Annotated in this window: 56 protein-coding genes (1 of these 56 running past the window's edge); 13 read left to right on the forward strand and 43 right to left on the reverse strand. The window is 49.7% G+C overall.

The annotated features are described in order from the left end of the window. Positions 1–263: 263 nt before the first annotated feature. The 4 genes from AB0A83_RS13495 to AB0A83_RS13510 form a co-directional block, all read right to left on the reverse strand. Positions 264–5135, reverse strand: coding sequence for a calcium-binding protein (locus AB0A83_RS13495; protein WP_367154453.1), 4872 nt, complete (start codon positions 5133–5135; stop codon positions 264–266). A gap of 654 nt (positions 5136–5789) precedes the next feature. Next, complete coding sequence (locus tag AB0A83_RS13500) at positions 5790–6389, reverse strand: hypothetical protein (RefSeq protein ID WP_150049246.1); 600 nt, start codon at positions 6387–6389, stop codon at positions 5790–5792. 63 nt (positions 6390–6452) lie between these two features. Then, a complete protein-coding gene (locus AB0A83_RS13505) occupies positions 6453–8066 on the reverse strand; it encodes a hypothetical protein (RefSeq protein ID WP_150049248.1) in 1614 nt (537 codons plus the stop codon). Between the two features lie 18 nt (positions 8067–8084). Beyond that, complete coding sequence (locus tag AB0A83_RS13510; RefSeq protein WP_150049250.1) at positions 8085–8858, reverse strand: hypothetical protein; 774 nt, start codon at positions 8856–8858, stop codon at positions 8085–8087. A 772-nt stretch (positions 8859–9630) separates the two neighbouring features. On the opposite strand from AB0A83_RS13510, the gene AB0A83_RS13515 reads away from it, so the two are divergent. Next, a complete protein-coding gene (locus AB0A83_RS13515) occupies positions 9631–9834 on the forward strand; it encodes a hypothetical protein (protein ID WP_150049252.1) in 204 nt (67 codons plus the stop codon). A gap of 103 nt (positions 9835–9937) precedes the next feature. Here the strand turns inward: AB0A83_RS13515 and AB0A83_RS13520 are convergent, their stop codons facing one another. The 13 genes from AB0A83_RS13520 to AB0A83_RS13580 all read right to left on the reverse strand — a co-directional run bounded on the left by AB0A83_RS13520 (position 9938) and on the right by AB0A83_RS13580 (position 24138). Next, the gene (locus AB0A83_RS13520) at positions 9938–11335 is read right to left on the reverse strand and encodes an efflux transporter outer membrane subunit (protein WP_150049254.1); all 1398 of its coding nucleotides are present in this window, start codon (positions 11333–11335) and stop codon (positions 9938–9940) included. Then, positions 11332–13281, reverse strand: a complete 1950-nt coding sequence (locus AB0A83_RS13525; RefSeq protein ID WP_150049256.1) for a MacB family efflux pump subunit — start codon at positions 13279–13281, stop codon at positions 11332–11334. The genes AB0A83_RS13520 and AB0A83_RS13525 overlap by 4 nt, the downstream gene beginning before the upstream one ends. Then, the gene (locus AB0A83_RS13530; protein ID WP_367154457.1) at positions 13278–14459 is read right to left on the reverse strand and encodes an efflux RND transporter periplasmic adaptor subunit; all 1182 of its coding nucleotides are present in this window, start codon (positions 14457–14459) and stop codon (positions 13278–13280) included. The genes AB0A83_RS13525 and AB0A83_RS13530 overlap by 4 nt, the downstream gene beginning before the upstream one ends. Before the next feature lie 193 nt (positions 14460–14652). Beyond that, a complete protein-coding gene (locus AB0A83_RS13535) occupies positions 14653–14943 on the reverse strand; it encodes a cupin domain-containing protein (RefSeq protein WP_150049259.1) in 291 nt (96 codons plus the stop codon). An 83-nt stretch (positions 14944–15026) separates the two neighbouring features. Further along, positions 15027–16520, reverse strand: a complete 1494-nt coding sequence (locus AB0A83_RS13540) for a methyl-accepting chemotaxis protein (protein ID WP_367154459.1) — start codon at positions 16518–16520, stop codon at positions 15027–15029. Beyond that, positions 16498–17019: a PAS domain-containing protein gene (locus AB0A83_RS13545; protein ID WP_150049263.1), complete on the reverse strand. Its 522-nt coding sequence runs from the start codon at positions 17017–17019 to the stop codon at positions 16498–16500. The genes AB0A83_RS13540 and AB0A83_RS13545 overlap by 23 nt, the downstream gene beginning before the upstream one ends. A 178-nt stretch (positions 17020–17197) precedes the next feature. Beyond that, positions 17198–18199 (reverse strand): lipopolysaccharide heptosyltransferase I, encoded by a 1002-nt coding sequence (waaC, locus tag AB0A83_RS13550; RefSeq protein ID WP_367154460.1) that lies wholly within the window; start codon positions 18197–18199, stop codon positions 17198–17200. Positions 18200–18202: 3 nt separating this feature from the next. After that, positions 18203–19210 (reverse strand): lipopolysaccharide heptosyltransferase II, encoded by a 1008-nt coding sequence (gene waaF, locus AB0A83_RS13555; RefSeq protein WP_367154461.1) that lies wholly within the window; start codon positions 19208–19210, stop codon positions 18203–18205. A gap of 3 nt (positions 19211–19213) precedes the next feature. Further along, positions 19214–20137 carry a branched-chain amino acid transaminase gene (locus tag AB0A83_RS13560; protein WP_150051990.1) on the reverse strand — a complete coding sequence of 308 codons (924 nt, stop codon included), beginning with the start codon at positions 20135–20137 and terminating at the stop codon, positions 19214–19216. A 118-nt stretch (positions 20138–20255) separates the two neighbouring features. Continuing rightward, positions 20256–22106 carry an Hsp70 family protein gene (locus tag AB0A83_RS13565; RefSeq protein WP_367154463.1) on the reverse strand — a complete coding sequence of 617 codons (1851 nt, stop codon included), beginning with the start codon at positions 22104–22106 and terminating at the stop codon, positions 20256–20258. After that, positions 22103–22759: a DUF2760 domain-containing protein gene (locus tag AB0A83_RS13570; protein WP_150049271.1), complete on the reverse strand. Its 657-nt coding sequence runs from the start codon at positions 22757–22759 to the stop codon at positions 22103–22105. Before AB0A83_RS13570 ends, AB0A83_RS13565 begins: the two co-directional genes overlap by 4 nt. 192 nt (positions 22760–22951) lie before the next feature. Continuing rightward, positions 22952–23335: a hypothetical protein gene (locus AB0A83_RS13575; RefSeq protein WP_150049273.1), complete on the reverse strand. Its 384-nt coding sequence runs from the start codon at positions 23333–23335 to the stop codon at positions 22952–22954. A gap of 92 nt (positions 23336–23427) precedes the next feature. Next, positions 23428–24138, reverse strand: a complete 711-nt coding sequence (locus AB0A83_RS13580) for a hypothetical protein (protein ID WP_367154465.1) — start codon at positions 24136–24138, stop codon at positions 23428–23430. Positions 24139–24176: 38 nt separating this feature from the next. Here AB0A83_RS13580 and AB0A83_RS13585 point away from each other — a divergent pair, with 38 nt between their 5' ends. Then, entirely contained in the window at positions 24177–24830 is a 654-nt protein-coding gene (locus tag AB0A83_RS13585) for a hypothetical protein (RefSeq protein ID WP_150049276.1), read from the forward strand. 8 nt (positions 24831–24838) lie between these two features. Here the strand turns inward: AB0A83_RS13585 and AB0A83_RS13590 are convergent, their stop codons facing one another. The 13 genes from AB0A83_RS13590 to AB0A83_RS13650 form a co-directional block, all read right to left on the reverse strand. Then, entirely contained in the window at positions 24839–25936 is a 1098-nt protein-coding gene (locus tag AB0A83_RS13590) for a glycosyltransferase (protein WP_150049278.1), read from the reverse strand. After that, a complete protein-coding gene (locus tag AB0A83_RS13595) occupies positions 25918–26880 on the reverse strand; it encodes a sulfotransferase family protein (RefSeq protein WP_367154468.1) in 963 nt (320 codons plus the stop codon). The genes AB0A83_RS13590 and AB0A83_RS13595 overlap by 19 nt, the downstream gene beginning before the upstream one ends. A 45-nt stretch (positions 26881–26925) precedes the next feature. Further along, the gene (locus AB0A83_RS13600) at positions 26926–28407 is read right to left on the reverse strand and encodes a lipopolysaccharide biosynthesis protein (protein ID WP_150049282.1); all 1482 of its coding nucleotides are present in this window, start codon (positions 28405–28407) and stop codon (positions 26926–26928) included. Between the two features lie 8 nt (positions 28408–28415). Then, positions 28416–29282: a glycosyltransferase family 2 protein gene (locus tag AB0A83_RS13605; RefSeq protein ID WP_190303141.1), complete on the reverse strand. Its 867-nt coding sequence runs from the start codon at positions 29280–29282 to the stop codon at positions 28416–28418. Between the two features lie 17 nt (positions 29283–29299). Next, complete coding sequence (locus tag AB0A83_RS13610) at positions 29300–30160, reverse strand: sulfotransferase (RefSeq protein ID WP_150049286.1); 861 nt, start codon at positions 30158–30160, stop codon at positions 29300–29302. 69 nt (positions 30161–30229) lie between these two features. Continuing rightward, positions 30230–31498 (reverse strand): putative O-glycosylation ligase, exosortase A system-associated, encoded by a 1269-nt coding sequence (locus tag AB0A83_RS13615; RefSeq protein WP_150049288.1) that lies wholly within the window; start codon positions 31496–31498, stop codon positions 30230–30232. A gap of 26 nt (positions 31499–31524) precedes the next feature. Continuing rightward, entirely contained in the window at positions 31525–32496 is a 972-nt protein-coding gene (locus AB0A83_RS13620) for a polysaccharide deacetylase family protein (RefSeq protein WP_367154470.1), read from the reverse strand. Between the two features lie 24 nt (positions 32497–32520). Next, complete coding sequence (locus AB0A83_RS13625; protein WP_150049292.1) at positions 32521–32952, reverse strand: YcgN family cysteine cluster protein; 432 nt, start codon at positions 32950–32952, stop codon at positions 32521–32523. Between the two features lies 1 nt (position 32953). Beyond that, positions 32954–33916, reverse strand: a complete 963-nt coding sequence (gene ftsX, locus AB0A83_RS13630) for a permease-like cell division protein FtsX (protein ID WP_150049294.1) — start codon at positions 33914–33916, stop codon at positions 32954–32956. A 2-nt stretch (positions 33917–33918) separates the two neighbouring features. Beyond that, positions 33919–34575, reverse strand: a complete 657-nt coding sequence (gene ftsE / locus AB0A83_RS13635) for a cell division ATP-binding protein FtsE (protein WP_150049296.1) — start codon at positions 34573–34575, stop codon at positions 33919–33921. 4 nt (positions 34576–34579) lie between these two features. Continuing rightward, positions 34580–36553 carry a signal recognition particle-docking protein FtsY gene (gene ftsY / locus AB0A83_RS13640; protein WP_367154473.1) on the reverse strand — a complete coding sequence of 658 codons (1974 nt, stop codon included), beginning with the start codon at positions 36551–36553 and terminating at the stop codon, positions 34580–34582. Positions 36554–36555: 2 nt separating this feature from the next. Continuing rightward, a complete protein-coding gene (locus tag AB0A83_RS13645; RefSeq protein ID WP_150049300.1) occupies positions 36556–37143 on the reverse strand; it encodes a hypothetical protein in 588 nt (195 codons plus the stop codon). Continuing rightward, positions 37136–37876, reverse strand: a complete 741-nt coding sequence (locus AB0A83_RS13650; RefSeq protein ID WP_150049302.1) for an SURF1 family protein — start codon at positions 37874–37876, stop codon at positions 37136–37138. The genes AB0A83_RS13645 and AB0A83_RS13650 overlap by 8 nt, the downstream gene beginning before the upstream one ends. 79 nt (positions 37877–37955) lie before the next feature. Here AB0A83_RS13650 and AB0A83_RS13655 point away from each other — a divergent pair, with 79 nt between their 5' ends. Next, positions 37956–38216 (forward strand): twin transmembrane helix small protein, encoded by a 261-nt coding sequence (locus AB0A83_RS13655; RefSeq protein WP_150049303.1) that lies wholly within the window; start codon positions 37956–37958, stop codon positions 38214–38216. A gap of 59 nt (positions 38217–38275) precedes the next feature. Here the strand turns inward: AB0A83_RS13655 and AB0A83_RS13660 are convergent, their stop codons facing one another. From AB0A83_RS13660 to bioB, 10 genes are all read right to left on the reverse strand, one after another. Then, on the reverse strand, positions 38276–39151 hold the full coding sequence (locus AB0A83_RS13660) for a cytochrome c oxidase subunit 3 (RefSeq protein ID WP_150049305.1): 876 nt from the start codon (positions 39149–39151) through the stop codon (positions 38276–38278). A gap of 11 nt (positions 39152–39162) precedes the next feature. Continuing rightward, a complete protein-coding gene (locus AB0A83_RS13665; RefSeq protein ID WP_150049307.1) occupies positions 39163–39708 on the reverse strand; it encodes a cytochrome c oxidase assembly protein in 546 nt (181 codons plus the stop codon). A 166-nt stretch (positions 39709–39874) separates the two neighbouring features. After that, positions 39875–41491 carry a cytochrome c oxidase subunit I gene (gene ctaD, locus AB0A83_RS13670; protein ID WP_150049309.1) on the reverse strand — a complete coding sequence of 539 codons (1617 nt, stop codon included), beginning with the start codon at positions 41489–41491 and terminating at the stop codon, positions 39875–39877. Between the two features lie 54 nt (positions 41492–41545). Next, positions 41546–42676 carry a cytochrome c oxidase subunit II gene (gene coxB, locus AB0A83_RS13675; protein ID WP_150049311.1) on the reverse strand — a complete coding sequence of 377 codons (1131 nt, stop codon included), beginning with the start codon at positions 42674–42676 and terminating at the stop codon, positions 41546–41548. 243 nt (positions 42677–42919) lie between these two features. Further along, positions 42920–43315 carry a bacteriohemerythrin gene (locus tag AB0A83_RS13680; protein ID WP_150049313.1) on the reverse strand — a complete coding sequence of 132 codons (396 nt, stop codon included), beginning with the start codon at positions 43313–43315 and terminating at the stop codon, positions 42920–42922. 75 nt (positions 43316–43390) lie between these two features. Continuing rightward, entirely contained in the window at positions 43391–44065 is a 675-nt protein-coding gene (gene bioD / locus AB0A83_RS13685) for a dethiobiotin synthase (RefSeq protein ID WP_150049315.1), read from the reverse strand. A 2-nt stretch (positions 44066–44067) separates the two neighbouring features. After that, positions 44068–44856: a malonyl-ACP O-methyltransferase BioC gene (bioC, locus tag AB0A83_RS13690; RefSeq protein ID WP_367154474.1), complete on the reverse strand. Its 789-nt coding sequence runs from the start codon at positions 44854–44856 to the stop codon at positions 44068–44070. Then, entirely contained in the window at positions 44853–45614 is a 762-nt protein-coding gene (bioH, locus tag AB0A83_RS13695; RefSeq protein WP_150049319.1) for a pimeloyl-ACP methyl ester esterase BioH, read from the reverse strand. Before bioH ends, bioC begins: the two co-directional genes overlap by 4 nt. Continuing rightward, positions 45611–46771: an 8-amino-7-oxononanoate synthase gene (gene bioF / locus AB0A83_RS13700; RefSeq protein ID WP_367154475.1), complete on the reverse strand. Its 1161-nt coding sequence runs from the start codon at positions 46769–46771 to the stop codon at positions 45611–45613. Before bioF ends, bioH begins: the two co-directional genes overlap by 4 nt. Beyond that, on the reverse strand, positions 46772–47761 hold the full coding sequence (gene bioB, locus AB0A83_RS13705; protein ID WP_150049323.1) for a biotin synthase BioB: 990 nt from the start codon (positions 47759–47761) through the stop codon (positions 46772–46774). It abuts the gene before it with no gap. A gap of 64 nt (positions 47762–47825) precedes the next feature. On the opposite strand from bioB, the gene AB0A83_RS13710 reads away from it, so the two are divergent. The 6 genes from AB0A83_RS13710 to AB0A83_RS13735 all read left to right on the forward strand — a co-directional run bounded on the left by AB0A83_RS13710 (position 47826) and on the right by AB0A83_RS13735 (position 51987). After that, on the forward strand, positions 47826–48524 hold the full coding sequence (locus tag AB0A83_RS13710; RefSeq protein WP_150049325.1) for a ComF family protein: 699 nt from the start codon (positions 47826–47828) through the stop codon (positions 48522–48524). Positions 48525–48593: 69 nt separating this feature from the next. After that, positions 48594–48734 carry a hypothetical protein gene (locus AB0A83_RS13715; protein ID WP_190303142.1) on the forward strand — a complete coding sequence of 47 codons (141 nt, stop codon included), beginning with the start codon at positions 48594–48596 and terminating at the stop codon, positions 48732–48734. Positions 48735–48932: 198 nt separating this feature from the next. After that, positions 48933–49694, forward strand: a complete 762-nt coding sequence (locus tag AB0A83_RS13720) for a helix-turn-helix transcriptional regulator (protein WP_367154476.1) — start codon at positions 48933–48935, stop codon at positions 49692–49694. A 77-nt stretch (positions 49695–49771) separates the two neighbouring features. Continuing rightward, positions 49772–50233: an isoprenylcysteine carboxylmethyltransferase family protein gene (locus tag AB0A83_RS13725; protein ID WP_150049329.1), complete on the forward strand. Its 462-nt coding sequence runs from the start codon at positions 49772–49774 to the stop codon at positions 50231–50233. Between the two features lie 50 nt (positions 50234–50283). After that, positions 50284–50688 (forward strand): hypothetical protein, encoded by a 405-nt coding sequence (locus tag AB0A83_RS13730; protein ID WP_367154477.1) that lies wholly within the window; start codon positions 50284–50286, stop codon positions 50686–50688. A gap of 198 nt (positions 50689–50886) precedes the next feature. Beyond that, positions 50887–51987, forward strand: a complete 1101-nt coding sequence (locus AB0A83_RS13735; protein ID WP_367156167.1) for a DJ-1/PfpI family protein — start codon at positions 50887–50889, stop codon at positions 51985–51987. Between the two features lie 223 nt (positions 51988–52210). Here the strand turns inward: AB0A83_RS13735 and AB0A83_RS13740 are convergent, their stop codons facing one another. From AB0A83_RS13740 to AB0A83_RS13750, 3 genes are all read right to left on the reverse strand, one after another. Next, on the reverse strand, positions 52211–53254 hold the full coding sequence (locus AB0A83_RS13740; RefSeq protein ID WP_150049333.1) for a methyltransferase domain-containing protein: 1044 nt from the start codon (positions 53252–53254) through the stop codon (positions 52211–52213). Positions 53255–53791: 537 nt separating this feature from the next. Beyond that, the gene (locus tag AB0A83_RS13745) at positions 53792–54184 is read right to left on the reverse strand and encodes a hypothetical protein (RefSeq protein ID WP_150049335.1); all 393 of its coding nucleotides are present in this window, start codon (positions 54182–54184) and stop codon (positions 53792–53794) included. Positions 54185–54353: 169 nt separating this feature from the next. Further along, complete coding sequence (locus AB0A83_RS13750; protein ID WP_367154478.1) at positions 54354–54851, reverse strand: hypothetical protein; 498 nt, start codon at positions 54849–54851, stop codon at positions 54354–54356. Between the two features lie 303 nt (positions 54852–55154). Between AB0A83_RS13750 and AB0A83_RS13755 the strand changes: the two genes are divergently transcribed. The 4 genes from AB0A83_RS13755 to AB0A83_RS13770 all read left to right on the forward strand — a co-directional run. Next, positions 55155–55259, forward strand: a complete 105-nt coding sequence (locus AB0A83_RS13755) for a hypothetical protein (RefSeq protein ID WP_232056654.1) — start codon at positions 55155–55157, stop codon at positions 55257–55259. Between the two features lie 7 nt (positions 55260–55266). After that, on the forward strand, positions 55267–55485 hold the full coding sequence (locus AB0A83_RS13760) for a hypothetical protein (RefSeq protein ID WP_197737364.1): 219 nt from the start codon (positions 55267–55269) through the stop codon (positions 55483–55485). A gap of 420 nt (positions 55486–55905) precedes the next feature. Continuing rightward, the gene (locus AB0A83_RS13765; protein ID WP_367154479.1) at positions 55906–57126 is read left to right on the forward strand and encodes a potassium/proton antiporter; all 1221 of its coding nucleotides are present in this window, start codon (positions 55906–55908) and stop codon (positions 57124–57126) included. 239 nt (positions 57127–57365) lie between these two features. Then, on the forward strand, positions 57366–57671 hold the 5' portion of the coding sequence (locus AB0A83_RS13770; protein WP_150049341.1) for a GFA family protein. The gene runs 108 nt beyond the window's last position; only the first 306 of its 414 coding nucleotides appear in the window; it begins with the start codon at positions 57366–57368; its stop codon lies beyond the right edge, outside the window.

Genomic DNA, 57671 nt, shown 5'->3' on the forward strand with positions numbered 1-57671 from the left:
GCGACAGTTGAATTTAACGGCTGTTCCTGTCCCGTAACGACAAGTTGTAGGGATAACGCCGCCTCACGTCGCATCCAGCCTATGAGTCTTGGACGGCAAAGCGCGGTTCATTGGCGGCCAGCGTTGAAGTTAAGAGCGTTTCACTGATAAAGCGCCCCCGGATAATCCGGGGGCATTGACTCCGACAACAGTGACGCCTTCACCGCGAAAGCGGAAACAATTGGCTAAAACCCAGCGTTCCGCTACGGTTCATCAGCAGTTATTTACACCACGACAATATCGGCCGCCGTAATAGACGGCGCCCCGACCAGCGTGACGATTTCTTGAGCTTCTTCAGTGCCATTACCGTCTGCATCGTAATACAAAGTACCCGTGGCGGTATCGTATAAAACGAAGTCGTTTTCGTCCGATGCAGTGACACCGTCTCCTTTGAAAAATAGGTCATCCGACAACACACCTGTCGTACTCAGTTGACTCAAAAGCGTATGGTCTAACTCTACAATGTCGTTCGATGGTAAAAAGTCGGCAATAATATCGGCATTAATGGTCCCGTAACTTGAAAACTCAAAAATGTCGGAACCACCTCCGCCAAAAAGCCTATCGTTGCCAAGTTCACCCGATATAGTGTCATCACCTAAACCGCCGAAGATTCGATCATTTCCGCTTCCACCCATTAGCTGATCATTTCCAAGGCCTCCATCAATCAAATCGTTTCCGTCCATTCCGGAAACGAAATCATCGCCAGCCAGCCCACTGATTGACTCGCTAGCGGAAGTCCCGAGCACATGCTCGCCGACATCCGTACCGCTCAATTGGCTTAAAATGCCGGAAAGGATAGTAGCTTGACTCCATTTGCTGCCGTCGGCAAATTGGATTTCTTCGATGTAACGGTCGCTGCTGACGAACCAATCCTTCACCGTGACTTGGTCGGCGTCGTTGAGTTTGAACACCAGGTCGTTACCCACCCGAATCCGCGCCACGTCCGCCGGATGGATGCCGGCGCCGAATTGCAGAACGTCTTTGTTGCCGTAATTGGCTACGAAGTATGCGTCGTTGCTGCCGTATTCGATGAGGGTGTCTTTGCCGTCGCCCACATTAAATTGATAGGTTTGGCCTGACCACGTGGCATAACTACCGCCGCTGCCGGTCAGCACGTCGTCCCCGGTGCCGCCGACCAGTACACCCTGGCCGGTGATGCTGTCGTTGCCGGCGCCGCCGTAGAAGGTATTCCAACCGGAAGTGTCGTTCAGCGTGTCGTCGCCGTCGTTACCGTTCAGGGTGTCGTTGCCATCACCTCCTTTAAGGCTATCGTTACCCAAGCCGCCGCTGATGGTGTCTACGCCGGCCCAGCCGGTCAAACTGTCGTTGCCGTCGCCGCCGTTCAGGATGGTCGGCAGGCTTTGCAAGGTCGCGACCGTCCATTTGCTGCCGTCGGCAAATTGGATTTCTTCGATGTAACGGTCGCTGCTGACGAACCAATCCTTCACCGTGACTTGGTCGGCGTCGTTGAGTTTGAACACCAGGTCGTTACCCACCCGAATCCGCGCCACGTCCGCCGGATGGATGCCGGCGCCGAATTGCAGAACGTCTTTGTTGCCGTAATTGGCTACGAAGTATGCGTCGTTGCTGCCGTATTCGATGAGTGTGTCTTTGCCGTCGCCCACATTAAATTGATAGGTTTGGCCTGACCACGTGGCATAACTACCGCCGCTGCCGGTCAGCACGTCGTCCCCGGTGCCGCCGACCAGTACACCCTGGCCGGTGATGCTGTCGTTGCCGGCGCCGCCGTAGAAGGTATTCCAACCGGAAGTGTCGTTCAGCGTGTCGTCGCCGTCGTTACCGTTCAGGGTGTCGTTGCCATCACCTCCTTTGAGGCTATCGTTACCCAAGCCGCCGCTGATGGTGTCTACGCCGGCCCAACCGGTCAAACTGTCGTTGCCGTCGCCGCCGTTCAGGATCGTCGACAGGCTTTGCAAGGTCGCAACCGTCCATTTGCTGCCGTCGGCAAATTGGATTTCTTCGATGTAACGGTCGCTGCTGACGAACCAATCCTTCACGGTGACCTGGTCGGCGTCGTTGAGTTTGAACACCAGGTCGTTACCCACCCGAATCCGCGCCACGTCCGCCGGATGGATGCCGGCGCCGAATTGCAGAACGTCTTTGTTGCCGTAATTGGCTACGAAGTATGCGTCGTTGCTGCCGTATTCGATGAGGGTGTCTTTGCCGTCGCCCACATTAAATTGATAGGTTTGGCCTGACCACGTGGCATAACTACCGCCGCTGCCGGTCAGCACGTCGTCCCCGGTGCCGCCGACCAGGACGCCCTGGCCGGTGATGCTGTCGTTGCCGGCGCCGCCGTAGAAGGTATTCCAACCGGAAGTGTCGTTCAGCGTGTCGTCGCCGTCGTTGCCGTTCAGGGTGTCGTTGCCATCACCTCCTTTGAGGCTATCGTTACCCAAGCCGCCGCTGATGGTGTCTACGCCGACCCAGCCGGTCAAACTGTCGTTGCCGTCGCCGCCGTTCAGGATGGTCGACAGGCTTTGCAAGGTCGCAACCGTCCATTTGCTGCCGTCGGCAAATTGGATTTCTTCGATGTAACGGTCGCTGCTGACGAACCAATCCTTCACCGTGACTTGGTCGGCGTCGTTGAGTTTGAACACCAGGTCGTTACCCACCCGAATCCGCGCCACGTCCGCCGGATGGATGCCGGCGCCGAATTGCAGAACGTCTTTGTTGCCGTAATTGGCTACGAAGTATGCGTCGTTGCTGCCGTATTCGATGAGGGTGTCTTTGCCGTCGCCCACATTAAATTGATAGGTTTGGCCTGACCACGTGGCATAACTACCGCCGCTGCCGGTCAGCACGTCGTCCCCGGTGCCGCCGACCAGTACACCCTGGCCGGTGATGCTGTCGTTGCCGGCGCCGCCGTAGAAGGTATTCCAACCGGAAGTGTCGTTCAGCGTGTCGTCGCCGTCGTTACCGTTCAGGGTGTCGTTGCCATCACCTCCTTTAAGGCTATCGTTACCCAAGCCGCCGCTGATGGTGTCTACGCCGGCCCAGCCGGTCAAACTGTCGTTGCCGTCGCCGCCGTTCAGGATGGTCGGCAGGCTTTGCAAGGTCGCGACCGTCCATTTGCTGCCGTCGGCAAATTGGATTTCTTCGATGTAACGGTCGCTGCTGACGAACCAATCCTTCACGGTGACCTGGTCGGCGTCGTTGAGTTTGAACACCAGGTCGTTACCCACCCGAATCCGCGCCACGTCCGCCGGATGGATGCCGGCGCCGAATTGCAGAACGTCTTTGTTGCCGTAATTGGCTACGAAGTATGCGTCGTTGCTGCCGTATTCGATGAGGGTGTCTTTGCCGTCGCCCACATTAAATTGATAGGTTTGGCCTGACCACGTGGCATAACTACCGCCGCTGCCGGTCAGCACGTCGTCCCCGGTGCCGCCGACCAGTACACCCTGGCCGGTGATGCTGTCGTTGCCGGCGCCACCATAGAGCGTATTCCAACCGGCGGTATCGATTAGGGTATCGTCGCCGTCGTCCCCCCGTAATTCATCGTCGCCATCGTCTCCGTATAAGATGTCATCGCCAGCAGCTCCGCGAAGCTTGTCATTACCGTTACCTCCATGCAATTCATCCTGAGCACTTAACCCAATTAACAAATCGTTTTCGATAGTGCCAATCCGAAATCCCAGGTCCGTCATTAAGCCGATCAAATCAAAATCGCTAGGAAAATCACTTTCCAAGTCTATTAGCAATTGAGCGCCATCCCATCCAACAGGATTGAAGTCTTTGCCAAAATATTTTTGTAGCTCCAATAAATCACCAGCGACTTTACTTGGCTCGGATGCAATATATGATTTGAATAAGGCATTCATAGCCGAAAAATTCAGACCTATACCGTTTTCATCAATGTGTAACGTTATCTTTTCTAAATATGGCTTCAGTCGGGTTTGCGCAATAAGCGCAATGTATACAGAATCGCTCAGTTCTGAATAAGCTTGATTGAGCAAATCCAGAGCACCGGGCGCGAGCACAACATGCACCGTCGTACCGTCGTCAGCGACGGGGCGAAATGTACGGCCGTTAAAAGTTTCTAGAATATCGAGTTTATTAACCCAACCTTTAAAATCACTAGAACCGACGACACCGGCTCCCTGGACTGTAATTTGCGTACTAGCTGAATACATTCCCGTGTACGTCGTAGGCGGTGGGGCCGAGCCACCTCCGGATCCTGAATACATTGGTCCAGTTGCATAAGGCGAATAACCGTTAAATGTCGTTAGCAATGTGCCGGTATCGGCCCAGGCTTTGATGATCTTAGGCAATAACTCCAATTGTCCAGAGCGATCCGCCGTCGTGAAATCCGTCAACAACTGTTTTAGTTGCGGCGACAGGGTTGCTGCTTCACGCAGATCCCGCACCGCGCCGCTACCTTGCATATCCGGCAGATAAGACACCGAACTAGTATCTAACTTATCGGTGAATTCGCGGTGGAAAGTATCCTGTATGAGGTTGACATCTCCCAAGTTGCCACTGACCTCGCCCAGAGTTCCGCTGCTGCCATCGGTTTTAACGAAGGTGCCAAGATCGGCTACTTGGTTTCCATTGGCTAAGGTTTGATTGTGCTCAGTGCTTTGAACATTAACAGCCGCTATGCCCAAGCCGCTTAGCGAAAACAACTCGTTGCCTTGACTGACACCGTCTTGATTCAAATCCCGCCAAACGCGCAAGTCGGCAAAGCGGGCATCATTAGCGTCGACCACACCGTCGGCGTTGCTATCCAGATCGCTTAGCGCATCAAATCCGTCGGAGGCCAGTTGCCCATTACTTTTTAAATAGGCGTCGCCGAATAATTCGCGGCCGTTATCTATGGTACCGTTGCCATTTTTGTCTAATACCAGAAATCCATCATTCGCACCCACCCAGCCGGTGGAGGTTTTTATTCCGTCGGCGTCGTGGTCGAAGTAAACGGGGTTGGCGGTGTCGATGCCGGTGGTTTCCAGGCCATCGCCGTCCAAATCTAACGTTAAAGGATCGCGGCGAGGTTGGACGGTGGTGGCGGCGGTGAACTCATCGGCAGCGGCATCATTTATAATAAACTTGCCTAAATTACTGAGTCCATCCATTGGATTTATAAGGTTTCTTGATACGAAATCGATGAGTTTTGCTCCCCATTCGAATTGTTCTGACAAAGAACTACCAACATAAGATCCAAAGCCTGTCGCAAGAGCAACCACACCAGCGATGACGCCAGCAGGCGCGGCAGCAGGAATTATTGCAATAGCAACCGCTCCCAAAATCATCCCTCCAAGCATTCCGGCAGCATCATCGATCACACCGGTATTATCGCCTTGCGCTAGTTTGACGATAATTTGCGTAGCATCTAAAAATGCCCCGCCTGCTTCTCCAATAATTTTTAAAGTCTTACCATCTATTAGGCTTGTTTCAAGCGTCGAAGCTGTTTGAATCGCGTCTTGACTGAGTCCTTTTAGCCAATTGACGACTTGTGTTTGCTGCAATGCAGTCTCAGTCAGCATTTTAGCGGCTTTGCTGTCTTGTCCTATTTCAGTCACGGCCTTCTGTAAATACGCCTGTGCCAAAGCCTGATTACGTTCGATTTGATCGGTCAATCGGACTATTGTCGCTTCTATTTTTTCATATTCGGTTAAGTTTCGCGTAACTAGCTGCGATCCAAACTCTTCAAGGTCTTTAGCAATAAAGCCTGCAGCGTTTAGTGCATATTCCGTAAATAAACTTTGATCATTTTCCATGGAAACCTCTTATTTATTGGAGAAAAAATTAATGTGTTGATAAATTAAAATCCATAAGCTTAATGGAGGCATAGCAAAGGCAGAAAAACTAAAGAAATATCCACCATATATTGTATGCATAAAAATTCTTGCCGTTTTGGTTTTTGAATTAGCGGATACAGGCCCACCCCATACAAATATGAAGACATAAGCTATCAATAATATTGACGCACAAAACAACCAACTCATAACTAATTTCTTAAAAGAAGTTTTAGGATCTTGGTCGTAAGGTATAAATGGTGACGTTACGATTAATGCCAGCGCAACAGGCGGTGTGGTGATGGTCATATACAACCAGATAATTCTCATTACATTCGGAAAATCGGATTTTTTAGCCGCAACGTCTATGGTAGGAAAGATTTCAACTATTCGATTGCATAAATCACATTGGGATGAATCCATCCCGTATTCGTAGGTTATATAGCTTATAAGAAGACCTAAACAAAACCATGCACCAAGCAACCATGATATGAATAAGTTATAGAAACTGGTATTGCTAGTTGAATAATTTTGTATCTGTCGATCAGCAATTTTTTTCCTCAGCCAGCGGGCAAAAATTCTTTCAATCATAAATTGATCCCATAAATAAATGAGCTGCACCAGATCTTGTATTAATACATTTTGTTGGATTTTTCATGCCGCCATACCCCATGTTCTATCATTTGCCGCCGCTCCAGCCGGCACGGCATTGAAAGTGCGGTCGTTGAAGTGTTCCAGGATGGTCAGTTTGTCGGCCAGGGTGCTGGTGTCGCTCCAGGCTTTGATGATCGGCTCCAGCAAGACGCATTGGCCTGTGCGGTCGGCGGCGGCAAAGTCGGTCAACAGTTGCGCCAAAGCCGGCGACAGGGTGGCGGCTTCGCGCAGTCTGCGCACTTGGCCGGCGTATTGCACGTCGGGCAGAGTTTCGAAGCCGGTGGTGTCCAGCGTATCGGCAAATAGGCTGTGGAAGGTATCCTGCACCAGGTTGACATCTCCCAAGTTGCCACTGACCTCGCCCAGAGTTCCGCTGCTGCCATCGGTTTTAACGAAGGTGCCAAGATCGGCTACTTGGTTTCCATTGGCTAAGGTTTGATTGTGCTCAGTGCTTTGAACATTAACAGCCGCTATGCCCAAGCCGCTTAGCGAAAACAACTCGTTGCCTTGGCTGACACCGTCTTGATTCAAATCCCGCCAAACGCGCAAGTCGGCAAAGCGGGCATCATTAGCGTCGACCACACCGTCGGCGTTGCTATCCAGATCGCTTAGCGCATCAAATCCGTCGGAGGCCAGTTGCCCATTACTTTTTAAATAGGCGTCGCCGAATAATTCGCGGCCGTTATCTATGGTACCGTTGCCATTTTTGTCTAATACCAGAAATCCATCATTCGCACCCACCCAGCCGGTGGAGGTTTTTATTCCGTCGGCGTCGTGGTCGAAGTAAACGGGGTTGGCGGTGTCGATGCCGGTGGTTTCCAGGCCATCGCCGTCCAAATCTAACGTTAAAGGATCGCGGCGAGGTTGGATAACGGTGGCTGTGATGAATAAGGATGAAACCAATAAACTAACGGGTAACTTTAAGATTTCTGGATGATCAAATAAAAACAAAAACTCTTTATTTTGTATATCTCTAAAGTAATCGCCAACACCTTCGCCGAATCGACCGATCATGGCGGTAACGAATTCACCGGAAGCCATAAATCCTTGTTTCGAGACGTCATAGAGCGCCTCTGTCATGGCGTTTCCGATCAGCGCCGCCGCCTCACCTTGGGTCAGGTTATTATGGGATTCGCTAGTGGTTAACCGGTCCAATTCCATACCCAAAAACGGGATACCCCAAGTGCCGTCGAAGACATCGCCGGGTACGGCTTTAGCCCAGGCTCCGTCGAACGCGATACTGGCGCTCAATTGATTATCTCGTAACGCTTGTTCATAGCTGTTGAGAATAAACTGGGTATCGGGAAGGTAACCTCTCTCAACTTGTGTCAGATAATTGTCCAAATGATCATGCGCGACAGCGTCGAATTTAGTCTCGTAGGCACCCGGTTCGTTATAATCCCACCAGTGCTGCACCAGTTTTTGAAAAAAATAATCGGCGGCATCTCCGCCCCGGCCAAGCACGCCGGCTGCGTTGTCCGCGTAACGGTCGCCGCCGCGCGCCAAGGCATCCCAGGCCGAGGCATATTGGCCTTGATCGAAATAGGCTCTGGCTTCGGCCACAGCTGCTTGCGGAAGGGTACTTGGGATTAATACGGAAGATTCGATGGTCATGAAAAAACTCCTTTTGTCTTAAATTTGTGGTTGGTTTTTGGATTCAGCAGAAATGAAACTGTCGAGCAAGGCTTTGATTTTTTGGTCTATTTCGCGCCATTGCGATAAATAAGCTAGCGAGAAAGCGTAATCGAGCTGAAATTGTCCTCGGTAAATCGTAGTGACTTTACAAGAGGGCGATGGCGCGGGTTCTGGGTCCAGTTCGGGATTTTCGCATCTCATTTCTGTTAAATCTCGAACCGGCTTGTCGTGGCTTAGATAGATATCCTTCATATCGCTCTTAGGATCGCGATAATGAAACATGCCCGGCACCAGCGGATGTTCCGGCAATTTGATCAAACGTTTATAAGCGCCATCAAAGTAATACGGCCAGTTAACTCGGTAATGCGTCATCATGATCATGACTTTTCTGCTCCAGCCGGGTGTTTTAAATTCGTTCGCCGTTTTTTCGTTATACATCTCCATATCTGGCAACAATGCCTTGATGCGGATCGCATCGATGGTTTCCCGTTCGGTTTGCGGCGGCTCCCAGCCTTTGTCGAAGCGGCCTTCCAAGGGGTGGTAAAGCAGCGGCACGTCGAAATCGACATTTTCCACCCGGACAGCGTAGTGCCGGTTCCTAGCCTGCTCCATATTTAGTAATTCTTCGCCACATCCCGCTAATAATAAGCACAAACATGCGACGCAGATCATTGTTCTTCGAAACCCGATTACATACACGGACAGGATGCTATTGATACCAGTATAAATATAACTAGTGTTACTCGATAATTTTAATATAAAGTCGCCCATAATTTTCTAAATTTTAATCGTAAATATCTTATTTTACGTATGAATAAAAAATCTTACTTGGCCAATCCATAGCACTGCTTACCGATATATTTAGTTAATTATCCGTTTAATATATTTAGTCAAGTCGATTAATCGCTAAGCGCTTTGCAAAAAGTTCGCATGTATTGTTTTCAGTCAAGGTTTGTGTCTATCAGCGATAGAGAGCAAAAATACCTATTGATTTGTTGATAGACGTTTATTCGGTCACGGCTTTTAGCTCATCTCGTTATACACAAGTCACCAAGACCAAAGGAATCAAGGCTTCATCAATCGGTAAAATCCGATTGAGTCCGCCGCAAGCCAACACAAGATCAATGGCTTGGGATTGGTTTAGTTCTTGTAGTGCCGACTTGTGTATAAGGCTATGCTTTTAGCTACTCGAACAATGCGTCTCCTAACGTCGGCAGCAGCCTATAAGCGCACCTTATCGGGTTGACATCAATACGTTTTAAATCGGCTTCCGGGATCTTTTCGTTTACAAAACTCATCTTGTTATCCTGTTGCGTGTTGTGAAATCGATTGTGACCATTGGGATCGGTTTTCGGTCTTTTGTATGTTCGGGCCATGCCGGTTGAATTCTACGGCTTTTAATTTTTAATTCTGCCAGTTAGAGCATGATTTAGGCCACTAGGCTAAGCGCCTATCAATCATTGGCTTGTCGTGAGCAGTTTTATCCGTTCAGTGTGGCAAGTGACAAATTCGTCAGTCTGTCACGCCAAAATTGGCAGGTAAAATGGCAGCGACAAGCCGGCAAGACAAAACCTGTCTAGGTTTTATCTTGGTTACTTTTCAGCTAAATGCTGCCGAGTTGGCGCTATCGTTTTATCAAGCAGCGGATTCCATCCGTATCGATATTGGCTTATGCAGTGATCCGGCAGTAAATGCCCGTTGGCGTTTCATGACGGGCATTTTCAAGCGGCAAACTTCGGTTGTCTAACTTAGTAAAGTCGCAGGATTGCCCGCTATGAAGTCTTCGTGAAAGCGGGGCCGGCGCGACTAGCCGCGCACGGCTTGCCATTGCCCGAGAGGCGTTACCGGCTTCATGATCCCGGCTGATACCCATTCAACGCCGATTCGCCCGGCAGTTGCGCCGATGCCGGCTGCCAGCCGCCGCCCAGGGCTTTGAAAAGCTGCACGCTGGCGTTCAATACGTCTAAACGGGCTTGCACCTGATGGGTTTGGGCAGTGAATACGTCGCGTTGCGCGGTCAATAGGGCTTGAAACTCAATCGCTCCGGCCCGGTAGCGGGCATCGGCGATGCGATACGCCAATTCGGCTTGGCCGACCGCTTGCTGCAAGGCGGTTTGCCGCAGGCCGGAATATTGGCGCACGGCCGCGGCGTCTTCCACCTCTTTGAAGGCGGTCAGCAAGGTCTGCTGCCAAATTTCCACCAGCTCGGCGTGGCGGGCACGCGCGTTCGCTAACGCGCCTTCCAAGCGTCCGCCCTGATAAATCGGCTGCAGTAGCGCGGCCGCCATCGAAACCAGCACGCCGGCCGGCTGCGGATTGGCCAACACCCCGTCCAGGCTCAGCTGCAATTTGGGATAAAAGGCCGCTCGGGCGATTGCGACGTCGGCGTGGGCCGCCTGCAATTGCCCTTCGATTTGTTTGACGTCCGGCCTACGCTGCAGCAACTCAGACGGTTGCAAGGCCGTAATCGCCGGAATTTGCAGGCCGGTGAATGTTGCCGCACCGCCTTGTGCTTGCGGTTTGTCGCCCAACAAAATACTGAGCGCGTTATCCGCCAAGGCTTTTTGTTGTTTAAGCCGTTCTAAATCCGCCTGAGCGTTGGCGCGCAAGCTTTGTTGTTGCGCCACGTCCAAATTCGATACTGCGCCGGCTTTAAAGCGGGCCGTTACTATGCTCAGGGTCTGCTCGGTATTGACCAAAAAACGCTCGGCAATGCGGATTTGCTCGGCTGAAGCCAACACGTTGAAATAAACTTGCGCCACGTCGGCGCTGACTACCAAGCGTAAAGCATCGCGCGCAAAGATTGTGCTGAGCCATCTTGCCCGGCCCGCATCCCGCTTGGCGCGATTAGCGCCCCACAAATCCACTTCGTAGGCAATGGAAATTTGCGCGAATTTACGCTGAGTATCGCCGGCATCGTTATGTCTGTCCGTCAGCGAGGCGGTAGTGCCGATGCCTGGCAGTAAATCGGCGCCTGCCAGTTTGGCTTGCGCCCTCGCCTGCTCTACGCGCCGGGTTGCGGCGGCCAAATCGTTGTTATATGCCAGCGCGTGGCTTATCAGGGCTTCCAGTTCCGGGTCGGCGAAAGCTCGCCACCAGCCGGGATCGAGCAGTGCGGCCGCGTCATTTTGCGCGTAGTGCCAAGCTTCCGGCACATCGGCTTGCGGCGCTTCAAAAGGCGGCGTCAGGCGGCAAGCGGCCGACAGCCCACTCAGCGCAACCAGATAAAGAAAGTTGCGCAAACTCATTCGGCGGCCAGCGCCATGACGGGATCTAAATTGGCCGCTTTGCGCGCCGGCAGGAAGCCGAATAACAATCCGGTGCAGAACGCGCTGGAAAAAGCCAATACGGCCGGAAACGGCGAAAACACGACGGCCATTTCGAAGCGATGCAACACGCTGGTGCACGCAATCCCGACAACCACGCCGGCCACCCCGCCCAAGGTGCAAACCACGGTGGCTTCGGTGACGAATTGCAGCAAAATATCGCGGCGGCGCGCACCTGCTGCCATACGAATGCCGATTTCGCGGGTGCGTTCGGTCACGCTGACCAGCATGATGTTCATCACCCCTATGCCGCCGACCAGTAAGGAGGCGGCCGCGACGATGCCCAGCATGACGGTGATGGTGCTTTGCGTTTCTTCGGCGGAATCCAAGATGGAGGACATGTTGCGGATGCGAAAGTCTTCGGTCTGATGCCTGGCCAGCAATAAGGCTTTGATCGCCTGCTCGGTGTCGTCTATGTGGGTCACATCCGTCACGCGCACGGATATGCCGTTCAGATAATTGCGGCCGAATAAACGGATCAAACCGGTCGTCAAGGGTACGAACACCGCATCGTCGCGGTCCGTGCCTACCGGCGACGCGCCCTTCGGACCCAGAACACCGATGATTTCGAACGGAATGTTTTGAATCAGCAGGTAACGCCCTATCGGATCGCTGCCGTCCGGAAATAGCAGTTCCAGCACGGTTTGTCCCAACACCACGACCGGGGAATAGCGTTGCATGTCTTCGTCGCTGAAAAAGTTGCCGCGTGCCAAGGGCCAATCGCGCACTTGCGGCATGCTGGGCGCCACGCCTTGTACGCTGCTGGCATAATCGACGTTACCGACCCGCAAGGTCATGCGGGCGCTACGTTCCGGCAAGGCCCACGCGACGTTGTCCAGTTCTTCTATGGCTTCGGCGTCCTCCGGCGTTAAGGTGGCGATGTCGGAACTAGTGCGCAAAGCCGGCGCTCCAGGCCGTATGGTTAAAATGTTGGTTCCCATCGCCGTCATTTGCGCCATCACCTGCTGACGGCTGCCCTCGCCAACCGCCATCATGGTCACGACCGCGGCCACTCCGATCACTATCCCCAGTAAAGTCAAAGCGGTACGAAACAAATTGGCTCTTAGCGCGCGCAACGCGCTGGTACCGGCCTCCTGCAATTCTTCCAAAATATCGAACGCATCAGGCGTCACTTCTCGCCCGGCCGCGGTTGCCGGTTTAGCTTGACGGCGGCCGGAATCGGCGACGATGAGGCCGTCACGAATGTGAATCATGCGCTGGGCGTACTGCGCTAACTGTTCGTCGTGGGTAATCAGTAAAATGGTGCGGCCTTGCGCGTGCAGGCGACGCAACAAATCCATCACCTCCAGGCCGCTACGGCTATCCAGCGCTCCGGTAGGCTCGTCGGCCAGAATCACCGGCGGATCGTTCATCAATGCGCGAGCGATAGCGACTCTTTGTTGCTGGCCGCCCGATAATTGCATGGGCTTGTGGCCGGAACGCTCGGCCAGTCCCAGTTGTTGCAGCAATTGCATGGCGCGGGCTTGCCGTAGCAGTTTGCTTTGGCCTGCGTACAAGGCCGGAATTTGTACGTTTTCCGCCGCAGTGGCGGTCGTCAACAGATTGTAGCGCTGAAACACGAAACCGAAAGTTTCTCGCCGTAACGCCGCCAGCTGATCGGCATTCAAAGCCTCGACCGGGCGCCCGGCAATCCGGTAACTGCCTTGATCGGCGCGGTCCAAACAGCCGATCAGATTCATCAAGGTCGACTTTCCGGAACCGGATTGGCCGACGATGGCGACGAATTCGCCCGGCCAGATGCTCAAAGATACCCCGCCCAACGCCGTTACCAGGGTATCGCCGGACAGGTATTGGCGCCTGACTTCTCGCAATTGCAATAAAGGAATCTCTATCGTTTCAGAGCTCATAAGCGTGCTGCGCCGGGCAGTGCGAATGCGTCGGATGTTTTCTTGCCGTTGCGCTTCTGTCCGGGCAAGGACCATACCGATAATTGATCGCCAGCTTGCACGCCCTCCAGCACTTGCGCGTAACGCCGATTGCGCAAACCGATATGCACGATTTTTTCCTCCGCGCCTTGCGCGGTCAGCCGTTTGATCCGGTAAGCCTTTCCGCCTTGCCGGTCGGCTTCGGGCACACGCTGACCGAGAGCGGACAAGGGAATTAAGGACGCTTGCCGGACGCTTGCCAGCAGAAAAAACATTTGGGTGCTCATACCGGACATCAATTGCCGGTCTTTGTTGTCCACATCCACCAGCACGTTGTACAACACCACATTATTGACGATTTCGGGAGACGGCAGTATTTGCCTTATCTTGCCGTACCAACGCCTCTCACCGGCGCCTAAGGTGGTGAAATACACGGCCATGTCCGGCCGTAGCCGCATGACATCGGCCTCCGCCACTTGCGCGCGCACGGTCATTGCATCCAATTTTGCCAACTGCATGATCAGCGGCGTGGTTTGATTGGCGTTCAGGGTTTGTCCCAAACGCGCCGTGCGACTGACGACGGTACCGTCCATCGGCGCAAAGATTTTGGTAAAGCCGAGGTTGGTGAGGTCGCCGTTTAAGGTCGATTGCACTTGTTCGATTTGCGCTTCAATGGCTTGTGCGGTGGCGAGGGCGTTTTTTAGGTTAAATTCGCTATTTTGGTAATCTTGCAGACTGACTCCGTCGCCGGCGATCAGCTCCCGGTTCCGTTCAAACTGCTGTCTAGCGAATATCACCTGGGCTTGCTGACCGGCTAACTGGGCTTTCAAGTTTTTAATGTTGGCTTCGTCGGCCTGTACCCTGGCCGCATAAACGCGGGGATCGATTTCCGCCAACAATTGACCGGCCCTGACATTGTCGCCAATGTCTACGTATAACCGGTGCAACTGACCGGTGACTTGCGCACCGACGTCGACGTATTCTTTCGGCTCCAGCTTGCCTTGCGCGGTGACGTTTTCTTCGATATCGCCGACGATCACTTCTACGCTATCTTGAGTTTGCTTTGCGTTATCGCCGCTGCCGGAAAAAACAGCGACGACCGCCGCGAGCGCAAGTATCGGCAACACTAGCCAAGCGGCTGCGCGTGAAGCTAATTTCAACAATGGACGGCCTGGCATATTTTGGTGAAAGTCCTGGTGGGGGCGACGTCGCGAACAGCCTGTCGAAGCGCGACGATGGCATCTCTCCCACCGTCAATGCTTTTGATCGGACAGGGGATTGCCATACCTTCATCCGCATTGGGAAAAACTGAAAAAGGCATCGAATCGATGCCTTAGTGGAATAAGGGCGGCGTTAAATTCCGTCCGGATAATCGTAGCTATAGTGTTTGCGTAACGGTTTGACGACTTCCCATTGGCTTTCCAAACCGGCCGGAAAGACCACCAAATCGCCCGGCAAAATGCGTACCGGCTCTCCGCCGGCCGGAGTCACCAAAATCTCTCCTTCCAATACGTAAGCGCATTCGGTTTCGTCGAAATCGATAGGAAATTGGGATACTTCTTTTTCCCAAATTTCCCAATTGGATACGCCAAGTTCTTCTAATCTTTCCTGGCTGGGGTTGTGCTCGATTTTAATTTGACTCATGTTATTGAACGCAAAAATTAACGGAAGCGCCATGGTAGCACTCAAGCCGCTTGCGCTCCAAGGCTTACGCCGGAGATCGGCCGTTAAAATAAGTCCACTTCGCCGTCGTTTCTACTCACGCCGGATTCGAACTGCTTTTTTTCCTCCACGATTCTATCCAGCAGCGTGGCCACTTCCAAACTACTCAGCTCGATAGCCCGGAAGTTTTCGACGATTTCAGCCTGCAGTTGTAGCGAAGTTTGCCAATTTTTGGACAATTTTTCGACCGCGGAAAACATGTTTTCGTGGGTCTTTTTATGTGGGGCATCGATTTTGACATAGGACGGCAAATGTCCGTATTGGCTGGCCCCGACGCCGGTGTGATACCAAATGCCCAACTTGCAATGAAAGTGATCGACCATCACCGTTTCGGCCGCGCTGGAATGCGCCCCCATTTCCATGGCCCGGTAGCCTTGCTGTACGTAAATCATCTGATTGACCTTGGCTAAAGCCACTTCGCCCACCATTTGCGTGTAGGCGACTTTCCCGTAGGTATCCAATACGATCCCGCTGACTTGGTGAATGTTTTTTTCGAATTCGCTCACCGCAACTTTGGACTCTTCGGTCATATCGGCCATACCGACGGTACCCTCTACAATTTCGGTACTGACGACGCTAAAACGTGCCATCGCGTTGTGAATTTGCCCGGTGGCCTGCTTGGTGTTTTCGGCAAGACGGCGTACTTCATCGGCCACTACAGCGAACCCACGACCGTGTTCGCCGGCGCGTGCCGCTTCGATAGCCGCGTTAAGCGCTAATAAATTGGTTTGTTCGGCGATTTTGGCAATCAAGGTGGTAACTTCGCTAATGTCTTTGCTACTTTGCCTTAACGCCAGCGAAGAGGATTTTAACGATTCCATGGTGTCGATGATCTTAGTCAACTTTTGGATCACGCTACCCAACGCCACACCGCTTTTAGACACGATGTCGGCGGCGGTTTGATTGGTGGTTTCCACCTGCCGCATTTGAGTGGTGATGATCGATAAATCTCGTTCCGTACGCTGCAAGCTGGATAATAGATTCTCGGTTTTCATTTGCCCTAACTGCGCAAACAAACTTTCCTGCATTTTTCCACGGGCATCCGATTCTATCGTTCTTAACGACGCATCGATGTAACGCAGATTCTCGGCGAATGCGCCTTTCATCCCGAGATATTGAGGCTTTCGGTAATACTGCTGCCGTTCGGCGGCCGCAAAACAGCTGGCGGTCTCGCGCATATAGGTTTCCACTTGGTCTAAGGCGGTATTGAAATTCCAAGCCAGCCGGGCCAAATCGGCATCCGGCGGCACGTGACTTATCCGGTATTCCAGCTTACCCTTGGCGATGCCGTTGGCTAAGGTGAATAAGGATTTGATCAAGTTCAATTCCAAGCGGGTTTGGCGTTGGAAACCGGCATAAGCCAGCAACGCCAAACAGAGCGGGATAAATTGCCAAGCATTGATTTCGTATCGGTAAGCAGCCGCGCCGGTTTGCACGGCTAGCAAACCCAAGCAAATTCTTATGGTATTTTGGCTGTTAAAGCGTAAGTATGTATTCACGATAATCCTTGCCTTCAGCTTCCAAAGCTGCTTGCAACACAGCATTTCCGGCGGCGATTGCATCCAGTCGACCTGCATGTTGTTCTGCGGCCAGCATTGCGAGGTACAAGGGTTCGATATTGGCAATCTTGGCGTTAAGCGGTTTGCGCCGTACTGAAAAATAACCGATGATTTCCTGACTATTTGGCTTAAATGTGGGAGTTACCGTAGCTAACACCCAGTAGTAAGAACCGTCTTTGGACATGTTTTTAACATAGCCGATGAATTCTTCGCCGTTGCGTATGGTTTGCCAGAGCAACGCGAAAATAGTGCGCGGCATGTCCGGATGCCTGATGACGTTATGCTGTTGCCCCAACAACTCCGCTTCGGTGTAACCGGAAAACTCGATAAATACCGGATTGCAATAGGTTAACCGACCGACTGCATCGGTTTTGCTGACGATAAAATCCTCTTCGCGTAGCACCAGCTCGTGCGAATTGGGCAAGGCCTTGTTGCTCATAAACCTCCCAAGACAGTCAACCCGTCGAATTGACCCGGTAAAAGCTAAGTACCTCGCATACCCTATCTTTTTGCCCGCAACGCTAGGTACATATCGGTAGAAATAGTAGCCTAATTTCCACAGGCCGCCGGGCTGATGCGTGCGTTAGAGTTGAGGCGCGGGGCGGCTTGGGAGCGCTTTAGCCGCCGGCAAGCAGCTGCCGGGCCAACGCTATTACTTGATCGGGCTCTATTAAGCCGATGGAAAAATCGTTTTTATCCAGTTTGAAAGGATTTACTTTAGAGGGGGATTTCAACACCCGGTTGATGCGGGTTTGGTAAACGCGGCTCACCGGGGTAGGCCCGAACAGAGTCAGCGACGGCCGATTCAAGCCCCAAGCCATGTGGGTAGGTCCGGTATCGTTGCCTATCACTAAATCGGCTCGCGCGATTGCCGCTTTTAAGTCGTTCAAATTCAGGCTTGGCAACACGCGCGCGCCGCTACGCTCGGCCAGCCAACCGGCCGTCTTTTCTTCCTCCGGGTTGCCTCTGACGATCAATATGTTGGCATCGCTCAAGCCGGCGATCACGCTTAAAAACCGTTCGGGCGGATAATTGCGGCTAGGCCAGGTCGAACCAACGACCAGCAACACATTGACTCTAAATTTATCGAAATAGCCGGTTAAATCGACGCTAGCGGGCTCGAAAAACAAAAACGGCTGTTTGTCGATGATTTGCTGCGGCGAGATATCCAGACCGAACAAGGCGCCTATCACTTTGACATTACGGTCTATGGTGTTGGCGTCGTAAGGGCAAGCGACATGTTGCCGATACAAGCTAGCCGCCCATGCTTCCCTGATCGAGCGGCTATCGAATCCGATACAGTTAGCCGACAGCCAGCGGGCAACGATGGCGGATTTAATCAGACCTTGGGCGTCTATGACCCAATCGTAGCGATGCTCGCGGTAGGCATTGAGGGTGCGAAATTCGGCAAAGAAACCCGATTTATCGCGCTTTAACGCTTTTAAATTGACCGGCAAGATGCGGTTGATCTGCGGGTTGTTGGCCGGCAAGCCGGCAAAACGATGTTCAACCAGCCAGTCGATTTCGGTGTCCGGGTAGGTCGCTTTGACAAATTGCAAGGCCACCATCGCGTGTACGATGTCGCCTAACGCCGACAGTTTAACGATCGCCACTTTCATGCATTAGGCGTCCATGGCTTGAAGGACCTGATCGGGCGAAATTTCGGTCAAACAATGGGTATGACCTAGCGGACATTCCCGCCTGAAACAGGGCGAGCATTCCAAGCCTAAGCGGACGATCTGTGCGGCAGGATGCAACGGCGGGGTAAAACCGGGATCGGATGAACCGTACAGCGCTACCAGTTTTTTATCTAAAGCCGCGGCAACGTGCATCAAGCCGGAATCATTGCTAACCACAACGTCGGCTAACGACATCAAATCGACGGCGTCCGCTAAACTGGTTTTTCCCGCGAAATTGCTGAACGACTGCCCGGACAATGCATTGATTTTTCCGGCAATCGCCGCATCCTTTTCCGAACCGAACAGCCAGACTTGCCAGCCGCGCGCCGCCAAGCACCGGCCTAATTGGGCAAAATGCTCGACCGGCCAACGCTTGGCCGGCCCGTATTCGGCGCCCGGACAAAGCGCCACGACAGGATTGCCGATATCGACGGCATATTTTGTTGCGGCGGCTTGTTTTTGCTCGGCGCTGACAACTAGTTTAGGTTGCGGGCAGGCAGGAGGACCGGCTTGAGGCTTTTCCAGCCCCAAGGTTACAAATCGTTGTACCGTTTGCGGCAAATGCTGTCTGTCTAAACGTCTAACATCGTTTAACAAGCCATAGCGCCATTCGCCAAAGAAACCGGTCCGGCGGTCTATCTCGGCAAAAAAAGGCAGCAGTGCGGATTTCCACGAATTAGGCAGCACCAGCGCACGCCCGTATTGTCCGCGTAGCGCCCGGCCCAATCGCCATCGTTCCGCCAGACCGAATCGGCCGTGGCCGACCGGCATCGCGATGCCCCGTCGCACTTCCGGCATACGTTGCAGCAAAGGCAAAGACCAGCCCGGTGCCAGCACGTCTATCGTACAAGCGGGATAGTGTTGTTTGAGGGTAATGAATAGGCTTTGCGCCATCACCATGTCGCCGACCCAAGACGGGCCGACGATCAAGAAGTTTTCAGCGGACAGCACAACTTAGGAGACTAAGGTGAGCCATTCCCTGTGGTCGGCGCGGCGACCGTGTACATAATCGAAATACAAGCTTTGCAGTTTTTCGGTAATCGGCCCGCGGCTGCCCGAACCTATGTCCCGATTGTCGTATTGGCGAATCGGAGTAACCTCGGCGGCTGAACCGGTAAAAAAGGCTTCGTCGGCTACGTATACCTCGTCCCTGGTAATCCGTTTTTCTATCACCTCGTAGCCTTGTTCGCGGGCGATGGTGATCAAGGTGTCGCGGGTGATTCCTTCCAGCGCCGAAGTCGTTTCCGGCGTATACAGTTTGCCGTTTCGGACAATGAACAGGTTCTCGCCACTACCCTCGGCGCAAAAGCCCTCGTGATCCAACAGCAGCGCTTCGTCGTAACCGGTAGACAGGGCTTCCTGCAGAGCCAGGATCGAATTAATGTAATTGCCATTGGCCTTGGCTTTGCACATCGTGCTGTTGACATGGTTGCGGGTGTAGGACGAAGTGCGGATACGGATACCCTTCTCCATGTTTTCCGCACCCAGGTACGCGCCCCAAGTCCAGGCCGCAACCATCACGTGCACTTTCAGATTGTCGGCGCGCAATCCCATGCCTTCGGAGCCGAAGAACACCATGCTGCGGATATAAGCGCTGTCTAAAGCATTTTTGGCAACCGCATCCCGATGGGCTTGATTGATTTCCTGCTTGGAAAACGGCATTTTCATATTCATGATATGCGCGGATCGATACAAACGGTCGGTATGTTCCGCCAGTTTGAAAATCGCCGTACCCGCGTCGGTTTTGTATGCGCGCAATCCTTCGAACACACCGCAACCGTAATGCAGGGTGTGGGTCAGAACGTGAACTTTAGCATCGCGCCAAGCCACCCATTCCCCATCCAGCCAAATCCAACCGTCTCTATCATCCATCGTTATCATCTTTTTAAACCTGCACAATTCTTTTAGTGTGTTGTCGGAAAATCGGCCCGTGCCGTTACGGCGAATTGTACACCAGAGCCCGGTCCGCCTGTAGGCGCAATCAGTCGTAGCGTCGTTAAACCGTTTCGCTCTCTCCGGCCCTGACGTCGAATTCAATTTTCCAACGTTTACCGTCGCGATGCGACACGGCTTTCAATTCCAGAGTACCCACTTCTGTAACCGCCGAGGATAAATAGACAGGCACGATCTCGCCGGGTGCACGGCCTTCCTCGGGCAAGGTAATCTCGATTTCGTCCAATTCTTCCAATGCATCGTCGGCCCACGTCTCCAGCCGGATACCGGCGACGTCCTCCCGCCGGGTTTTAGAACCGAAAAATCGAAATCGCACCGGTTCGCCGATAATCAAACCGAACTCCTCGCCCGGCAGAGCTTGTTCGCTACCTTCTTCCATACCGAACGGCGCGATACATAGCGCTTCGAGCTCCGGCGCTAGGCCCGGTACGGCCGGCATCGCGCTTTCCACCCCTACGTAATAAGCGGCGGCGGTACCGCCTTTAATTCTGACGCCTTTGCCTTTGCGCACGAAACCGTAATAAGCCGCACCGCGCGCGACCGCTAGATCCAGATCGGCCCCCGGTAGCAAGCGCGCTTCGCCTGCCTGCTCGCTTAACAACCAGCCATTCAAAATTTCCAGCAATCGTTCGGCCAACACACCGGCTTTCAACACCCCACCGTTGAACAAGATTGCTGTCGGATGAAGAAAACTCGCTCGTTCGTGGTTAGACATACCGGAAAAACTGCCGGTTGCCTCCTTCTGTTTCGTCAAAAACGCCGCCAGATGACGCGTGATTCCGGCATCTTGCGCATAAGGCAAACCGACCGAGCGCAAGCCGCTACGCGGCCTGACGACAGGCTTTTCGCCGACTGACGTTTTCGGCAGAAACCCCTCAACTAACACGCGATTTAACTCGTCGCGGGTCAACTCGGTACGCAAAGTGCCGCCGATCAGTGAGGATCCGCGACCGGCTACCACCAACGGCATACCGGTTAAATCCGGCTGGTTAAATAACTTTTCTTTGGCTTCGCGGCAACCGTGGGTTAACGCCTGAATTTGCCAATTTTCCAGACGCTTGCCGCTGTCTTGTTCCAATTTGGCTTTAACGGTATAGGCCAAAGCCAAGTCCATGTTATCGCCACCCAATAGAATGTGATCGCCGACCGCAATCCTGTTAAGTTGCAAATTTCCGTCTTGCTCGGTCACTGCAATCAGCGACAAGTCGGTAGTCCCACCGCCAATATCGACGACTAAAATCACGTCGCCGACTTTGACGTGATTGCGCCAATCGCCTTCGCTCTTCTCTATCCAGCTATACAGCGCCGCTTGAGGTTCTTCCAACAATACGGCTTGCCCTAACCCGACTGCTCTAGCGGCTTCCACCGTCAACTCGCGCGCCGCCGGATCGAAGGACGCCGGTACGGTAATGGTCAAATCTTGCTGCTCTAGGCGAAAGTCCGGAAACTTGTGGTTCCACGCATCCCGCATGTGCTGCAAATACGCTTTGCTGGCGTCGAATGGCGAAATCCGTTGCACGTCTTCCGGCGCATCGGCCGGCAAAATCGCTTGCTTGCAATCCACTCCCGCGTGGCATAGCCAACTCTTGGCACTCGCTACCAAACGAATTGGGGTCCTGCTACCCATATTGCGGGCGATTTCGCCGACCAACAATTCAGGAGAAGCCGACCACGGCAAGGCCGTCGCGCCTTCGGTGATTTCGGCGCTATGCGGCAAATAGGTAAACGAAGGAAGTTGAAACTTATCCTCGATAACGCCGGGATTCGTCAACTGGGGTATGGCCAGCACTTCCAGCACGATTTGATCGTCGGGACAATGCAAATCGACATACGATAGAACGCAATGAGTGGTACCTAAGTCGATTCCGACCGCATAACGGTTCAATTCGCTCATAGCTCGACCTCCGCCGGCGCAATAATTTTGGCGTTATGACCTGCCGTCAGTTTCGGCAAACGCAAATCGCTGACTTGCCAACCTTTATGCACCAGCATACCGCTGAACGGCGCCTCGCCCACTATATTCCCGGTCAATCGGTAACTCGCGGCGTCAAAACCTTTAGGCAAGGTCACTCTACTGCCTTCCGCATCGCTACTCACCGGTATAATGCTGAAATGCTCTTTTATCGTTTTGTGACAGCCTTGATGCACTACGCGCGCAGCAGCGCCAATATCGGCATCGGAATAGGCGCTGACGTCTTCGTGAATAAAGTCGATGAAACGGGCTTCTTGCTGCAATAAACCCAAAAGCTGCAAGGCGGCATCCGGGGTCGCCTCTTTTAATACGACGGGTTCCGGTGCCGGCGCCTGCACGATTTTTTCAACCTCCACTATTTTTTCGACGATTTTTATTTCGGGTTCCGGCGCTACTGCGGGCACGTTTTGAAGCACCCGGGGTTCGGCTTTGCGACAGCGGCGCATTCCCAGTATTACCGAAGTCAACACGATAATTAGCAGCAAGGCCAACGCCAAAACCGTTCCAGCCAAGCAAACATGCCATAGGTCAAAAGTGGTGGGGCGTAACGATAAGTCAATGGTATAAATATTCATTAGAAATTGATTACTTGAAATCCGGGACGAAAGCAAACGGCTTGACTCGCTTCATTTTGGTTCGCGTAGCAAACCCAGCTAGCAAAAGTAAATACTTTCCAGTAAACGCTTGGTTATTAGTTATTAGATGGAGATTTGCGCTGAACAGGACCAACCCTGCCCCAATCGATGTCCGCGCACCTAGCCTATGGCTTACGAGGCACCCGCTTTTCTGGCCGCTTCTAAATACATTAACTCTTGCAACAAATTACGAGTGACTTCAATTCGCAACTTTTTTAAATGCCTGTCGGCAATAACAGGCGGAACCTCGGCATCCGTGTAAATTTTACGCATTTCTCCCAGTGTAGGTTCGCATTGACGGATAATAACATCGGTTGCGTTCCTACTCTCCAGGCCCATGTTCTGCGGCTGCCGCATTGCTTCAACTACGCATTTTTTATAACCGTATTGAGCTTGTTGAATTTTTTCGATGACTGCATCGCTTAGACTCGTAGCGTTCCACTCCTGCTGGCTTTCTTCAGCTGCAGCGGCAACCTGAGCCAGGGAGACTAACAAGAAAAAACATATAGTTTTCATAAAACTATCCTCTATTGAAAAGAACCGATAACAAATTTTACGCGAAACGTTATTGACTGGACAGTGCGAAAAATTGGGCTAGCGTCGAACAGTCAATTGTTTCCGGTCGTCTGAATGTTAAACACCGGCATTGCCTCGTCTCGCCACGAAAGGTGAACGTAAGGCTTTATCGATGCAAGCGAAAACTGAAGCGATTTGATCTTCAGAAAGCAAGCCCAACCGATTTCGACCGCCCCCATCCTTTTATGGGACGAAAGTGAGACAGGATTAAATGCGGAAATACGGCTAATCGAACACTTGTATCCCTCAGAGCAAAGTCTAAAACTAGCCTCATCCCACAGTTTCAAAAAAGCCGGGGAGAATCGGTATTTAGGATCTACATAGACATCGAAATCCCATACCGCCGTATTTGGCAATCGATAGCGGCAGCGAAATTCGTCTTCCTTATATTCGGTGGAAACAAACCATAGACATCCGCAGAACTCTTGCAGCTTAAACACAGCCAAACACTTCGCTCCTTGTTGATACCTATCTTTGATAACCTCCACAGGCCTAGGACACGGATGGCTAGGCGCCGAATCGCTGGTTATTTCTACGATATCAAAAGACTTCCCCTTCCCTTCCGGTAGTAATGGAGCATTATTAAGCCGTTGCGAAACGAAATAATACTTGTCGAAATCAACAACATTTGACAGGCTACAAACGATACGCTTGAATGCGTAAAGCAAAGTATCGACGAGACCGATTTGTGAAACCCAATGACACAGCTTCGCTTGCCAGATGCGGATAGGATGTGAGCTCATAGACTAGAAAATTAGTTGAATACACTCAGTGAACAATCATGAAAACATCGTTAACACTACTTACGCCAATAATTCTGACATTATCTACCAACGCCTACGCATTAAAGCCGGCCCCATGGGTAGGCAACAACTTGAAAGGTGAAATGTGTACAGGTGAAAAAGGTTATGGGCCTTACGATTACATTAAAGACAGAGAAAAAGTACATTTAGTCGAAGAATACCACTTTACCCCACAAGTGGAAGCTTTAGTCAAAGGTCAAAGCGGAAGCATAGAAGGTGATTTAAACTACACCTTACGCGCTTTTCCGAATCACCATAAAGCATTACTTAGTATTATACGATTTAAACTCAATATACTAAAAGGCTTAAGAAAAGAGAAATTAAAAACGGAACCGGAGTGTTATCTTAATCGCGCAATTGAATACAGTCCGGACGATCCGGCGCCTTTCTCGCTGTATGCTTATTATCTTTCAAAGGTTGGGGAAAAGGAAAGAGCTAGAAACTTGTATGATCGCGCCACTCAAATCGATGCCGAAAACATGAAAATAAAATATTCCTATGCACTATTTTTATTCGATAACAACGAAAAAGAAAAGGCATATGAACTTGCGCAAGAAATATATGAAAAAGAAAAGGATGCACCTTCAGGATTACGCGACCAACTCAAGAAAGCCGGAATTTGGGATAAATGACATAAACTTCAAGCGAAAAACTTAGCAAAAACACGCTTAGTCTGCTTAAACAACACATTCGGAAAACAACGCATAACCCCTCTTAATTGCAACGTAAAATACGTGTCGTTAACAACCCGGGTAAACGCCGACATTAGCCTTATATTCCCTGTGGAATTAACACAACGGCAGACTGAATTCCACCAGTCAAGTACGGCGAACTCTGTCAACTCTTCCAATTGAGAATGGGCAAATTGATGGCACGTTAAAAAAGTATTAAAAGCTTTAAAATATAACTCTCCAACCGCAATTACATCGTCCAACTCATAGTTTGCAGCACCGATAACAAAGACGGACCAATATTTATTGATTAACTTTGAGTCAACATCCAAGTTTAATGCTTTCAAAAATTGCGACTGTAGAAATAACTGGCCGTTTTGCTCCATTTCCGAATTAAACTTCACGCTGGCGTTTGTTTCATGCTCACGATAAATTACTAGATCATCAGGTAAAATAGCAATTCGCCCTCGTTCCGCTAGCTTATGAAACAACACAAAATCTTCAGCATAATGATAAGCCGGATCGTAGCAAATCGAATATCGCTTTAAAATATCGTTACGGATACAGATCGACGAATGGACAATACCGCAGCGACTAAAAAGACGCCAATGCAATATTTCCGGGCGGGACTCCGGTTTATATACCGAACTGATTTCACCATTCCTCCATTCCTTAGCAGAGCTACCGATCATCACCATATCCGGATGTTCTTGCATAAACCGAATTTGCACTTCAAGTCGACACGGTAAACTGACATCATCCTGATCGGTAGCAAAAATATAATTGCCCCGTGCTAATTCCAAACCACGGTTTCTTGTCCTACTAATCCCTAAGTTTTTTTGATTTTGAAAAAACTTTATTCTATTATCTTTATAACTATTGACGATTTCAACGGTGTTATCGGATGAACAATCATCGATGATAATGAATTCAAAGTCTTTAAAAGATTGATTCAAAATAGATTCAATAGTTTCCCTAACATAGCGACTACCATTATAGGTTGTCATCACAACCGAAGCAGCAGGAGGTAACACATCCATACGTAATTTTAATAATTCCGCAGCCAACGTTCCAGATACCAAAGCGGTTTAATTAACAACCAGCTTAAAGAACGATATATTTGAAAAAACTTAATCCGATAATCCGCTCTTTCGGCATTCAGATAACGAACCTGCTCCAACAATTCAGTACTCCACGTTTTCTGATAATTATCGAACTCCGAAGATATCGTATCGATAAGTGAGGTATCGACATCTTTGCCAGATGAAAGCTCTTTGTACAAACGCTCAGCAAGCAAACCCAAACAACCTGAGAGCATACTATTATTTGCAGAATTATGATGCCTTAAAGAAGGCGAAACAAAGTCATTTAATTTTTCTTTAACGTCGGATAAACTAAGAGGAAAACCACCTTCAATTAACTTATCGATTTTATATAAAGCTGTTTCCGGAGATTCGGCTACAGTGTCAAAATCCAAAAAAACCCTATTTTTATTTCGACTGAATTGCTCGGCATTTAGCGTATGATTTAGCCAAAGAACTAACGCTTTTTCCTCAGAAAAACCGTCTCTCTTTTTTAATGAGGCCACTACTTCCGATGGTTTTCTATTGAGACATACAAATACCGGAGAAACATTCAGATCTGAGAAAATTTCTAACCATAATGGAAGTAATCGGCACATTCTTGGATCTTTAATTGCCCACACTTTCGAGGTTACGAAATCCCTGTTTACATACCCAATCAACTTTGATTTAAATTTAGCAACATTAGCATGTTTCCACCAAAATTCGGGTAGCGGCAAAATATCATCCCATTGTGAGTACAAATGCAATAATAGTTCATCATGTAAATCGACAATATCTTCATGCTCCCAAAACCCCTTTTCATTCACTCCTATTTGAGGAGCATATAATCGTTTACCTACACTAACACCAGCTTCGCTAAGCAAGCCGGTCAATAACGAAGTCCCACTTCTATGCATTCCAAGTACAACTAGCACCTGATTTTTCATACAATGCTATTTTTAGTTATCGAAAAATAAATCGGGAACAATAAGTTACAGGCTTTTAACCGGCAAACCAGCATTTATTCTAAATATTTTTTTAAAAACAACCCCTTCTATACTATCCGGATTCCGGCGAATCAACCAAGCCAACCCGATTAAAGTTGCATATATTAAAAATCCGGCAACAACATTAGCAACCAAATTCAAAATTGATATCTGAGTTAGAAATTTTTCATTCAACAATGACAGACAATATGACATAGCGATAGAGGCCACAGCTGGCTTAAACAACGCTAAAACTATTCGCATAAATCCTATTTTCGCGTATCCTATTAATACAATGTAATTCAACACTGTCATGATGGCGCTTAACATGAACAACGAATGCGTAATCAACAAAATATCTTTAGTATACGCAATTGACAAAAGCATAGTTACAAAGCAAATCAAATTTAACCAAGCAACAAAAGAAATAACATATAGCTTGCCGATTGCAGTTAATACAGGACCGGTGACGGATTGCAGCGCCGTCAACCCACCCATAAAACAAAATAATTCAAAATAAGGAATAATCGGTTCCCATTTGCTACCAAACACTACGGGAACAAATTGGCAGGCAATTGCAGATAAACCTAGAGAACATGGAAATGCAATAAGTGATATTGCATTTACTACTTTAATTACAGAAGATTTAAAACGTTCCGGATCATGAACAATCCTAGTATAACCTGATAATAGCGCACTACCGGCCGGCTGGATTAGTTCCGCAGTTAGCATATTAGCCACAGACTTCGCCATATAGTAGCCACCCAGACCGTTAGCACCACTTATTGTACCTATAAAGAACTCATCCGACTTCTGTTTCAAAAAAATTGCTATATTTTTTGCAATGTTATTATAAGAGTCTGTTGCGAGCTCTCTTGCAGCAGTCAATTGAAATCTAGGACGGTAAGGATGCATAACAAAACTCATAACGGTAGTTATGACATTTTGCGCAATTATACCAATTGCTAAAGCCCAATAATTTCGCAACCAAATTGCTATGCCAACTCCAACACAAACGGACAACCCTTTAGAAATTAGCGTCCGAAAAAATGACTTTTTAAATTCCAAGTTTTTTTCATATAATACAAAACCTATATTATTTAACGATTCAATAAATGGCTGAAATGCGATTAGTTGCATCACCGGTAAAATTCTGGAATCATTAAAGTAAGCAGCAGAAACCGGAGCTAATAAAAAGATAATTACACTCAACGAAATTCCCGCTATTACCCTTAGTGTCCAAGCTGTATTTAATAAAGCGTTATTTACCTCTTTTCTTCTCAATACGGCCTGCCCCATGTCGGTATTGAAAAGCAAAACCACTAATCCGACGGTTAACATAGAAAGTGCGATTAGCCCAAAATCATCCGGAGTAAGCAACCTTGCTAGAATAATAGTATTAATAAAACCTATACTTCGCAAGGCAAAGCGGTTTAATATAGACCAAATACTTCCTGCTATTATTTTTTTACCTAAATGTTCCGACATCTCTCTGTTTAGATTGTTTTTCGTTGTACGATGAGATGCTCTTTCAACGGATTATTTGGATCCAATGCGTCATCCCCTTGGTAATAACGCATTTGTTCTACAGAGGGCAACAAAAACTCGTCGGCTGCAGCCGTTGCACGCCAACCATGCATTGAGGAGGCTTCTTTGGAATCGAACGACTTCAATACGTATTTTTGAATTGCATGCTCTAAACTCAACACCAGATAGTGGCGCATTTTAAAGTCAATTGGATACGGACGAATCCCATTAAATTCTATTACGTGGCCACCGTTTTTACACAAATTGACAGACGCTGCTCGGCAACGCCTATTATTTATAAGTTCTTTAACAGTCTTTTTAAATCCCGGCCACTGAGATAACGGCTGTTTTTTCCAAGCATTTAAGCGGTGAGGATGTTGAGGGGCGAAAGGATAATACCACCGCATGGTATTTTGAAAATCATCTGATTCGTGGTGAGGAAATTCTCTAACCGGCAAAAAAGTATACTCCATAAAATTAATGGCATTATACCCTTTCTTATCTACCCTCTCTATCGCTTGAGCCAATGTTTCGCTAGAATCAGGTGGAAGTCGAAATTCATCAACATCGGCGTGAATAAACCAATCCGCTTCTAATTTATCTATAAGTTTTTCCTTTGCGAGCAATTGCTTTTTTAATTCAAACTTACCACGACGCGGAATAATGTCTAATCCGATTAAATTTTTATCGAAGTAGGTTTTTGCAATATTTACAGTATTATCAGTAGATTGATTATCCAATAAGTACACGTATATGCCATGATAAAAATAATGTTCCAAGCAGGCTTTAATAAATCGCTCTTCATTATAACTGGCAATAATTGCAATTATTTTCACAAAACAGATCCAATCTATTATTTTATAAAAAATCTTGAAAAAATATTATTTGACACTGACGACTTTACAATGTTACCGTCCGAATCCAACCCACTAATAAATTTATAATTTTTATCAATTCGATGCCATATTGGCTTGCATATTTCCCAAGTTGTGACAGCTTCACTTGGCGTGAGAATATTATTCCATCGCCCGAACGATGACGTATGAACTGTTTTTGTAGTATTAATTTTCGGATCTTCTATACCTTTATTTGATGGCTTATCTAACTTCAATTGCGACTCTTCAAAAGACTCACCTAAATAGCTCATCAACCGTGAAACAACCTGTTCCGGAAAAGAAACCAGTTCTTCGTAAATAACCCTAATATATCTATCGCTTGCAATCTCCTCATAAGCCAACCCAGCTTTCATATAATTAATGTAAAAATCAATTTTTTGATTAAAATTAGCCGGCACAGACTTATCGAACTCCATTTCCTTCAATGATGCTAATGTATCTAACGGATTTCTTACAACATGAACAAAGTAAAACGACTCTTTTAAAATACTTTCCCAATAGTTTAAATATATGACATTTGAAGGGCATTTATCAGCCCAACGCACCTTATTAGCTTTATTTGCAGCGACCTCATGAAGTTTTACAAAGCCATTTCCGAAAATATTTATCACATCTTCTTCCTGAGCCAAATTTCGCGCCGTATTAAAAAATCTTATATTTTTTAATTGATCATCTAATCGGTAGTCGTTAAATAAATCCTCAAAAAACTTCACCTCTGATCCGCAATGTATGCGAGAGTGATTGTTTAGTATCCGTCGCATTAGAGTAGTACCGCTACGGGGACATCCTCCTACTATGATTGGCCTTGAATTTTTCATAAATAAAGTCCAATGAAACAAGCTAACAGACAAACTAAGCAAAATTGCCGCATAATCATTCGATAGCTGTCAAACTTGTACCGGAACGGTAGTGTTAGATTTAATGGATTCATTGGTATTTCGTATTTTTGAAATAATTTGAATAAACGCAACAATATGCCAAGGCAAATCAAAGTAAGATAAACTTAAAAATGCTCCTCCAACAAAATAACCTATTAAAGTAACTTGAAGCATTCTAGCCAAAAAATTCACTGCTTCGTATTCAGATAATCCATCGGTATTCCTAATTAATTCTTTTAGCTTCTTCCAGCTAAAATAAAAAATGGATAAATACATTAGTAAACCTATCCAACCATGATCCGCCAACACACTAAAATAGATACTATGGGCCGCATGAACATCATTCGGATTTGGCGCATACATGGCAAAAGTAATCGGGCTCCAGGATTCAAACCCCAAACCTAGCAAATGGTTATTAGCAACATTAAATGCATATTCCCACGCATTGATTCTACCCATCGCTGAAGCATCGCTTTCATAGGTGTTAATAGTATTCATTCGTTCTTGCCAAGACTCCGGCATAAACATAAACAATAAAGCGACAGCTACTGAAAACAAGAGTCCGTAAATTATTTTCTTATCGCTTTTAAGCCAGAAGAATACCAATACAGCGCCAAAAGCAACTAGTGCTCCACGGGATTGGGTACCAATTGCGCCAATAAAACTTGAAACAATTGAAAAAATTAGAATATACTTTATAAATTTGTTATTATATATTTTATGCAAATAAACCATTATTGGTATTATCATCAGCGCAGCTACTGCTAATTCGTTATTTCCCTCAATAAAACTACCCGCAGGCCCCCATACTCGATAGCCACCACCGGTAAGAACGGTGAATACTCCGCCTTTTACTGAATAATATCCTATTGATAGCACAATAACACTCAACAACTGATTTAATTTATCCAAATCCGTTATCAGCATCAACGTCAAGAAAACAACCAACTGTATTTTAATTACTTTTATATATTGAGCCCAAGCATCCTCAAAAAAGAATGCAAATAACGTTGAAACCCCCATAAACAATACAAACGAAAACCATATAAAGATTATCGTATTTAATGGGGGTTTACGAACCTCCTTTGATACCAGCATTGACAGCATCAAAGTCAATGCGGTAATCTGCGCAAATGGCATACTAAATGCGAAACCGTATGTCAACCGATGGGGATTCATATAACTAAGCCAAGACCATAGCAATATACCGATATATGGCCGCCTTAACGTATACAAACAACCTATCAATACAATCGACGTAACTATAATATCACGCATAAATGGCAATATTAGCCTTATATAATTTACAAACCACCTTTCTGATAAAAACAAATCATCCTTGCCATAAATGGGATAGGAGATTTATCCCATGGCATCAATCTTGGTAATTGCCAAATATCGCTTTTTCTATCCGCAGTGGCAGATGCCGTAGACACCGCTGCTTTATAATTTGCATTTTTAACTATGTCCACATCGGCATTAGTGTAATCTAATTCAGGTTTTCCGTTTGGATAGGCGAAAAGAGAAATTTCTCTATTCAATAACCACTCTAAATAACGTTTATTATCGTTAATTTCCATTTTCGCTTGATCCGAATCTAATTTAGCTAGAATTGGATGATTAACTGTATGCCCACCAATATCCATGCCATTTTTGGAAAGCTCGACTACTTGGTCGTTAGTCATCATTAAATCATTTGGTAAATCACCACACTTTTCACCTATTAAGTCGCAATATTGTTTTCGCTTAACAAAGTCTAAATGTTTTATTTTTCTAATTATAGTTTGCGCTGCGTCATATCTTTCTTTTTCGCTATTTAATTGATAAACGCCCAAGTCTAAACTCTGTAAGTCTAAAACATTATTTGGAAAACATCTTATCGCTTCAATTATGGTATCGTTCCACATCCGTCCGCCATTTAAAAAACCACTAGCGACAAAAAATGTAGCAGATAATCCAAAGCTTTTCAAAATTGGAAATGCATTATTGTAATTATCAGCATATCCATCGTCGAAAGTAACGCAGACAGCACGGGAAGGTAATGAGCCTTGTTGTAAACGTTCTATAGCATCCGGTAAAGATAGAACAGTAAAATGCTTGGCTAACAATTCCATTTGCCAAGAAAATGCGGCCTTATCTATTTCGTCAGACCGCATGTAATCCGGTTTATCCAACACTCGATGGTAAATCAGAATGATTAATTTTTTTTGTTTTCCTGCTCCGCTAGCTAATGCAGCAAACGGCCTCATCAATTTTAATATAAGGTCATTTATCATTAATTTATTAACTAGATTGATAAGTTATCGTAACCATTCGACTATATGATTTTGCAAATCATCAACTTGATCTTCTTTCAGTGCAAAACCGCTAATCGTTGCTCCGACATCAATTACACTCTGCTTTGTACCCGACAATAACGGATGCCAATTTGGCAACGACTTCCCATCGGACAAGAGACGGTAGGCGCATGTGGATGGTAACCAATTATATGTAGAAAAATCATGTTGTTTGAGATCTATACATTCCGGCACACGCTCCGTGCGCTCATCGTAACAAGTGCACTTACAGGTCTTTAGATCGATAAAATTACAAACAACATTTGTAAACGCTATTTCCCCTGTTTCCTCATCTTCCAACTTTACTAAACAACATTTTCCGCAGCCGTCGCATAAAGACTCCCATTCGTCCATTGTCAACAGACTTAATGGCTTAGTCATCCAAAATTGATTCATGCTACTCAGGATTTATTTGTTTCAATTGATAATTTAATACTACCCAGGCTCCGAATATTGCTAATACCGAAGATAACATTAGCAATAAAACAAATTCTGAAAAGCCTAAGTATAAAAGTTGGAATGAACTATTGTATAAAGAGGATAGTTGCTCCACCGGTGATTCTAAAATTAGCAAGATAATCGTTACTATAAGCCATGCCGAAAAGCCTGCAATAAATCCTAGCCAAAATCCGGTATACAAAAACGGCCTTTGGATAAACGCGTGAGTTGCCCCTACTAATTTAGCAATGTAAATTTCTTCTCGACGATTATGTAATTCCAATCGGATTGTGTTTCCGGTAATAAATGTAACGGCAAATCCTAATAGAATTGCTACCAAGGATACACCCCGGCCGGCAATTTTGATAATTGCCTGCAAACGCTCAACCCATTGCATATCTATTTGTGCAAATTCTACTTCCGGCAGTTTTTGCATATCAACCAATAATTCGTTAATTTCTTTTATACCTTCTATTGAAACATTAGGGTTAATTTGAACTAAATGCGGTAATGGATTACTACTTATAATAGTCAGAGCTTCTCCAAACTCGCTATTGGCTTTGAATTCTTCCATCGCACGCTCTTTACTAATAAAATTCGCCACTCCAATACGAGTATCTTTTATTAATTGGTCGGCTAGTTTTTTACCCGCGACGTCTGATACGTCCTGTCTTAAAAACAAAGACATTTGATGGCTGGTTTGCAGAGCACCAGTAATTTGTTGCAAGTTTGCTACACCGATATAAAAGCATCCTGCTAATGCTATCGTTACAGCCAACACTAAAACAGTCATTGCCGAGGTTATCGGTTTACGACTGAGACGACCTAAACTGGAAAACAGGCCATGCGCATGATTTAAAACATATGCTTGGAATTTTTCAACCAAGCGATCTCCGGCGCGTTTGCGACGTATTTGCTTCATGATTAATTCGCGATTAAACGGCCTTTATCTAAATTCAACACTCGATAGTCCATTCGTTTTAATAATTCAAGATCGTGGGTTGCAATTAATACACTCACACCCACTTGCATAAACTGCTCAAACATTTGCATCATTTCTGCCGATAAATCCGGATCTAAGTTTCCGGTTGGCTCATCAGCTAAGATTAATTTCGGTTTATTAACAACTGCCCGGGCTATACCCACTCGTTGCTGCTCACCACCGGATAGCGACAAGGGATATTTACGCTCTTTGCCAAGTAAGCCAACTTTATCCAACGCCGCGCGCACCCGGCGGGAAATTTCTCGATGCGCATATCCGGAAACTATAAGCGGTAATGCGACGTTATCGAATACAGTTCTATCGTTAAGCAATTTGTAATCTTGAAAGATCAGCCCTAACTTTCGCCTTAAATAAGGAATCTTTCGTTCATTAGCCCTACTTATATCGGTTCCGTCAAAAATCAGATTACCACGCGTGACTTGTTCCATCATGGCGACCAACTTTAACAAGGTACTTTTTCCGGCTCCTGATCGCCCAGTCAAAAAAGCGAACTCTCCCGCTTCCAGCGTAAAGCTAACGTCGATTAGCGCATCGCCGGCATCAGAATAACGTTTGTAAACGTGGTCAAATCGCAGCATTTCGTTATTCTGAAACAAACAAAGCCTCTACAAAGGCTTGGGCGTCGAAATCTTGCAAATCGTCGATTCCTTCGCCTACCCCGATGAAACGTATTGGAATCTTCAATTGGTTAGCCAACGCAAAAATTACCCCACCTTTGGCCGTACCATCCAATTTGGTTAATGCCAAACCGGTTATACCTACCGCATCATTAAACAAGCGTGCTTGCGATAAGGCGTTTTGACCCGTTCCGGCATCCAGCACCAATAAAATTTCATGCGGAGCGCTCGCATCAAGTTTAGCCATAATTCGTTTTATTTTCGCCAATTCATCCATTAAATTGGATTTGGTGTGTAATCGGCCGGCTGTATCCGCTATCAAAACATCGATTTGTTTGGCCTGAGCGGATTGCAAGGCGTCAAAAATGACCGATGCGGAATCGGCACCGGTATGTTGCGCCACGACTGTTACATGGTTTCGTTCGCCCCATGTTTGCAATTGTTCAACGGCAGCTGCCCTAAAGGTGTCTCCCGCCGCCAACATCACGCTTTTTCCCTGCGCTTGTATGCGGTGAGCCAGTTTACCGATAGAAGTAGTTTTACCCGCCCCATTTACCCCGACAACCAAGATAACAAAAGGCCCCGGCTTATCGATAAGCTGTAATGGCGCACTGCACGGTTGCAACATATCGAACAATTTTTGTTTCAACGCAATGCTCAGTTGCCCCGGATTTTTTATTTGTTCATCCGATAAGTTATCGCGCAAATATCGTACAATCTGGGCAGTAGTTTCCAGGCCTAAATCCGCCATCAGCAAACTGGCTTCGACATCGTCCAAGATTTCCTGAGTCAGTTTGTTTTGCGCCAAACCCAAGTGACTAAACACATCGCCGATACTGCTTCGCGTCTTTTTTAATTGGGTGCGCAGTCTGAAATAGAGTGGCTCTGCGGATTCGGGCTGCTTTTCAGCCTCATAATCGATAGCCCCTACGTCGGTTTCAAGCGCTTGCTCTAATACCGCCTCGCTATCCGTGTGCGACGATAAGCTATAACGACTGAAGAACAGGATGCCGAACAAAGGTAACGCTATCAACGCCGCGCCTATATCGTGAGTCAAACTCAGCAGCAACGGGACACCGTGCTTGACGCTAAAGATACCGGTAACCACTTCTACCAATAACAGTGCACTGAGCAAAACCCCGCTCCGCCGGACTCCGGTTGGGTTGGTTTCCGAGGTTGCCGACAACATCGCAACCGATAACATCAAAAATGTAAGCAGCCCCCCCATTCTATGCAACGCATGAATGGCTTGTTTACCGGCGGCCGACATATCGCCGGCTGAGCCTATGGCAAGATTGAACCCGTCTGCAATTGTGCCGTTCGGAAGCCATTCACCCTGACAGCGCGGAAATTCCTGACAAGCTAATGCTGCATCGTTGGCATTAACCCAAGTACCCAGCCAAATTTGAGCAAACACTATCAACAGCGCAACCAGACTGATTCCGATAGGGCCGTTAGTCATATCCCTTCGTCTGGCAGTCGAATGCGTTCGCAGCAACAACCAAACTGCGTTCCAAGCAATAACATAAGTTGTCATTATTAACGCAGTTGTGATAATCGGCATTGCGCCGGTTTTTACTACCAACATCTCTAGTGCCGACGCCACTAGCGCAAGAGTTACAATAGCCGCTGAAAATCCTAATGCCGGCTTACGCTCCTTCGCTCCGAGCAAGGCCGATAACGACAGCAGTATTGCCGTCAAAAGCAAGCCGCCCAATAGGTATCGAAACGCCATCGCTTTCCATGCCTTTGTCGAGTCCGAAGGTGTGCCAGGATGCGATTCGCTGCCGGCTGTCGGAATATCGCCAAACAAAAAACTCCCGTAACAGGTAGGCCAATCAGGACAACTCAAGTCCGCATTGGAATATCGGACGTATGCGCCCGTTAAAATGGCAAGAAAGGCCAGCATCGTGCAAGCCCACGATAATTTTCTAAACATGATTAACCAATTTGTGAAATTCTAAGGAGTTTGCTCAAGTCGTCGCGAACCTGATAAGGATCGTAACCCGCCGAATAATGCATCATTAAATTTCCTAAAGGATCCATAACCAGCAATACTCCCGGTTCACCTTGCGGCAAACGCTTTAATAAGAGTTGTAGTGATTCGTTCGGGATTGCTTTTAATAAGCGCAAATCGCTAGCCCAAGGATCGCTCATCGGCTGTTCGAAAGGTCGGTAGATCAACGCGAGGCGTCTGATTCGGGCAATGTCTTTTCCCATCATCAAGGTTATTTGCTGGGTTTTATATAAACCTTGCTGACAGCCCTCATTGCAACCTTCGTTAGGCAACAAATTTATTAACACCCAATGGCCTTGCAGTTCTTTCAAGTGTTCCGCCGAAAATTCGTCGAAGCCGGAAAATTGATCCGGCGCGGTCACAAGCGGCGGGTTAATAAGAGTGCCGTGATTGGTACCTAACTGTACGGCATTCGGATGTTTCGCCAGGTAAAAGGCAATGCCGAAAGGAATCACCGACATCGCAAATATGACGAGTATCGTTAGCCGATTTTTTTGTAGCCGTTTATCCACTGCGTTGTCTGAAAATTGTCCAAAGATAAAGCGCAGTTAAGGTCAGCGCTAAAATAAACCATTGTACTGCATAGCCGATGTGTTTTTCAGGCGGCATGTCGTTAACGGTTTTCCATACTCTCAAGTAGCCATCCGAGTCGTCGGCAGACAGCTCTAATTGAAACGGCAATAGGCGGTAACCCAGCGTATTCGTCAGCACTTCGGCGTCTACGAGTTGTAAAACCGACGGCCAGGTAGCTGAGGGTGTTTCAGCACCGGCCAATTTATAGCCTACGCCCGGAAAGCGATTCACTCGAGCTCTAACGGTTCTATCGTTTTGGCTTACGCTAATTTGCGGGAGGCTATTTCTATTTCCGTCCGGCAAAGCCAGCCAACCTCGATTGACTAAAACCGCGCAATCGCAATCGGCAATAATTAACGGGGTTAAGACAAAATACCCCGGTTTGCCGTTATGAATCTGATTGTCCAATAGAAATTGATGCGCGAAATCGTAACGGCCGCGGACAACAGCTTGTCTATATCGTATGCGCTCCGGCTCGCTATGCGTTAACTCGGAGAAACTTAATGGCGATAGTTCTTGAGCAGCCATTAAATGTTGTTGCAACTGTCGCTTTTGCTCCGCTCTATCCAGTTGCCAAAAACCCAACCGGCATAACACCACGCTTAAAGCCAGGTACAATAAAAGACCGGGCCACTTTATCGAAAAACTATGTCCGAACAAATTAAGCTGCATGCTTTCTTTTTATTAAGATTTAAGGGAAATTACCCAAAAAGCGGCCCCTTTTAGCCAACTCGGTAAAAAATGATTGAATATGAGTATTAAATTGATCGCTCTGGTAATTTTCGGCGGCATAGTCATCAGCCTTGGTATTGCACTGTTTCACTTGGTGAAAGGCAAAGACGCCGAAGAATCGCGTAAGACAGCGCAAGCACTGACATTTCGCATTGGCCTCTCTTTAGCTTTATTTGTATTGCTGTTCCTAGCTTACGCCAGTGGACTGTTTCGCCCGAGTGGCATCGGCACTCGAATGCAACTTTCGCACGACAACGCTATTAGCGAAACTAAAAAATAAAAGCTCGGGCAAAAAAAAAGCGCGAGCCTTACGACTCGCGCTTTTTCTATCGCGCCGAATTACAGCAGATAAACGAATACAAACAATCCCAGCCATACTACGTCAACGAAGTGCCAATACCAAGCGGCCGCTTCGAATGCGAAGTGATTTTCCGGTTTGAAATGACCTTTCCAGCTTCGAAACAGCACCACCGACAAAATGATGGCTCCAACACAAACGTGGAAACCGTGGAAGCCGGTTAGCATAAAGAAGGTTGAACCGTAGATCCCGGAGCCCAAAGTCAAGCCCATCTCATGATAAGCCTCATAATACTCACTGGCTTGCAAAGCCACGAACAAAAAGCCTAAGCCTACTGTCGCCAGAAGGCCTTTAAGCAACTGCTGGCGATTTTGCGCCAACAATCCGTGATGCGCCCAAGTACAGGTCACACCGCTGGTCAAAAGAATCAACGTGTTTATAAAAGGTAAACCAAAAGCACCCATAGGCTCGAAATCACCGCCGACTTTACCCGGACCATTGGTAGGCCAACCGCCTTCGAACGCAGACCACAACACGTCGTGAGTCGCACGGCCGGGGCCGCTATCGAAACCCGTTTCACCCAACCAAGGCACGGACAGGTTCCGGGTATACCAAAGCGCACCGAAAAACACCGCGAAAAACATCACCTCGGAAAAGATGAACCACATCATCCCCATACGGTAGGAAATACCCACACCATGGTTATACATGCCGGATTCGCTTTCAGTTGCCTGCAAGGCGAACCAAAAAGCCAACATTGCAATAAATGTCGCAAAGCCGACCATCATCATGCCGGAGCCTATAGACGCTCCGTTGAGATAGTTAGCGAAACCCGCCAACATCAGCATTAAGCCCCCCGTAGCCAAAACAGGCCACACGGCTTTATGCGGGATGTAATAAGCGTCATTCGTAGACATAGCCTTCCCCTCTATTTAGTTTTGATATCGTAAGTTCTGTCAAAAAACGTGTAAGACAACGTGATTGTTTTATAGCGCTCCGGCAACTTTGGGTCCACCACGAAACGGACCGGCATCACTTTTTTTTCCTGTGCTTGGAAAGTTTGCAATTCGAAGCAAAAACACTGCACCTTTTTAAAAAACTCTTCCGCCAAACCGGGACTGATGCTGGGTATGGCTTGCGCCTTTATGGCACCGGGCAATACGTTCTTCGCAAAAAAATTGACCGTGTAATATTGCCCGGGACGCACTTTGAGGCTGCGGGTTTCAACGCTGAAATCCAGCGGTGTCGATTCGTTTACCGAAGTGATGAACTCGACCGTAATCTCCCGCTTGTCGTCGACCTCGAACGCGGTATCCGCCTCTTTTGCTTCCTGCAATTTGACGTTTTGCCCGGTAATCTCACATAGCACGTTATAAATCGGTACTAGGGCATAACCGAATCCGAACATCAACACGGCAACCATGACTAACTTCTTCGCTAGCTTATAGTTGCGATGTTGCAGTTCATCGCTCATTGCGAGGTGGCCTTAATTACCGCCATGATGTAAATGGCCAAAGCGATTGCGGCCAATAACACCGCGGTCAATATGTTTTTTTGTTTGGTATCCATAATTGCCGGTCCCCGAAGCGGGCGATTATCATCGACACGCACGGGGATGTTTATCCAGTGAAAAAGCCCGCTTAAAAATGTTCGGTTGGAATCACTTCAGGGGGGGTAGTGAAGGTATGGTAAGGAGCCGGTGACGGCACAGTCCATTCCAAGCTATGTTTGCTGGCATCTTCCCATACTTCGTCGGTGACTTTTTCACCGGTACCGCCGCGGATGGTATCAATCACGACATACAAAAACAGCAACTGGCTGAAACCGTATATGAACGCGCCGATACTGGATACCATATTCCAATCCGCAAACTGGATTGCGTAGTCCGGAATCCGGCGAGGCATACCCGCCAAGCCTAGAAAATGCTGCGGAAAGAACAGAATGTTCACCGAAATGGCAGACAACCAGAAGTGCAATTTGCCTATTTTTTCGTTGTACATATTGCCGGTCCATTTAGGCAACCAGTAATAAGCGGCCGCCTGCAAGATAAAAATGGAAGCCGGTACTAAGGTGTAATGGAAATGGGCAACAATGAAATAGGTATCGTGGTATTGAAAGTCGACAGGAGCGACCGACATCATCAAGCCGGTAAAGCCGCCCATGGTGAACAGCACGACGAATGAAATCGCGAACAGCATCGGCGTTTCGAAAGTCATGGAGCCTTTCCACATCGTAGCGGTCCAGTTGAACACTTTCACCCCGGTCGGAATCGCAATCAGCATCGTCGCATACATAAAATACAACTCGCCGGCAATAGGCAGACCGACGGTGAACATATGGTGTGCCCAAACGATGAACGACAGGAAGGCAATCGCGCCGGTGGCGTAAACCATGGATGAATAACCGAACAACGGCTTACGGGCAAATACCGGAATGATGGTGGAAGCTACCCCGAAAGTCGGCAGAATCATCACATACACTTCCGGGTGGCCGAAAAACCAAAAAATGTGTTGATATAAGACCGGGTCGCCGCCGCCGGCCGCATCGAAAAAGCTGGTCGCAAAGAATTTATCGGTTAACAACATGGTTACCGCACCGGCAAAAACCGGCATGATCGCGATCAACAAGAACGCGGTGATCAACCAAGTCCATACGAACAACGGCATTTTCATCAACGTCATGCCTGGCGCGCGCATATTGAAGATGGTTGCGATGACGTTGATGGCACCCATGATGGAGGAAATACCCAACAAGTGCACGGAGAAAATCGCGAACGGAAAGGCTTTACCGGTTTGCAGCACCAACGGCGGATACAGCGTCCAGCCGGAAGCCGGGGCGCCGCCCTCCATGAATAAAGTACTCGCCAACAACAACACCCCGGCTACCAACATCCAGAAGCTCATGTTGTTCATCCGCGGCAGCGCCATATCGGGCGCACCTATCATCATCGGAATCATCCAGTTGGCCAAACCGACGAACGCCGGCATGACAGCGCCGAATACCATCACCAAGGCGTGCATGGTGGTCATGGAATTAAAGAACTGCGGGTCGACGAACTGCAATCCGGGCTCGAATAACTCCGAACGGATGATCAAGGCCATCGTACCGCCAACAAAGAACATCACCAACGCGAAAACTAAATACAGCGTACCGATATCTTTATGGTTGGTGGTAATTACCCACCTTAAAGGCCCTTTCATCGGACCGTGATCGTGGTGATCGTGGTGATCATCATGTTCAGCTACAACAGCAGACATAGTTTCTTACCTCAACAAATATTGAAAAATGGTTTAAACGACGGGTATGAAAACTTATTCATCGTCATCCCATTTAGGAGTGATTTGGTTGGGTTGAATTTCATCACCCACACTATTGCCGATATCAGGCGAGTTGCGGATATAAGTAATCAATTCCGCCAATTCGTTGTCGGGCAGTTTGCGGAACGCGGGCATTTTGCTGGTACCGGCTTGAATAAATCCAATCAACTGATCCATGTTTCCGGTAACTTTTGCACTGGCGCGTAGCGCGGGATACCAGCCGCTGATGCCCTTGCCGTCGATTTGATGGCAAGCAACGCAATTTTTCAAGTAAACGGATTCGCCTTTGGTCATCAACACGGAACGGCTTTCTTCGCTCAAGTCGACCGGTTTGTTTTGCTTGTCTAAGGTCTCTTTAACCCAAGCGTCGTAGCGGTCTTGTTCCATTGCAATCACGACTACCGGCATAAAGCCGTGGTCGCGTCCGCATAACTCGGTGCACTGACCGCGGTAAACGCCGGGATTTTCGACATAGGTCCAGGCCTCGTTGATGAACCCGGGGTTAGCATCTTTTTTCCAGCCTAAATCAGGCACCCACCAGGAGTGAATCACATCGGCAGCGGTAAATAGGAAACGGATTTTCTTTTTCGTCGGAATAACCAAAGGTTTATCGACATTCAGCAAATAGTTGGCAACCGTACGCGGGTCCATATCGCTGACGCGGTGAACCTTTTCGCTCGCTTCGTCCAGATGGCTTTCGAAATGAATACCGTTATCCAAATATTCGTAGTCCCAGTACCATTGTTTACCGGTGACTTTAATCGACATATCGGACTCTTGGACCTTATCCAGATCGATCACCGCTTTGGTCGCCGGTATCGCCATGCTGACCAGGATTAAAGTCGGGATGATGGTCCAAATGATTTCTACGGTGGTGTTTTCGTGAAAAGTGGCTGCTTGATGTCCTTTCGACTTGCGGTGATGAAATATCGAGTAAAACATGGTGCCGAACACACCGATGCCGATAAATACGCAAATCCAAAGGATCAGCATGTGTAAGTCGTACAACTCATGACTGAGTTGAGTCACCCCTTGCACTAGATTAAGTGTGTAGTCCGCGTGCGCAGCTTCAAGGCTTAAGGCCGTTAAAACCAAACAGGCGAGCAGTTGCTTTGTTTTCTTCACGGAGCAGCCTCCTCGATTGTAGTTATAAACTTGTATGCGTAAATTCTTATTCTTGATTTTCAGCCTGCAATCGGGCAGACAACGCTTCCTGGTAGTAAAAATATCACAAGATAACCTGCAAATTTTAACCCATCGGTGTTTCTTAAACCAGAGGAGCTTTTCCCTTAGGTCCAATTTCCACAAAAAAAACCCGCGAATTACAAGTAATCGCGGGTTTTTGTTTCTCAATATAAAATAATATTTTTACTTTAAGACGGCAGAATAGCCTTTGTCGAAGGTTGGTATGTGTTTATCCAACCAGGATTTAACCATTTGCCCGACGTCATCGGTCACATCCGCCTCGCCTGCATGAAATTTCTTCTGGAGATCCGCACAGATACCCACCAAAGCATCGTGTTCGGCTTTGTGGGCATCGAAACCGGCGTAACCGGCCGCCTGCATTTCTTTTTCTTCATGCGCGAAATGATCGACCACATAGGCAATCAACGCATCCAGCGAACTGCCGATAGTCGACCGAGCTGCCCCACCGATCGCATCATCGTACAATTTATTCAATAATCCGAACAAAGTTTGGTGCTCCTGATCGGCAAACCCTACGTTGGTTCCATATTGCTCAGCAGTCCAAGTGATCAATGCCATTGCGTACCTCCGCAAAAATTGTTGTTATGGAAGTTGCATTTTCGACATTATTCGGGAGGTAACTTTTGATCTAAATCAATAAATTATGTCGGTCAAACTTAAGTGCTCGGCAAGTTCCCCGAAATTGGCCGTCCGTTGATGGGGCAACACCCCCAGCAAAGGCGCGTCGAGACGGCTGTGTAAATATTCCAAATTCGCGTTGAACGCCGGCATGTCGACATCCAAAGTAACCGCTATCCATCCGGCCAAGCGCAGGTTGGCCAATTTTACCGCCTGCGCGCTTAAGCAAGCGTGGTTGATACAACCCAGCCGCATACCGACCACCAAAATTACCGGCAATTGCAAAGCAAGCGCCAATTCGGCGTTATCCAGCGCCGCGCCTAGCGGCGAAAGCCAACCGCCCGCGCCTTCTACAACCACCCAATCGACACGCCCGGCTAATTCGGCATAGCAGCTTTGCAACACTTGCAGATTTACCGGGGTAGTGCCGCACGCGATGTGCGGCGAAACCGCTAACTCGAAGGCATAGGGATTGACTTTTTGATAATCCAGCGCGGCGGTACCGAAACGCTGCAGCAACAACGCGTCCCGATTCTTCCAACCGCCTCCATCCCACTGGCAACCGGCCGCTACCGGTTTAAATCCGGCCGTCGTATATCCTTTTGCCCGCAATGCCAGCAGCAAGGCAATGCTGGACCACGTCTTGCCGACGTTGGTATCCGTACCGGTTATAAACACCCCCGCGGCCATGGTTAGCGCTCGGCCGCCGCGAACAAAATTTCGTAACTGGCCACGATTCCGGGCTCCGTCATCAGAGCCTGATAGTGCTCTATCATGGCATTCAATCGGGCTTTAGTGGTGATTGTCCGTATTGGCGCTTGCTTGATTTGATTCGCGCCCAAACCTTTTAACTCATGCATCAAAACATCGACGCCGGGATAGCGGGACCGGTAAAGGACGGATTGTACGCTCACCCGCTCAAATCCTGCACCAGCCAGTAACGCTTCGGTCTGCACCGCGCTCGGAAAGCTATTGACGTGACGACCGGCATCCACCCGCGCCCAGGCCGCCTTGAGCTCCCGCAAGGTGTCTTGACCGAAAGTGGCGAATACCAACCGTCCGGACGGCGTTATCACCCGGCGCAGCTCGGAGAATGTCGCCGCCAGATCGCCGACCCATTGCAACGCCAAATTGGAATAAATTTGTTGAAAACTGTTGTCGGCAAAAGGCAAACGTTGCGCGTCGGCGCAGACATAACCGGCGTTCCCGAGCGGATATTTGCCGCGCGCCGTTTGCAACATAGGCATCGCAATGTCCAACGCCAACAACTGCTCCGCCCCACCGCCCGTCAACATACGCCCGGTCAAAAATCCCGTCCCGCAGCCCAAATCCAAGCAATTACCCGGACCGGCCTGCAGTGGGTAACGCCGCATCAATTCCAAACCGACCTCGCGCTGCAGGGTCGCTAAGCGGTCGTAACGGCTTGCGGCCACGGCAAAAGAGCGCGCGATTCTGACATTGTCGGATACAACGCCTTTCATAAATGACTCACGATTAGTTCGACCAGCTCATCCGCATGGGTCAAGAAAGGTAAATGCCCCGCCGACGCTAAAACGCTCACCTGCAATCTTGGATTCAGTCGTTTTAGTACTGTCGCGCAGGCAACCGGAATCAAAGTATCTTTATCGCCGAATATCAAGGCGGTCGGCACCTGATTTTGCAAGAGAAAACCGCGCAAATCGGCAGATTTCAGTATTTGCAATCCTATTGCTAATGCGGCATCCGCCGCAGCCGGGCATTCCTGCAACGCTTGTTTCAGAACATTCAAGAGCACTTTACCGTGGGGTAAACCATTAACCTGCAAGGCTAAAAATCGCGTCAAGGTTTGCTGCACGTCGCGCCTAAGCAAATCGGCAAAAGCCTCCAGGGTATCCGGCCTGATGCCCGGCCAATCGTCGGCTTGTACAAATTTCGGATTGCCGGCCAGCACCACCACTTTATCGACGCGTTCCGGGAAACGCTCGGCCATCGCCATGACAAGTGTCCCACCCAAGGACCAGCCAAGTAAATGGCACGACCGCTCCGGAATGGCCCGCATCAGCACCTCGCAAATCTCGTCCAAATCCGTTGCGCCGCACATCGCGCTGCGGCCGTGCCCCGGCAGGTCCAGACAAATGACTCGGTAACGTTGGGCCAAGCGTAAGGCGAAATCCCGCCACACGCCGCTGTGCATCGCCCAGCCGTGCAGCATAACCAACGGTGGGCCGTTACCGTAAATTTCGGAATAAACTTGCGTCATGTCAGCGACCGGCTTAAAGCCTCGAGCAAGGCGTCGATGTGCTGGTCCCGGTGTGGCGCGGATAAGGTAATCCGCAGGCGGGCAGTACCGTCCGGGACGGTAGGCGGCCTGATCGCCGAAACCCAAAAACCCTGTTGCAGCAATTTGCCGCTGACGGCGCTAGCGAGCCGGCTGTCGCCCAATACAACCGGCTGTATCGCCGTTTCGGACGGCAACACGTTCAGATTCAACTGCGCCGCACCGGTGCGAAAACGGCGGATCGATGCGTGTAAACGTTCGCGCCGCCATGCTTCGGTTTGCAACAATCGCAAACTGGTTCGGGTCGCTTCGGCCACTGCGGCCGGCAGCGCCGTGGTAAACACATAGCTGCGCGCTTTTTGCAGCAACAATTCGATCAGATCGGCAGAACCCGCGACAAATGCGCCGAAAGTACCGAACGCCTTGCCCAAGGTTCCCATCAATATCGGCAATTGTTGCTGGCCGAGATCGAAATATTCGGCCACGCCGCCGCCCTTGACCCCCAACACGCCGAAACCGTGGGCGTCGTCTATCAGCAATCCGGCCTGATATTTGTCGGCCAGATCGACTAAGCCGCGGACGTTGGCGATGTCGCCGTCCATGCTGAACACCCCGTCGCTAACCACCAGCGTTCGGCCGCCGGCAGCTTGCAGCCTGCGACTCAAATCTTGTAAATCCGCATGCCGGTAGCGCTGAAAGCGCGCTCCGGACAACAGCCCGCCGTCCAGTAGCGAGGCATGATTCAGCCTGTCCTCTAAAACACTGTCGCCTCGCTGCAGCAAACCGGCGATCACACCGATGTTGGCCATATAACCGGTCGAGAACAACAACGCCCGTTCGCGGCCGGTGAATTCGGCCAATTCTTCCTCCAAAGCGTGATGCGCCGCGGTATGTCCGCAGATCAAATGCGCGGAACCGCTACCTACGCCGTAGCGTTCAGCCGCCTGCTGAAACGCGGCAATCACTTCCGGATGATTCGCTAACCCTAGGTAATCGTTGCTGCAAAAATTGACGACCGACTTACCGTCAACGATGACATCGACGCCTTGCGGACCATCCGAAATTCGGCGCGCCCGCAACAAGCCGGCGTCGCGCAATTGGTGCAACTGCGGGGCGAAATGGTAAAACGGGTTGCTCATTCAGGCGTAGCTGGAACCGCCCATCCGCAATCCCAAGCGATCGAACAACTGCCGGTCGCTATTCGTCATCGGATTATCGGTGGTCAACAGCTTATCGCCGTAGAAAATCGAATTGGCGCCGGCCAGAAAACACAAGGCTTGCATTTCGTCGCTCATGTCTTTACGCCCGGCCGATAAGCGCACCCGCGCTTCCGGCATCATGATGCGGGCAACCGCAACGGTTCTGACGAACAGCAAAGGATCCAGCGTATCGGTGCCGTACAAAGGCGTACCTTGCACTTGCACCAGCATGTTGATCGGCACGCTTTCCGGATGTTTGGGCATATTGGCTAATTGCAACAACAACTTAGCCCTATCGGTTTCGGACTCGCCCATGCCGACGATGCCCCCGCAACAAACATTGATGCCGGCGGCGCGCACCCTATCCAAAGTATCCAAACGGTCTTGGTAACTGCGGGTGCTGATGATTTCGGAGTAATAATCCTCCGAGGTATCCAGATTATGGTTGTAATAATCCAAGCCGCCGTCTTTTAACGCTTGGGTTTGCTTATCGCTCAACATACCCAAGGTCACGCAGGTTTCCATGCCCAAAGCCTTGACGCCTTTGACCATTTCCACCACTCTTTCGATGTCGCGGTCTTTGGGGCTACGCCACGCCGCACCCATGCAGAAACGCGAAGCACCTTGCGCTTTGGCCCGCTCGGCGGCTTGCAATACGTCGGCAACCGGCATCAGCGCCTCCGGATGCAAGTCGGCATCGTAACGGGCGCTTTGCGGGCAGTAACCGCAATCTTCCGAGCACGAACCGGTTTTAATGCTTAACAAGCTACTGACCTGTACTTCGTTAGGGTCGAAAAACCGCCGGTGCACGCTTTGCGCTTCGAACAGTAAATCGTTAAACGGCAAAGTGAATAAAGCTTCGACTTGTTCCAAACGCCAATCGTGGCGGACGAATGCGTCGACTTGAATACGTTCCTGGCGGGCGGTCATCTGCTAATCTCCGAATTGATGCAAAGCGCGCAAGCGCACTTAACAACTTTTTATACCAATAAAAGTGAACAACTGGCTAAATATTATACAGAAGAAATTGCTGCCGCCGCGCTGTATCTTTTGCGAAGCCGAAGGATACGCGGATTTCGACCTGTGTGCGGTCTGTGCCGGTCAGTTGCAAAACAATTCGCCGTGCTGCCCCCGTTGCGCACAACCTTTCGAGGCCGGGCAGCCGGATGAAATAGTGTGCGGCCGCTGTATCGCCAGCCCGCCATGGTTCGACGCCGCCTATGCACCTTATCTGTACGACGAATACCTGCAACACTTGATCACCGGACTCAAATACCGACAGCGCATTGTGCATGCTCGCCTGCTGGGCCGGCTATTGGCCGCACACGTCGGCACCCAGGCAAACAGGCCGGATTGCTTGATACCGGTTCCCTTATACCCGCAGCGCTACCGCGAGCGCGGTTTTAATCAAGCACTGGAAATTGCTCGGGTGATAGCGCGTGAGCTGGATATCGCCTTGGATATTTCCGGCTGCATCCGCGTGCGCGATACGGGTCATCAAACCGGCTCGACGGCAAGACAGCGGCGCAAAAATTTGCGCGGCGCGTTCGAACTGCGCACACCGCTGCCTTACCACCACGTGGCTATTGTCGACGACGTGATGACTACCGGCGCGACGGTCAACGCGTTAGCCGCCAGCTTGAAACGGGGCGGCGTGAGCAAAATAGACGTTTGGGTTTGCGCCCGCGCTTGAGACAGGCGAGCACTGGACAGCGCAATTTCGCTTGGTATGCTGCCGGCAATAATTCCGCGGGAGGTGAAAATGGGTCCTTACTATAGAAACACTTCGCAAAGCACCGGCGCCTTTTTCGACGCCTTTTATCAACACCCCATGCTCATGCTGCTGTTGGTGGCCGCCACCAGTCTGATTGGCGTTTATTTGTGGCGAAAAAGCCGGCCGTAATTACGACTCCAGGGTTAAGTGCGGGTAACACATGCTCAAGCCTACCCTTTGCGGCTTGCAACCTTCTTCTCACTACGGACGTTTATGACGCAGCGCTGAAACGAGAGTTGCTACTTTTAAGGAACATGGCCATTCCTAAAAGCAGGCGGCGTGCTCGCATTTGGAAAAGGAGAATGGGTCGCAGAGGAGTAGCATTAAATGAAGACGACAGGAACCGGGCGTATCGTGCTTTGGCGCGGCGGGAGTCTGTGGATCGGTCGAGCTGGAGAGCCGACGGATTTCCATTCCCATCATGCAATCCAGATTACGTTGCCGCTCTCCGACGGCGGAGTGCGGTTTCGACGCCCCAACGCAAACTGGAGCGTCTATCGAGCGGCGATCATCGCTGCGCACCGGCCCCACGCATTCGAAGCACGCGGCGAATTTGTGGCAATGATCTTTGTTGAACCGGAGTCCCGTGAGGGACGGGCACTACACCAGCTATGTCAAGGCGAACCGATTTCATCGTTGGCCTATGAAATGCTGGAGCTTGAACTGAACGCTCTGGCCGCCTCCTATAACGGGGTCGCCCGCGATTCGGAACTCATCACCCATGCTCATTCGGTGACTGCCAAGCTTGCCGCCATGAGTACGGTTCCGGTGTTACCACTGGATAAGCGGATTGAACAAGCGTTGGAACTTCTGCGCGAGCGTATAGCTGATGCGGTTCCGCTCGCCGAAATTGCCGATGCCACCTGCCTCTCTCCCGATCGCTTTCGCCATCTCTTCATCGAGCAAACCGGCATGCGGTTTCGGCCTTACGTGCTGTGGCTGCGCATCGAAATCGCGCTCACGGCATTTGCGTCTGGCAGAAATTTGACCGAGGCCTCGCATGCCGGCGGATTTGCAGACTCCGCGCATTTTTCGCGGACTTTCAAGCGCATGTTCGGGATTGCGCCTTCCAGCTTCGAGCGCGAATAGCCGTTTCGTTCAAGCGGGAGCTGATGTGAGCCCGTAGACTAGGCTCCACATCAACTCAATTTGACAGGAAACCACTCATGAACGCTCTTGAACTCAGAATTCCTCCCGTCGCTTTTTCACTTTTCATGGTAGGCGCAATGTGGCTTGCATCAGCGCAGTTTCCGTTTATGTCCTTCACCATACCCGGGCGTCTTGTCATATCGGTTGCATTGTGCGGTCTGGGCATCGCCTTCGCTGTTGCCGGCGTCGTTGCATTTCGTGCGGCCAAAACAACGGTTAATCCGGCGCGACCGGGTGCCGCGTCTACCTTGGTTAGCTCGGGCCCCTATCGTTTCAGCCGGAACCCCATGTATGTCGGCTTCTTATTCGCACTAGGTAGCTGGGCATTCTTTCTCGCGCATGTCCTGGGATTCATCCTGTTGCCGGCGTTTGTTATCTATATGAATCGCTTTCAAATTTTACCCGAGGAACGAGCGCTGTCTTCAAAGTTCGGCAAACATTTCCACACCTACACGCAATCCGTTCCGAGGTGGCTATGAGACATGACTCGACGGCCACTAAATCTACACATTCGATAGCAGGCGTCAAAATGGCGTATCTCGCAGGCATCATCATCGCCACATTGGTTTCGTCGTTCGCGACACTCGTCGGCTTGGACAAAAAACGTAGTTTCTACCCAACCGTGCTGGTCGTGATTGCATCCTACTACGGATTGTTTGCGGTGATGACTGGCTCGACCCTGGCCGTCCTTAGCGAGGCTGCCGTGATGGTCGGATTTTTCGGTGTCACCGTTCTTGGTTTCAAACGCAATTTGTGGTTTGTCGTGGCGGCGTTAGTCACCCATGGCCTATTTGATTTCTTGCACGACCATCTCATTGCCAATCCAGGCGTACCCCATTGGTGGCCAATGTTTTGCCTTGCCTACGATGTGGTGGCAGCCTGCTATCTCGCCTATCTGTTGCGGCGTTCAAGACTCATTGCAAATGCGCGTTGAAGGCGCTCAAGAGAACCCGACTTGGGTAGGAGTGCTATCCATGCATATTCGAGCGCAGCATAAGACATCGGTGGAGCGCGAATAACCGCGCAAATTCAGGTCCTGGCGTAGCCAGTGAAGCCCTCGCATATTAACGCTCGACTTTTTCGCTGTCCGTCGATCGACGGTCATGGAGAACAAATGAAGTGTCCCGCCTTGATGAGAATCACCGGTTTCGCGATAGTTCTGCTTGCCGCGTTAACGTCCTACAGGCAATTTTACCTCGGCGCAGCAACCACTCGCGCCAACATCGTTGAACTGAAGAAGAATGCGCTCATCCTACCGGCTCCGAAAGATCGGCGTTTACGCCCTTTGATCGTCATACTTGCCGACAATGGCGGTACAGAAACCACCGATTTTGTCATCCCTTACGGGGTGTTAATGGAATCCGGCGCAGCCGATGTGGTGACGGTTTCGACAGAGCCCGGCACAGTTGAGCTGACGCCCGCTTTGCGGATACGTGCGGATATGACGATAAGGCAATTCGACGAATCAACCGCGGTCGGAGCGGACATTCTGATTGTGCCCGCCATGGTGAGAGCGGAAAATCCGGTACTGCTGGACTGGGTGCGGTTCCAGTCCGAAAAGGGTGCGACAGTAGTGTCGATTTGTGAAGGCGCACGCATTATCGCGCATGCAGGTCTACTTGAAGGCAAAGCGGCGACCACACACTGGTCGGGTTTGCAGGAAATGGCAGCAGCATTTTCCGGTACGACATGGGTGTATAACCAACGCGTCGTTATTGACGGACAGGTGATGACCACCACGGGTATCAGCGCTTCGCTGCCGGCATCGTTGGTGCTGGTCGAGGCGATTGCCGGTCGGCATACCGCCGATCTTACCGCGCGACGGCTGGGCCTGAGCACTTGGCACATCGATCACGATACGTCTGCGTTCTCTTTAACCGCAGAGCGCATCTTTCTAGCATTCGGCAATTGGCTCGCCGTGTGGCGACACGAAGCTGTCGAAATGCCAGTTGACCGCGGTTTCGATGAGATTTCCGCGGCAATCATGGCGGATGCCTGGTCCCGAACCTTTCGTTCCGAAGCATTGGCGACGAATGTAAACGGCGTAGTGCGTTCTCGCCACGGCTTGCTCATGGAAACCGAGACAGACTCCGCACCGGGTCGATTTGTCCTGCCCGTTTATACGGGCACTCCCGCTCACGCACTGGATGCAGTAATTGAAGCTATTGCCGGACGTTACGGTGCGCCGACTGCCGATTTTGTGGCCCTGCAATTCGAATATCCGCGGCGTTAGTCCAGACTGCTCTGCACAAGGGAGTAGTGAAAATGTCATTTAGCTCGCCGAAAGCTGATAATTGCTTGGGCCGAAGGTTACTGAAACTGGCGATTTTGGATAATTACCCGGACCAGCGGTTTTGCTGCAGACGCTGAAAAATCCGCAAGTGGTACAAATCCCTGTTTTCAAATAGCTATATGACGTTTTTATACAGCCTCGACCGAATGCCCCTACCCGTTCGTTAACAACAAGCTCCCTCGGCTTTGCCGGCCGCATTGGCAATAGAAGGCGCGCAATCGAACAAACCGAAATGCTGGGTTTTATCGCCAATAATTTGAAAATGCTCGGCATAGCGGCTGCCGGCCAGCATGTCCGCGGTGTTGCCGCACACCCTGAGCGGCCGGCCGGTTTCGAAATGGTGGTGATCGTCCAATTCGAACCCATGCGGATGCTCGGCAATGCTGCCTAGATAAACCGCGATTTGGCCGAAATCTTCGCAGCGGTCTTCCAGCGGCAGTTTGAACGCGCGCACGGTCACCGAATGGAATTTCACCATGCCGATTTTGGCGTAAACCTCGGGATCGTCCAGGCTGACGGGATTTTGCTTGACCGTGCGGACGTCCGGACAACCCAGATCCTGCAGGATGCGGCGAAAATCCTCCCAATACAACGCCCCCCCCAAACATTCGCCCAGCAACAACGGATCTTGCCGCAACTGCGTCGGAATCCGCCGATCCGCGAACACGTCGGAAAAATACAATTCCCCGCCCGGTTTCAACACCCGAAAGATTTCCGCCAGCACCTTGGGCTTTTCCGGGGATAAATTGATCACGCAGTTAGACACCACCAGGTCTATGCTGTTATCGGCTATAGCCACGGTGCGCAAGTTTTCGATATGGCCGTGCAGAAACTCGACATTAGCATATCCGTATCGGGCGGCGTGCCAATCGCGGTGGCGGACCGCCACCTCCAATTGTTCCGGCGTCATGTCCACGCCTATCACCCGGCCTTGCGGCCCGACCAATTTGGACAACAAATAGCAATCCCGGCCACTGCCGCAACCTAAATCCAGTACCGTGACGCCCTGCAAAGCCGGCGGCAACGGCGAGCCGCAGCCGTAAAATCGCTCCAAAACTTCAGGGTGCACATCGGCCAGCAAGGCTTTCAGATACGGCGACAGTGCCTCTATGCTGCAACAAGCACTGGTTTTAAGATCGCTGCCGGATTGCAAGACCTGCCCGTAATAGTAACGAACCGATTCGCTGATATCTATGTTACTGGTCATCGCACTTACCTCAATCTCGTTGATTTGACCCGGCCGACCAATACTGAAAAACCAAGCCTATAGCCGCGCTATGGTAACGTCAGCCGCCGCCCGGCGGCAATGGCGGAAAGCTTGCACCGTTTTAGCTTTGCCGCAGTTGCGTGGGGTATTGCAATGCCTGACTATGGACTTTGATTAACACCCGGTCAACTGCAATTGCGTGACCATGGCTAAGCCTAAGCAACCGCTCTCAGCCTTGCAAGTCGGCCGATCCAATCACGGGACATGGCTTGGGATTTACCCGAATAGCTTAGCCGCGCATTTCCCGCCGCCTTGAACGTTGGCCTGGACTTATGGACCGAAGTTTCCGAGAATTTTACAAGGCCCGTGACTCAACTACTGAACCCCGCCCATCAATCAGGCTTGTGCTTGTAAGCCCGACATGCCACGTAAGCGTGAATTCTAAGCCTAGCGTTCGAGGTAACCGGCGGCCGGAGCGCAAAGCGCGGAGGAAACCGGCAAGTGTAGCTTGCCGGCTGACCGAAAGGTTATGCATGGCTACCCAAACGTGCTTTGTAGTTCTTTAAAGACCTCTTCTGCTTTTGTCGCCTGCCACACGGTGAAAACTACGCCACCAAGTGCGAAAAGAAACCCAAGATGCATTGGGAGCCAAGTCTGGGCATCACAAGCGACACCTAAGAGAACCATAAGAAAGCCGAGGACAACGCCGCCAATACAACCCAGCAGCCTACCCCAATTATTCCGGAAAGACGGTATGGCATACATTTTGGCTGTGATGTCATAGACCAACCCTGCTCCGATGAGCATAAACGAGAAGTGAGCAAAGCTCTCAAACGAGCCCGCCGGAAATTTGGCAAAGTTGAGTAGCCACAAATAGGCGCAACCGAGGATGACCCAAATGGCGATTACAAACAATTTCTTCGTAAGCAACTAAACCTCCTTTTTGATTATCAATTGGGGAAACCGTAATTGCCTGGCTTGGCAAAATGGCAGTAGCGGGAGGCAGACGATGCATAACGGCAGCCACACTGTCCGCGTTGATGGCGTTGTTAGACCACACTTGTCGAGACCAGCATAAAGTCGTCTTTCGACACTGTTTTCACAGCCCGCAGGCCGAGGTCCAAATTGAGGCGACCCAGGCAACGAGCGCCGCACCATATATGAGAACAGTTGCATTATCGTGTTTGATCAGACCCTTCGCGACCTTTCGTCCACGGAACACGCCTGTGCCCACCCCTAACTCATCCTCGATCTTCCGCCCCCGACTTATGAGGTCGTCATGTAGCTGCGAGTTGCGAAGCTCATAGACAAGCAAGCCGACCGTAGCTGCGAGCCCAAGGATTGCAAAAAGTAACCGAAGCCCAGGAGAAAAATATTTCGTAGAGTCACCTCCACTAAATACTGTGGCCAACGAGACGAGAGATATTGTTGGCACCAACGCGAATAGTTTAAAGCGCACGTCTACCAGCATTCGCCAGGTCGTGCAGGTTTGTTCATAAAGCTTTAGCAGGAGATCACGATCTTCGGGTGTTCCTTTGTATGCGAGCAATGTCGACAGATCCGTGGTCTTATATGCTCGGTCTTCGCGATCGGCCATAGCTTTTTCCGATAAAGGAAAGTGTGGTCTAACTAAAATTAGCCATCCTAAATGACGCAAAACAATCCGTCATCCGGTTGGCTAAAAAAATTAAAAATCGATAAAATAACTTTAATTTCATATAGTTATTAAAATTTAGCCTATCCTATAGAAAATGCAAAATCCATCAATCCATCCGCCTAAGTTGCTGGACCAAGTGCGCGATAAAATCCGCTTGAAACATTACAGTATCCGTACCAAACCGGCATATACGTTTGGATTAAACGTTATATTTTGTATTTTGACAAGCGGTATCCGCGTGACTTGGGCGCTAGTGAAGTGGAGCGGTTTTTTACTCATGTGGCGGTCGAAGGTATGGTGTCGGCGTCCACGCAAAATCAGGCCGAGGCCACTTTGCTGTTTCTGTAAGGAAGTATTGGCAATCGAATTGCCATGGTTGGACAGTGTTGAGCAAGCCAAGGCGCCCAAACGCTTGCCGGTGGTGTTAAATCGCGACGAAATCCAGGCAATTTTGCTGCGTTTGAACGGCACGCCGCATCTGATTGCCAGTTTGTTGTACGGCACCGGCATGCGGATCATGGGTGCTTGCGGTTGCGGGTGCAGGATGTCGATTTCAAGCGCCGCGAAATTTTGATACGCGACGGCAAGGGCGCCAAGGACAGAGTGACGATGCTACCGGCGTCGCTGTCGCCTACCCTGCAGGCGCATTTGAGTAAGGTCAAGGAATGGCATGCTTCCGATCTGACTCAAGGAGGCAGTGCCGTTTAGTTGTCCCATGCCTTGAAACGCAAATACCCCAATGCGGCCGGAGAATGGATTTGGCAATAGGTGTTTCCCGCAATCACTCTCCGCCGTGAAAACCCATCGACCGCCCCTTGCTGTGCCGACCTGGGCCGCTAGCGGCAAGACCCGGGTGATTACCGAGAAAACCGCCTGTCCGGTGCAGTAAAGTACACCGGCGTCCGCCTAAAAAGGAAAGCTGCGCGGTTCATAAACAAAAAAACATGTCATGTTTTTCGTAGACTACTCATTTTTAAATCAAAGTAAACGCAGGATGCCGTCAATTGAATTAGTCAGCCTAGCTGGCGCCATTTTGTTACTGGTCAGCGTATTTTCCAGTAAATTAGCCAGCCGCGTAGGCATACCTTCGCTGTTGTTTTTTCTGTTGACCGGGTGGTTAATCGGCCGGTTCGGCGGTTTTTGGCTCAACAATCCCGAGGTGGCCAAATTTATCGGCGACTTTGCACTGATCTTCATTTTGTTTGCCGGCGGCCAGGATTCTCGTTGGGCCAATATTCGCCCCGTGCTTTGGCAAGGCTTGTGTCTTTCCACCGTCGGCGTTTTCATCACCATGTTGCTGTTAGGCAGCTTTGCCTGGTTTATTCTCGGTTCGTTCAGTACGTTTTCGCTTGGCGTCCACGGCATCAGCCTCCCCGAGGGCCTGTTGTTATCCGCTATCGTATCGTCCACTGATGCAGCAGCCGTCTTTTCGGTATTGCGCTCCAGCCGTATCGCATTGAAAGGCAAACTGCAGCCGTTGTTGGAGCTGGAGTCGAGCAGTAACGATCCTATGGCCGTTTTATTGACCGTGACGCTGCTCGGCTTTTTATCCGGCGGTCATACCTCCTGGTTGCATGGCGGTCTGTTTTTGATACTACAACTCGGCGTCGGCATAGGTCTTGGGTATTTGGCCGGCCGTTTCATGGTGTGGTTGTTGAACCGCATGGGACTCAGCCATGCCGGCCTATATGCGATAGCCTCAATCGCCCTGGTTTTGTTGACCTACAGCGGCGCTACTTTTTTGAAAGGCAATGGTTTCCTGGCGGTTTACGTCGCCGGCATCGTGGCGGGCAATCGAGAGATCGTGCATCAGCACTATATATGCGCTTTTCACGACAGTTTTGCCTGGCTGATGCAGATCATCATGTTTTTGACTTTGGGCATGTTGTCGGTCCCTTATCAAGCCGAACTTTCCGCACTCGCAGCGGTTGCCGTGGTCATCAGCCTGTTTTTGATGTTCGTGGCCCGCCCGCTTAGCGTGTTTATCAGCCTGTTCTGGACAAAAATGCCTTTCAAAGAAAAACTGTTAGTGTCCTGGGTCGGCTTGCGAGGTTCGGTGCCTATCGTGCTGGCCACCTTTCCGCTGGCCGTGGGTTTGCAAGAAGGCGGGGAAATCTTTGTCGTCGTCAGCTTCATCGTGGTGATGTCGGTTTTGGTTCAAGGATTTTCGCTAGCCGCGTTCGCGCGTTGGCTCGGCTTGGCTGACAAAAAATAGCGATCCGGCTTGATTCCGGAGTTACCTGCCGTAACCAGTTACTTATTAACCTGCGGCCGGCGCACAATAGGCATAGTGGAGGCACTCCGGAGAGGCGCGAAAGCAGCCATGCAAACGAAATAAACCCGTCTAACGGCCGGCCGTATTGCCCATGATGATTTTTCGATCGCGGATGCAACTTTGCCCCGGATCGGCCAACGCACTGTTCACCCCAACCGAATTGAAAAAGGAGCATGATCATGTCCGCAATTACTCTGAACGGCAGCTGCTTGTGCGGTGCCGTCCGATACCAAGTCAGCGGGGAGCCGCAGCGTTTTTATCATTGCCATTGCCAACGTTGCCGCAAGGCAAGCGGTGCCGGCCACGCCAGCAATTTGTTTTTCGGTCACGCAAAACTGCACTTCGTCAGCGGCGAAAAGTTATTAAAACGCTACAAAGTTCCGGACGCGATTCGCTTCGCCAGGCAGTTTTGCAGCGAATGCGGCTGCGCTGTCGCCAGAGTCGTACCGGAACTGGACGCCGTGCTGATCCCGGCCGGTTCTCTG

Source organism: Methylomonas sp. HYX-M1, assembly GCF_040741385.1.
In the GTDB taxonomy this organism is placed as follows: domain Bacteria; phylum Pseudomonadota; class Gammaproteobacteria; order Methylococcales; family Methylomonadaceae; genus Methylomonas; species Methylomonas rhizoryzae.

Bases quoted from the DNA above. Each gene is read 5' to 3' on its own strand.
- AB0A83_RS13655 (WP_150049303.1), top strand. From the start codon at position 37,956: ATGAGTATTAAATTGATCGCTCTGGTAATTTTCGGCGGCATAGTCATC.
- AB0A83_RS13610 (WP_150049286.1), bottom strand. From the start codon at position 30,160: ATGAAAAATTCAAGGCCAATCATAGTAGGAGGATGTCCCCGTAGCGGT.
- bioC (WP_367154474.1), bottom strand. From the start codon at position 44,856: ATGAAAGGCGTTGTATCCGACAATGTCAGAATCGCGCGCTCTTTTGCC.
- AB0A83_RS13505 (WP_150049248.1), bottom strand. From the start codon at position 8,066: ATGACCATCGAATCTTCCGTATTAATCCCAAGTACCCTTCCGCAAGCA.
- AB0A83_RS13650 (WP_150049302.1), bottom strand. From the start codon at position 37,876: ATGCAGCTTAATTTGTTCGGACATAGTTTTTCGATAAAGTGGCCCGGT.
- AB0A83_RS13585 (WP_150049276.1), top strand. From the start codon at position 24,177: ATGAAAACATCGTTAACACTACTTACGCCAATAATTCTGACATTATCT.
- AB0A83_RS13595 (WP_367154468.1), bottom strand. From the start codon at position 26,880: ATGAAAAATCAGGTGCTAGTTGTACTTGGAATGCATAGAAGTGGGACT.
- bioB (WP_150049323.1), bottom strand. From the start codon at position 47,761: ATGACCGCCCGCCAGGAACGTATTCAAGTCGACGCATTCGTCCGCCAC.
- AB0A83_RS13680 (WP_150049313.1), bottom strand. From the start codon at position 43,315: ATGGCATTGATCACTTGGACTGCTGAGCAATATGGAACCAACGTAGGG.
- AB0A83_RS13735 (WP_367156167.1), top strand. From the start codon at position 50,887: ATGAGAATCACCGGTTTCGCGATAGTTCTGCTTGCCGCGTTAACGTCC.
- AB0A83_RS13620 (WP_367154470.1), bottom strand. From the start codon at position 32,496: ATGATAAATGACCTTATATTAAAATTGATGAGGCCGTTTGCTGCATTA.
- AB0A83_RS13570 (WP_150049271.1), bottom strand. From the start codon at position 22,759: ATGAATATTTATACCATTGACTTATCGTTACGCCCCACCACTTTTGAC.
- AB0A83_RS13515 (WP_150049252.1), top strand. From the start codon at position 9,631: ATGGCAGCGACAAGCCGGCAAGACAAAACCTGTCTAGGTTTTATCTTG.
- ctaD (WP_150049309.1), bottom strand. From the start codon at position 41,491: ATGTCTGCTGTTGTAGCTGAACATGATGATCACCACGATCACCACGAT.
- AB0A83_RS13615 (WP_150049288.1), bottom strand. From the start codon at position 31,498: ATGCGTGATATTATAGTTACGTCGATTGTATTGATAGGTTGTTTGTAT.
- AB0A83_RS13535 (WP_150049259.1), bottom strand. From the start codon at position 14,943: ATGAGTCAAATTAAAATCGAGCACAACCCCAGCCAGGAAAGATTAGAA.
- AB0A83_RS13495 (WP_367154453.1), bottom strand. From the start codon at position 5,135: ATGGATGGACTCAGTAATTTAGGCAAGTTTATTATAAATGATGCCGCT.
- AB0A83_RS13545 (WP_150049263.1), bottom strand. From the start codon at position 17,019: ATGAGCAACAAGGCCTTGCCCAATTCGCACGAGCTGGTGCTACGCGAA.
- AB0A83_RS13725 (WP_150049329.1), top strand. From the start codon at position 49,772: ATGAACGCTCTTGAACTCAGAATTCCTCCCGTCGCTTTTTCACTTTTC.
- AB0A83_RS13740 (WP_150049333.1), bottom strand. From the start codon at position 53,254: ATGACCAGTAACATAGATATCAGCGAATCGGTTCGTTACTATTACGGG.
- AB0A83_RS13520 (WP_150049254.1), bottom strand. From the start codon at position 11,335: ATGAGTTTGCGCAACTTTCTTTATCTGGTTGCGCTGAGTGGGCTGTCG.
- bioH (WP_150049319.1), bottom strand. From the start codon at position 45,614: ATGACGCAAGTTTATTCCGAAATTTACGGTAACGGCCCACCGTTGGTT.
- AB0A83_RS13575 (WP_150049273.1), bottom strand. From the start codon at position 23,335: ATGAAAACTATATGTTTTTTCTTGTTAGTCTCCCTGGCTCAGGTTGCC.
- AB0A83_RS13525 (WP_150049256.1), bottom strand. From the start codon at position 13,281: ATGAGCTCTGAAACGATAGAGATTCCTTTATTGCAATTGCGAGAAGTC.
- AB0A83_RS13750 (WP_367154478.1), bottom strand. From the start codon at position 54,851: ATGGCCGATCGCGAAGACCGAGCATATAAGACCACGGATCTGTCGACA.
- ftsY (WP_367154473.1), bottom strand. From the start codon at position 36,553: ATGTTTAGAAAATTATCGTGGGCTTGCACGATGCTGGCCTTTCTTGCC.
- ftsE (WP_150049296.1), bottom strand. From the start codon at position 34,575: ATGCTGCGATTTGACCACGTTTACAAACGTTATTCTGATGCCGGCGAT.
- AB0A83_RS13730 (WP_367154477.1), top strand. From the start codon at position 50,284: ATGGCGTATCTCGCAGGCATCATCATCGCCACATTGGTTTCGTCGTTC.
- bioD (WP_150049315.1), bottom strand. From the start codon at position 44,065: ATGGCCGCGGGGGTGTTTATAACCGGTACGGATACCAACGTCGGCAAG.
- AB0A83_RS13720 (WP_367154476.1), top strand. From the start codon at position 48,933: ATGAAGACGACAGGAACCGGGCGTATCGTGCTTTGGCGCGGCGGGAGT.
- ftsX (WP_150049294.1), bottom strand. From the start codon at position 33,916: ATGAAGCAAATACGTCGCAAACGCGCCGGAGATCGCTTGGTTGAAAAA.
- AB0A83_RS13665 (WP_150049307.1), bottom strand. From the start codon at position 39,708: ATGAGCGATGAACTGCAACATCGCAACTATAAGCTAGCGAAGAAGTTA.
- AB0A83_RS13660 (WP_150049305.1), bottom strand. From the start codon at position 39,151: ATGTCTACGAATGACGCTTATTACATCCCGCATAAAGCCGTGTGGCCT.
- AB0A83_RS13580 (WP_367154465.1), bottom strand. From the start codon at position 24,138: ATGAGCTCACATCCTATCCGCATCTGGCAAGCGAAGCTGTGTCATTGG.
- waaC (WP_367154460.1), bottom strand. From the start codon at position 18,199: ATGAAAGTGGCGATCGTTAAACTGTCGGCGTTAGGCGACATCGTACAC.
- AB0A83_RS13510 (WP_150049250.1), bottom strand. From the start codon at position 8,858: ATGGGCGACTTTATATTAAAATTATCGAGTAACACTAGTTATATTTAT.
- AB0A83_RS13765 (WP_367154479.1), top strand. From the start codon at position 55,906: ATGCCGTCAATTGAATTAGTCAGCCTAGCTGGCGCCATTTTGTTACTG.
- AB0A83_RS13600 (WP_150049282.1), bottom strand. From the start codon at position 28,407: ATGTCGGAACATTTAGGTAAAAAAATAATAGCAGGAAGTATTTGGTCT.
- AB0A83_RS13565 (WP_367154463.1), bottom strand. From the start codon at position 22,106: ATGAGCGAATTGAACCGTTATGCGGTCGGAATCGACTTAGGTACCACT.
- AB0A83_RS13625 (WP_150049292.1), bottom strand. From the start codon at position 32,952: ATGAATCAATTTTGGATGACTAAGCCATTAAGTCTGTTGACAATGGAC.
- AB0A83_RS13715 (WP_190303142.1), top strand. From the start codon at position 48,594: ATGGGTCCTTACTATAGAAACACTTCGCAAAGCACCGGCGCCTTTTTC.
- AB0A83_RS13500 (WP_150049246.1), bottom strand. From the start codon at position 6,389: ATGATTGAAAGAATTTTTGCCCGCTGGCTGAGGAAAAAAATTGCTGAT.
- bioF (WP_367154475.1), bottom strand. From the start codon at position 46,771: ATGAGCAACCCGTTTTACCATTTCGCCCCGCAGTTGCACCAATTGCGC.